Raw genomic sequence first — 43,030 nt, forward strand, 5'->3', positions numbered from 1 at the left:
CTAACCATGGTTGAACAAGTAGGGGGGATGAACTGAATAGCTCTCGGGATCCAAGTCCCACGGGCAGAAACGTTCGATCCCCGGCTACCGCTATCTTACGACCTTACAAAAAAGAGGTCGACCAGAAAGATCTGGTGACCTCATAATACGATCGGGCAGGATAGCTGAATGGGAATCGCATGTTTTATGGTATATTAATAGAAGATTAGACCGTGAAGTGATTCAGTTGAACGTTGAACATAGAGAGTATTATGTATTTTACCTTCAATTAACAGTGGGATTGAAGAATTTCACTGAACATAGTTATTTTAGGAGGGTACAACGTGGAAGTTTTTTTCAGATATTTAGCGAGTATTGATAACTCCGACCATCGCGACCGTACGGAGGAGATTTTGACGTGGGTTGCCAACAAATTCCCTAATTTGGAAGCGCAAATGAAGTGGAATACGCCAATGTATTCCGATCACGGCACATTTATTATCGGCTTTTCCACAGCGAAGCATCATTTGAGCGTTTCGCCCGAAGAAGTATGCATCGCGCACTTTGCCGATAACATTGCACAAGCTGGCTATAAATCTACCAAAGGCTTATTTAGAATACCGTGGAATGAGCTGGTAAATTACGAATTACTTGAGAGAATGATCGAGTTTAATATTTTGGATAAAGCAGACTATTCAACTTTTTGGCGGAAATAAAAAATGTTATTGAACTAACTGGGATACTTCATCCGTCCGCAAAGACGAGATTAGAATCGATTGTTTCAGTGTGATACAATTTCCCGTGCATGTTACCAATTTTTACTGGGGGACCATTATTAAATGAATAGTTCGTCTATATCCGGAGGCGCGTTCACTTGAAGCCATATTTCGTGCAGTTTGCAGGTTTCCGCATTGGTTTATAACCGTAGGGGAGCGGCCAAGGCACAAGCAGCAGCAATCAAACTGCGTGTGCTCATAATGGGTAGTTTAATTATTTTTTGTCAAAATAATCATCTTGCACATTTAATTCGTTCAAACAACCAATAAATTTTTCCCTGAAATTATTATTGTTTTTATATTCCGGCCATGCAGCCTTATAATAAGGCAATAACTTCTCATGAGGGATAATGCCCCAATATAAAATAGAGCTTTTCATAACCTCCTTGTCGCCACCCATTAACATCTGTTCAATGATCTCCCAACTTTCCGATTTATCATTGCAACTGCGTGTGGCATAGATTGCGGTTGTTTGCATATTCGAGTCGTTGTGGCACAAAAAGGGCTTAAAGTTTTGGAGTGTAATCGCGCCGGAAGATTCCAAAACATACCCCACACGACGTAACGTTTCCGGGTCACGAACCCTGTCAAGACTTTGCAAGATCACTATTATAAATTTCTCTAAATCAAAAGATTTTCCATACCCGTTCAGAATCATTAAAGCTTGTAAAAAATCCTCATTTCTATCCGAATGCAACAGCTCCAGAAGATAGTCTCTTCCCGCATCAACAGAGGTTTTGCAGATTAGCTGAATGGCTGTGGTGCGATCATTTTTTCTTTGGTCAGCAACGTTTCTTAAAACATCAATGGTTGGCTGTGAGATTTTTTTAAACTTGAACATTCCATCCAGCGCTTTTGATCTGATTTCTTCGTTAGGGGCGTTTTGATAAACTTGTATCAACGCATTTTCATCGCCCGGCATTCTGCTGCCAAACCACGCGATATCATAATCCAGAATAATTTCGTCCAGCCAGCGCTCATACCAGTCCAGAAAGTTGTCTTCATAGACAAAGAAAAAGGGATGATCAGGATAAAAATCTGAAGTGTAAACGATTTTCCCCCTGTGCCTCCCTTCAAGTACGAGATACATATCGTATTCACAACCTTGTGTGCCAATGCACAACATGCCACCCATCACCCTATCACGGGCGGTGTCGTATTCCAGGTCGGAGATGTCCTCATCATTGATCAGGGGGGCGGTCAGATGGTTCCATTCCTCTTTTGTCATTCCGGGATGCAGAACGCATTTTGCAGCGAGTGCATTTCTATCGGTACAGGAAGCTGCCTGTTCAATCGAATAAATCCCGTAATAAGGCCCGGCACCTCCATTTCCGACATTCGTTAAAAACTGCGTATAAGGCTCCGGGAGTGAGACCGAATTTGTTGCTTGCCAGTCCGCAAGCTCTTTTACTGTAAGCTTGTCATAGACCCTGTATTTGTGTGATGATGCTCCAAACACCAAAAAAGCCGTATCTTTGTGCATGGCCTTTTTGAGTTTGTTTTTTATGCGATCCAGTTTCGTTTCTTTCTTCCAAAACCACATATTGAATCCCCCTTGTTGATTATTGCCGGGCTTCCTTTGTTTGCATATCCAGCAATTTCAGCAGATGCGGAAATCGGTATTCTCCATACATACTCTGTACGTGCTGAGCAGCATCTGCCAGATCGATGTCGACAGAGGTTATATATAAAGGTTTGGAGCTGTTGCCGCGGTAAATCTTTTTGACAAAAGCTTCGTTGTCGCGAAAGGTATTTTTCGCAACACCGATGACTGGAATTTTTCCTGAAAAATTTGTGTAAACATAATGTCCGAGCCCGGGCTTTTTCTCATTGTTTAAGTACACATAGCCATCCACAACAATGGTATGTATTTGGTCAATATCAGTAAGTTTCATCAGTTCCTGTATGCAAGGGAGCTCTCGTTTATAGAAAAAACCAGTTTCGTATTCGTGCGGGTTTTCCGTATAAGACACGATGACTTCGTGTGGTTTAGAATCTTCCCAACATTGAAAAATAACTCCCACTGATTTCGCTTTATTTTCCTCATAATACACATCGACAGCGATGATCATGGATAGCGATTCCTTCCTTTAAGCTCATTTATGGCTATAGAGTATAGCTAATATATCACATTTTTCCAGCAACGGGGAGCAGGGTAGGCCATCCTTTGCGGGATGGCTTTTAAACTTGCCGTTACAGACAACGCGATGAACCGTATCATAAGTAGCGGCAAATATCTGCTGCTATTACAATAGAACCAAGTAACCTTTTGCAACGATACTGGCACTTGTATATAGAATCTGAATACAGAGGAGGTGCAAGAGGTGCGACAGTGGATCGAGGAAGCTCGGCTTGGCGACCAAATTGCATGGGGGCGGATCGTGAAATATTTCGGTGGCATGGCATTTTCTGTGGCATATGGAAAATTAGGTGATTGGGGCCAAGCGGAAGATGCGGTTCAAGAAGCGTTCGCAGAGGCTTTTGCCAATCTCGCTAAGTTGAAGGATGCGGATGCGTTCCCGGGATGGTTCCAGACCATTATCGAACGTCAATGTCATCGCCTTCTTCGCCGGAAAAGACATTCCACGATGCCGATGGATGAAGCGAGTGCAATGGATGTAGAGAAATTCAATGTGGAGTCTATCTTAGAAAAAAAGGAATGGCAGGAAAGACTTCATCAATCCGTCGAGGGTTTGTCTAGCAATTTAAAACTGGTAGTTCAATTATTTTATTTCCATGGGTATTCGATAAGAGAAATATCAAGTTACCTGAGTATATCTCCTTCCGTACTAAAAAAACGGTTGTTCGATGCCCGCAATAAGCTGAGGACGTCGCTAATTGTCACTGACTTTGTATCCATGTTCGACGATCTATACGAAGGGGGAGTATCAATGCTCCATATAGTAAACGGAGATTTTGTCGGTGATAAGTTGAGGAAGGGAAATATTCGCGGAGATATCTTGGTCTGGAGAGAAGTGTATCCGGTAGGTCCGGTATTCGTTGAAATGGGCGAGCCCATTCAGAGGTCGACAAGAGTGGAGTATTTGGAGAAAACCATGGGCATTCCGGCAGATGACTATGTGACAAATTGTAAGTCGCAAGAACAGATTCTGCAAAACTTCCACAAATACGATGAGGTTGTACTATGGTTCGAGCATGATTTATTTGACCAGCTCATGTTAAGCTTTTTGTTGCATTGGTTTTCAAGGCGGACACTAGGCCACACAAAACTGAATTTGCTGTGTATCGGCGACTACCCAGGTATTGATTTGTTTCGAGGGTTGGGACAGCTTACAACTAAGCAGTTGGAAACATTGTCAGGTACGTGGCAGAGGATCGGACAGAAGGAGCTTGAGACGGGCAGAAGAATTTGGGAGGCATATGCCTCCCCGGATATAGAACGGCATGTTGAGCTTTTGCATGAAGACACATCGGAGCTGCCCTTTGCTCACGCGGCATTTGAGCTGCACTTATCCCGCCTGCCTTCGGCAATGAATGGGCTGGGAATTGTGGAGCAGACCATCTTGGAGCTTATTCGGCATGGGGTGAATACCCCGCGCGAGCTGTTTAAAGAGATAGGGAACCGCTTAAGTGGGCTAGGCATGGGTGATTTGGAATTTTGGTATCGATTAAGGAATATGTCGGAACGACCGAATGCGCTATTAGAGATACGGGGTTCTCATACTTTTCCTGATTATCGAAAGAAAACTACCCCATCCTTTGAAAATTGCGATATTTCATTAACGGAGGTAGGGATGGAAGTAGCCGTGGGAGTAAAGGACTGGGTGAAGGTGAAGGGAATGAATGAGTGGTATGGCGGTCTGCGTCTATATGGTGATTTAACATGGCGCTGGGACCCTGAGAGAAAGCGGTTGGTTCATATGGAATAAGGGAATAACTTGCCGTTACAGACAGCGTGGTGAACCATACCATAAGTGACGGCGAAAAATAGGGAGTTTTTCATAAAAAGCAATCTCGAAACGGTTAATCCTATTTTCTATTTCATTTTGCTTGATAGAATAGCATTTGTTCAGCTTGGACTACCCCCACTCCTCTTTTGAATCATGCAGATCAAGCATTCGCAAGTTCGACATCAGGAAGGGCAGCACATGCTCGACGAATGGTTCCGCCAGCTCTTCCTGCCTTTGACTCCACTTCACAAGAGTTGTTGCTTGGCATTGCCCTTCATCGCCTGCGACAGGGCTCGCCGTGTTTTCAGCTGCTTAGTCGTTTCAATCTGCCACTCACAGACGTGTAGATAGAATCTTCGTAAATGCTTTCTGAATTCGCGGAAGCCATTGGCTTCCCGAGTTAAAAGAAACGTAAGGGGAGGCGAATGAAATAATATCTCCTATATAAAAACATTCAATTTAGTAATTGACTAATCAATAACTAGATGATAAGATAAATTAAAGTTAGTGATTGATCGATAACAAATAAAAAATACAAAATGGAGCTGATGAAAAAATGGAAAAAGCGATTGTAATTGGAGCAACGGGTGGGACAGGAGCAGCAATCACGGAAGAGCTTGTCAAACGGGGAGTACCTACCATTGCTTTTGGACGTTCGCGCCAGAAGTTGGAACAGTTTGCTGAAAAACTTGGCAATCCGAAGCATTTGATGCTCGCCATTGGAGACGCAATGTCTCCTAACGACATTGTAGCTCAAGCAGGCGGTGCTGACGTATTATTCCATTGCGCGAACGTACCCTACCACGAGATGGTGAACAAACTGATTCCGCTAGGCGAATCCGTGATGGAGGCGGCAGAACGGCTTGCGATTAAAGTAGTAGCGATCGACGGGATCTATCCTTATGGGAGAAAACAGATGGAGCTTGTCACGGAAGAGCATCCAAAGGAGCCTCATACGATAAAAGGAAAAGTACGCCTGGACTATGAACGTATGTTGTTCAGTAATCGATGGACTAAGGTAAAAGTCATGATTGTTCGTTTGCCCGATTATTATGGACCTACGGCTAATGAAGCCTCGTATTTAGGTTCAACCCTAGAAGCAATAGCTGCTGGCAAAATGGCTTTTTTCATCGGCAACATGCATGTGCCTCGCGAATTCGTTTATTTACCGGATGCGGCTGCGATGGTTACTGAGTTGGCAGGCAAAGATTTCGCATATGGACAAAACTGGAATATACCGGGTGCTGGGCTTATATCGGGGCAAGAGATCGTACGGATTGCACAAACGGCAAGTGACCATGTTAAACCGGTCATTCCCCTGAAAAAATTTGGTTTATCGTTGTTAGGTATGAGCGTGCCTGTGATGAAAGAAATCGTCGAGATGCTTTATTTAACCGAAGAGCCGCTGACGCTAAGCAGAGAAAAATACAACCGGTTCATTGGACCGATCACCGCGACGGCGTTCCAGGAGGGTATTACTTCAACTGTTTTGGCATTGCAGAAGAGCAAGGCATCTTTTGCACAAAAGTAATTGATTAATCAATAATAAGGGAGGTGAAATAGTATGTCTAGATCGTTTAAGTTAAAAACATTCACGATGAGCTTTCTTTTACTAATAATAATTCTGATTGGCTGGGTCGTTTTTGCGAGTCCCTTTCATGATTCCCAACGGGCCACCATCGATGTCGACCGAAATGCCCAGGTCATAGTCGACCTTTCCATCGAAATCGACGCTCCACAGGAGATCGTCTGGCGGATACAGACTGGTATTGATCAATGGCCAGCTTGGCAGAAAAACGTCTCCCAGGCGCGATTATCCGGTCCTATCGCAGTAGGAAGCACCTTCCAGTGGGAGACGCATGGGCTACCCATCGACTCCACCATCCGCGAGGTCGACCCCATGCGACGCATTGTTTGGGGAGGGCCAGCACAAGGCATCGAGGGCGTCCACGTATGGACCATCACTCCCACTGCCAAAGGAGTCGTTGTGCACACCACGGAGTCTTGGGACGGTCCGCCTGTAGCAGCCGACCCCGACGGCATGCGCGCGGCACTCACGTCCTCGCTCAATGCCTGGCTTGCTGACCTCAAGACAACTGCCGAGGCGGCTAACTAAAAAGTAGCCTTTATTAATCGAAGAGGCCGACAGACACCTATCACCATATATTCCAATGATTAAGGACAGGTACGCATTCGAATAGTTTGAAGAACTTGTACAGGCAGGCCATAGTGTGCGTGCGATGACGCGCAACCCGGCAAAAGCGAGTAGCAACTAAAGATTAAGCTAAGCAATCTTATAACCGTTGTACAGGCACGCATATTTCGCAAAAGTCTTGGTTAACCATTTCACCAGTGTATTTTTCTAAAATCGGTTTGTTGTCAATTTGATATCCTCTGTTGTGTAAAGCTGGAAAAATTTCAGTCCATGCTTTTTGAATATCTTCTGCTGTATGTTTGACTTTGCAAATAACATATTCTCCGCCAGAAAGTTCACCTTCGTTAATTGAATCATCAATTTGATAATCCTTCGCAATGACAATACATGCATCATATCTACAGTTTTCAGGAAGTGTTGTTTGAGGGTTATCTTGTGGAATTCCAAGTAAAATTGCCGATTCAGTAAGTAGGTTTTTCTCACCTGCCCATTTTTTTAACTTATCCATTGCTTGAATATTGGCAAAACCATACGGACCAATTTGTCGGACATATGCAATTCGATAATTCGGGAGAGATTCGATTCTAGTATCCATAACTTCATCTTCCTTTCTCTTATGTGTTATTTTCTACATTTTGGATATTATCATGATATAAAAAAATAATCATTTGATTTTTTTATATTGAAAATTTTACCGAACGGGTTGCCGCGGATAGGCAGCAGATGCGTAAGCACCGAGGGATGAATTGCGAATCGATGAAGGAATAGCCATTACCTACAAGCTTGAATTAGTGGAATAAGCTGGTCCTTGGACATCAAGGGCAGCATGGATAAAGATGGAATGTTATTATAAAATAGAATATAGCTATTGAATTAATTATAATCTAGGAATGTTGCGGTTGGATTCTGGGGGAATATGCCGACGAGCTGGGTAAGTTAAAGTAGAACTTGTATCTCTCCCAAAATAATATCATGAGAGGGAGTGAGTGACATACATGTATATGATCTCGGCCGTCTTGTATTTCCTGACGCATCACCCTATCTGGTCATTTTTGATGATCTTATTCTTCAGCTTTGCCATGGGTATCCTCTTATTAATATGGCGTAACCATGTCAAATGGTTTTTTATCTTGCCGACTGTTGGTTTTCTGGCAGCGATTTTCAACATCTTTCTCACACATTATCTAAATTCATTATTTCTTAACGCCGTTGGAACGGAGGGTACTGCAATCATTGTTTATGCAGAGGAAACAAACTCCTTGTACAATGATCAATATGTTTGGGAGTACGAAGTAGTCCTTAAAACCTCCGATGGGCAAGATGTGGCGACGAGTTTCACTACCATGTCCGCTAGTATCTATCCGCTGCGCAATGCCATTCTTATTCCGCCCAAGGGTGAAGTTTTCGTCGCCAGATATGTTTCAGGTTTCGAACGTAATATCCTCATCATGAGCGACAAGTCAGATTACGGGAAAAAATGGGTAATCAATACAGACTTAAAACCGGTTATAAAAGCCGAAGGCCAACTTGCAACAAGCCCCACCAATCCGAAATTTATTTCGGAATACCGCCTGGCACTTCAGGTATTCCTCGAAAAGCACCGCGATGGGCCTGTTTCAGCTCTAATGCGTCGGTATGAGCAAAAACTCGAAGCTCTAGAAGCGACGGAACGCAAGCTGCAGCCTTAGTAGTAGGATTCTAACCATTTTCATTATCTGCGCTGTACAGACGGCTAACGGAGAATCATAGTGGAGGAGCTAGTCGCGAGATAGCTTCTCTTTTTTTAAGAGATAAGAATTTATAAGTTTTCAGCGGAGCTGAACATTCTTATCTCGCAAGAAAAGCTACCGCTTAGACACGAATGTATCTTCGTTGAATAGGCTTCGATCAGAAGCTTTTCTTATAGTCGTCATACTTGTGCCATGTTCGCTTAGCCTATTATCAGCGATGATAGAAACAGAAGCGACACAACGTGCAGGATGAAGGAGGTAGTGCTATATGACCGATTATCAGCGACTTATTAAGGAAGAGTTACAGCAAATTGAACGGGATGAACAAGTTCGGATTTTATATGCATGTGAATCGGGTAGTCGTGCGTGGGGATTTCCTTCACAGGACAGCGATTACGACGTCAGATTTATATATATCCGACTGGTAGAGTGGTATTTGTCCATTGTCGATAAACGGGATGTTATTGAGCGTCCGATCAACAATATGCTGGATATCAACGGTTGGGATTTGCGGAAGGCCTTGAAGCTGTTTCGTAAATCGAACCCGCCGCTGCTGGAATGGCTGCAGTCGCCGATGGTATATATGGAGAACTATTCGGTTGCTGAACAAATTCGCGGCATTTCTCCAACAACCTTCTCGCCACATTCATGTATGCATCATTATCTACATATGGCGAAGGGGAATTACCGGGAGTATCTGCAGGGAGATCAAGTGAAAATTAAAAAATATTTTTATGTACTGCGTCCGATCCTGGCGTGTGAGTGGATTGAGAAGTACAATACCATGCCGCCTATCGAGTTTCATTTATTGGTAGAAGGCTTAGTACCAGAGGGCAGTGAGCTAAAGGGCATTATTCAAGAGATGCTGGTTCGGAAAATGGCTGGTGATGAGATGGATTACGAAGCAAGAATTAATCCGATCAATGAGTTCCTGGAAGATAGAATCAATTACTACGACAGGACGGCATCCAATATGCCTTCTGCTGAGGGCGGTCTGACTAATCGGCTTGACGAGTTGTTCCGATCGGCACTCCAGGAGGTTTGGTTTATTGCATAGAAACTTACCCTATATTGGAAATTACCTGTATGGCTGAATCTGAAATGCCTGTTTGAGTTGAAAAAAAGGAGATGCCGATATGGGGATTCTGAAGGGTAAAGTAGCTATTGTGACGGGTGCTGGAAGCGAGATGGGACGCGAGGAAGCGATTCTTCTTGCTGGGGAAGGAGCCCAAATCGTGGCCACCGATATTAATGCTGCTGCCGTACAAGCTGTTGTGAAGGAGATTGAAGCAATCGGCGGACAAGCGATTGCTTATGCGCCTCGGGATGAAACATGCTATTCCACATATGCAGGCCAACAAGGGGGGATCCATTATTAATATTTCTTCCATTGCTGGTCTTACAGGAAGCAGCGGCGCAGGTGCATACACAGCTTCCAAAGGCGGTGTTCGCATGCTGTCCAAAGCCGCTGCCGTTGATTATGGCAAAGACAACATTCGGGTCAACTCGGTTCACCCCGGCTTTATTGAGACACCGATGAGCTCAGATTTTGTACATAATTGAAGTGGTTCTTGTCTCAGACAGCCCTCCCAGGGTAGGACAAGCTTCTGAAGTGGCGGCAGCGGTGTTATTCCTGGCTTCTGATGCGTCTTCATATATTACAGGCATCGAATTACCAGTAGATGGAGGCGTTACGGCGAAGTAATCTGCACAGTATCCATCTTATAGAGCAAGCCTGAGCCGAGATCTTTGTGATCTCACTCAGGCTTGTTTGGCTATTGGGCTGAATGATCATACTACATCTCACATATCGGGATGATAAGAATAATTCTTCCCAATCCATTAAGGATGCACTATATTTAGTAATACATGGAATTAACAGGAGGTTGCTATGTGCGAAAATGGCTCGGTTTCTTTCTAAGCATCACTTGTATCGCGACTACGTTAGTGTTTACGATGTATTATACCTATCAATTTTATATGGCTAACCAAACGGATGAGTTCCAAAACACAGCTGCTCCTGATACCAAATACAGGTTAATGTTTATCGCTACTGAACAGAATGCGCCCTCCAGGGGAAGAGTTCAGGAAAGAGCCTTGGAAGAAGCGCAGAAGCAAGGGGCTTCAATTCAATTTCGCAACGCGGTAAGGCCGAACGAGGATGAAATTATGAAGCAAATGGAGGTCGGGATAGCCGCCAGGGTCGATGTCATGATTGTTCAGGGGATGGACAGCCCGAGGTTTGTTCAAGTCGTGAATAAGGCATCCGCTCAGGGGATTGCAGTCATTACCGTATTTACTGACTCACCGGACAGCCTGAGAAAAGTGTATGTTGGGGCAGACCATTTCATCGAGGGCAATCAGATGGCTGATAAGGTCGCGAAGGCAGTTCATTATGAGGGAGCTGTTGGTATTCTGTATGACAGCAAGGATCACAGCTATCAAAATGAACGGTTGAAGGGAATTGTACAAGCGCTATCCAAGTATCCGGCGATCCGCGTCGTTCAGGCGCAGTTTGAAGGAGACTCCCGTGATGGGGCCTATCGACGAACAAACGATTTGTTAAATGATGGCGAGCACCTGCGTGCGGTAGTCGGATTAAGCTCGGAGTCGGTGGTCGGCTCTGTGCAAGCGCTTACTAGCCGTGATCGGATTCAGGATTATTTTGTCGCTGCTTTTGATGATTCACCGGAAATTATGCATTTGATATCTTCGAACAAGATTGACGGGGTCATGCTGCACGATGACGGCGATGTCGGACAAACCAGCGTTTCATTAGCGTTGGAATGGCTGCGAGGCAAGAATCTGCCGCTGGAGCCTTACCATTATGTGACGAATCGGCTGTATACGAGTGAGGAGTTCATGCATGAAAACATTGCAAAGTAAAATGATCATGCTGACGGTCATTATTTTGGTATTTATGGCAGGACTATGGCTATTTCTTAACAATCAGCACCAACTGACGATTGAAAAATACAATTCGATTCTCCAGCGCTATATGGCAATGAACGAGCTGACGAATCTGAGTACGGAAGCGGTCAAGCAGCTTAACGGGTATACCAATAACCCCAGTAAGGAAACAGAAGCCCGATTTAGCTACGCGGTCGAGAAACTCGAAAGAAATTATGTTGAGCTGCCCGCGCTTATCAATTCGGGTAACATGACGACCTTGCTTAATTTCAAAAATATGATTGCGAGCCTGGTTGAGACGATGAAGCTCTCAGCCAAGGATACCGAGCGACAGGAGAAAAACTCGGCACTTACAAGGCTGGAGGAAGCGATCCAAGTTAACAAATTCGTTCATGAGGAAATGCTTTCTTTGCTTAACCAGGAGTTGAATACATATAACGATTTTTATGTGCGTATGATTCGGCAGAGTGCAGATTTGCGCAAGCTTGGATTCTGGAGCTTAGGTCTGGCCTCGGCGCTGCTATTTTTGTTCTCGTATCAATTTGTCGGCAGCATTACCCGTCCAGTTCGAACGTTAGCGACTGCAGCCCGGGAAATATCTGCGGGTAATTTTGATAAGCCTATAGAAATCAAAGGCAGGGATGAATTGTCCTTGCTCACCTTGACGATGAATCGGATGAGAATCAGTATCAAAAATTTGATTGAGGAAATGAGTATCAAAGCGCAGCTGGAAAAAGACTTACGGGATCATAAATTATTGTTGAAGGAAAGCGAGCTGCGCAGCTTGCAAAATCAAATCAATCCTCACTTTTTATTCAATACACTGAACATGCTGGCCAAAAAAGCTTATTTGGAAGGTGCCGAGGAAACCAGCGAGCTGATTGCGAGTGTGTCCGGTCTTCTGCGCTACAATCTACGAAGCTTGAAAGGGATGGTGACGCTCAGGGAGGAGCTGCATGTCATTCAAGAATATTTGATCATACAGAAAGCCCGATTTGGCTCCAGAGTGGGGTATGAGCTGAAGCTGGATGAGTCGTGTTTTACCGTACCTATTCCTTGTATGACGCTGCAGCCCTTTGTTGAGAATGCGATCATCCATGCCATTGAACCGCTTGAGCAAGGGGGGACAATCCGTATCGAGGTAATTAGACAGAATGAACAAGTGATCATCGAAATTGCCGACGATGGTGGCGGCATGAAGGAGGAGCAGATTGCTGCTTTTTTCCATTTTCGCGATCATGATCCGGAGGAATCCATCACAGTTGGTACGACTACCGGAATAGGTATTCCCAATGTGATTCGCCGTCTCCAGTTGTATTGTGGGACAGACGATGTCGTTCAGATTAGCAGTGATAAGGACAAAGGAACCGTCATTCGGTTGACTTTGCCGCAACAAGGAGGAAATAAGGGATGACTACATTTAAAATATTGATCGCAGACGATGAGGAGCTCGAACGTGAAGCGCTGAGCCGTATTTTGAGTAAAGGACTGAACGATATCGAAATCGTCGGGCTGGCCCATAACGGAAGAATGGCGGTGGAGCTGGCGGAGCAGCATCGGCCTGATGTGATTTTATTAGATATCAAGATGCCGGGAGTGGACGGACTGGAAGCGGCTCAGATCATTCGAAGCACGGACCGCGATGTGAAGATCATTATGGTCACGGCGTTTGATTCCTTTGATTATGCCCAACAAGCGCTTCGTCTGCAGGTGAGCGATTATATGCTGAAGCCAAGCAAGTCGTCGGTGATTTTGGAGACGGTGGGCCAGGTGTTGAAAGAGCTGGAGGGGGAGCGGGAGAATCGTCAGCGGCAGCTTCATGTAGTGGAAAAGCTGGATAAGCTGCTGCCTGTATTGGAGGCGGATTATGTGACACAGCTGCTGTATGACAGCGTTCACGAGTCGCATCTACAGGAAATGATGTCATTGCTGGAATGGAAGGAGCAGGGGCCTGCCTTTGTCATGGTATGTACGATTCAGACGGAAGGTGATGACGCAAGCTTGCCCGCCGTCTATAAATCGCTGACCGAATATTTCCGAACCACTTCAGATGGATGGGTTGGGAAGCTCAGCTTTAACCAGATGCCGATTATCGTTTTGGCTGATGTGCAGCAATCGTACCGTGCGCAAAGCACCTCGCTCATACGCAAATTACTTAATTACGTTAGCTGCTTTCGTGGTGTACGCGTATTTATCGGCATTGGCAGCTGCTCGGAGTCTACTCACGACATCCGGCAATCGTATCATGAGGCTCTGTTAGCTTCGACTGATTTGTCGATTCCGACCCATTGTCGGCATTACTCTGATCTACTGTTGGAAGATAATCGGTCAGCTCTGCGTTCTTCGGAAACGGAAAAGGAGGTGCTGGAGCAAGCTCGCCGAGGCCAATGGCATGAGGTGAATAGGCTTCTGCAGCAATGGATCAATGGCTTTGAAGCTGAAGGCTGCCGACTGGTTGAAGCACAGCAGCGGGTTCAAGACCTGCTGTTGATTTTGTCCCGATTTACCCTGGAGCTTGGTGCCAGGACGGAAAAGCCTTATTATGCCTTTCAAATTGTGAGCTATGCCCAGCTTCGGTCGGAGCTGCTTCGTATTGTGGATGGAATCGTAAGATCCGTTAAGGAGATGCAGACCCAGGTGGAGCCCGACTTGATGCTCAAGGTCAAAGCCTATATTATCCAGCATGCACAGCGGGAAATATCGCTTGATTTGATCGCTGAGCATGTCCAGATCAGCCCATTTTATATAAGCCGGCTGTTTAAGGAAACCTTCGGGACGAACTATGTGGATTTTTTGACGGAGTGCCGGATCGATAAGGCCAAGGAGCTCATGTCCGATGAAGGGAAGAGCTTGAAGGAGATTGCCTATGAGGTAGGCTACCACGATCCGAATTACTTCAGCCGTGTGTTTAAAAGAACCGTAGGCCAATCGCCGACCGATTATCGAAAAGATTTGCTGACACGGCATCGTCCGCTATCCACTAACCATGAAAGCGTTTAAAAAAGTGAAGAAGATAACAAGATAGTGCAGATAATGGTTCAACTGAAAGCGCTCTCCCCATGATAAATTCAAGTTGTAAGCAAGTTTAACAAACAAATAACTTTACAATTAGAGGGAGAGGTTCGAATTGATGAACAAATGGTTGAAAAAGAGCGGCATCGTGGGCTTGGCATTGACTTTTACCGTAGCTTTAACGGGCTGCACAACTGGAGAAACCAAGCCAGCGGCAGCAGGTGGCGATTCGAAGCCAGCCGCTACAGCACCAGCCGCGGATAAGAAAGACAAGAAGATTGTTATCGGGATGTCGCTTGACACTCTGCAGGAAGAACGTTGGCAGCGTGACCGCGACATGTTCGTAGCCAAGGCCAAGGAGCTTGGAGCGGAAGTTAACGTGCAGGCAGCGAACAGCGATGACGCTAAGCAAATCGCACAGGCGGAGAACTTGATCAGCCAAGGTGTAGACATACTTGTGGTCGTACCTCATAACGCTGAGGCGACAGCAGCCATTGTACAAAAAGCACATGCGGCCAACATCAAGGTCATCTCTTATGACCGATTGATCAAAAACTCGGACGTGGACCTTTACATTTCCTTTGATAATGAGCGTGTTGGTGAGATGCAGGCGAAAGCGATTGTAGAAAAAGCGCCAAAAGGCAAATATGTGCTAATCGAGGGCTCAGAAACAGACAATAACGCACATTTATTCAAAAAAGGGCAAATGAACATTTTAAAGCCGCTGGTGGATAAAGGTGATATCAAAATTGTATATGAGCAATGGACCAAGGACTGGGGTCCAGCCAACGCACTGGCTAATATGGAAAATGCACTGACAACGAACAAGAATGAAGTTGATGCAGTTGTTGCTGCCAACGACGGTACAGCAGGTGGAGTTATTCAAGCACTGACGGCGCAAAAGCTGGCTGGTAAAATTCCGGTTTCCGGCCAAGATGCGGAGCTGGCTGCGATGCAGCGTATTGTTGAAGGTACACAGTTAATGACCGTGTATAAGCCGCTGAAGAAGCTGGCGGATGAAGCTGCTACTGTTGCTGTGAAGATGGCTAAGGGCGAGAAGGTAGACGCTCCGAAAAAAGTGAATAATGCCAAAATCGATGTACCTTCCATTCTGCTCGATCCGGTAGCGGTGAACAAAGATAATGTGGATTCAACCGTTATTGCAGACGGTTTCCATAAGAAAGAAGATGTGTACAAGAACGTTAAGAAATAAGCAGCGAGCCGAGAGGGCGGGGAATCCCGCCCTTTTTCTGAGAGGGAAACCGAGAAGGGGGAATAGTTACATGGAAACCATGGCCCTTGAAATGAAAACGATTACGAAGGAATTTCCGGGGGTTAAGGCACTGAATCAGGTCACATTTAAGGTGAAGAAGGGTGAGGTGCACGCTTTGTGCGGGGAGAACGGAGCGGGCAAATCGACTTTAATGAAAGTGCTAAGCGGGCTGTATCCGGCGGGAACCTACGAAGGTGAAATTCTGGTCGACGGCGTCGTACAGCGGTTCGGACATATTAAAGACGCGGAGAAGGCAGGCATTGCTATCATCTATCAGGAGCTTGCATTGGTGAAGAATCTGACCGTTGGTGAAAATCTGTTTTTAGGAAACGAGCCTTCCCGCTTCGGCATAATGGACTGGGATTATGTTTACCTCGAGACAGAAAGCTGGCTGCGTCAGGTGGGATTAAGCGGCATCAAGCCGGACCGGATTACGGGGACGCTTGGGATCGGGCAGCAGCAGTTGATTGAAATAGCAAAAGCCTTATCCAAGAAGGCGAAAATCCTCATCCTCGATGAGCCGACAGCGGCACTGACCGAGAAGGAAGTTGCTATTTTACTTGCCATTTTGAAAGAGTTTAAAAATCTGGGCGTTACCTGCATTTATATCTCACATAAATTAAATGAAGTGTTCGAGATCGCGGATACGATTACCATACTGCGTGACGGGCTGACGATTGCTTCGCAGCCGACTTCGGAATTGACCGAGGATAAAGTGATTTCGCTTATGGTGGGACGGGAATTAAAAGAACGGTTTCCACGTGTGGAGGCACAGTCAGGAACTACGATGCTGGCGGTGAAGGATTACACGGTATGGGACCCGAGCCAGCCGGGACGTAAAGTGATTGACAACCTATCTTTTGAATTAAAGCAGGGAGAAATTCTTGGCATTTCGGGTTTGGTCGGAGCCGGTCGCAGTGAATTGGTGCTGAGTCTGTTTGGAGCATATGAGGGAGCAAAGCAAGGCAGCGTTGCCATTGACGGCAAACCTGTGAATATTAGAAGCACACAACAGGCCATAGAGCACGGAATGGCGCTGGTATCCGAGGATCGAAAAAAATATGGGCTGGTGCTGGATATGGATATTAAAAATAATATCAGCTTGTCCAGTTTACATAGCATTTCCGTCCGCGGAGTCATACAGGAAAATCAGGAAATAGCCGTCGGTCAGGACTACATTCAACAGCTGAAAATAAAAGCGAATTCGTTAGAAACCGTTGTAGGTACATTAAGCGGCGGCAACCAACAGAAGGTGGTTATTGGGAAATGGTTAATGACCAAGCCCAAAATTCTCATATTGGATGAGCCGACGCGTGGGATTGATGTAGGCGCTAAGTTCGAAATTTATAACATCATGAATCAATTATTATCGCAGGGGGTGGCCATTATTATGATCTCATCCGAACTGCCTGAAGTATTAGGGGTCAGCCATCGGATTATGGTGATTTCGGAGGGCAAGATGGCCGGTATATTCAACTATCAATCAGCAACTCAGGAGGTTATCATGGCGGCAGCAACAGGGGGAATCAAACATGGCTAATTTTGGCGGTATGCAGGTACCGGTAGACGGGGTCAAAAATCATAGAAAAATTCAGTTGTGGATGAAAATGGACATTAGAGCATACGCGATGATCGGCGCTTTGGTGGCGATTTGGTTGTTGTTCTCCTTGCTTAACGACACGTTCCTGACACCGAGAAATTTATCCAACTTATTTTTGCAAATGTCGGTGACCTCGGTATTGGCGATTGGCATGGTACTGGTCATTGTGGCCGGACAGATCGATTTGTCTATAGGCTCGATTGTTGGCTTGACCGGTGGGGTGGCCGCCATTCTCAATGTTTGGTATGACTGGAGTACGGTCCCCGTCATTATAGCTACCATATTGCTGGGTGCAGTGATCGGATTCATACAGGGCTGGTGGGTCGCTTATCGGGCTGTTCCCGCATTTATCGTGACGTTGGGCGGTATGATGGTATTTCGGGGGCTTTGGCTGGGTATTTCCGGTAGTAAAACGATTGCTCCGCTATCTCCAGGATTCAAGTATATAGGACAATCGTATTTAATTGGACCCATCGGTCTCATTTTGGCAGTAATCGCGATCGTATTTCTGGTGATTGGACTGCTCCGTAAGCGAAATTCGCGCAAAAAATACGGCTTTGAGCTGGAGCCCATGACGTTCACAATGGCCAAGGCTGTCATCTATGCCGCACTCATTCTCGGCTTCGTGCTTCTCATGAATCAATATCAAGGTATACCCGTACCCTTCCTGATCGTCATTGTCTTGGCAGTGATCTTCACTTTCATGGCCAAAAACACTGTGTTTGGACGCCAAACGTATGCGGTAGGAGGCAATGCAGAGGCTTCCCGCTTATCCGGGATCAATACGAAACGAAGGTTGCTTGTCGTCTTTGTGCTGTGCAACACACTGGCAGCGGTAGCCGGATTGATTTTAACCGCAAGGTTGAATGCTGCTACGTCTAATGCCGGTAATATGTATGAGCTGGACGCGATTGCAGCCTGCGTCATCGGCGGAACCAGCTTGCTTGGCGGTGCTGGAACGATTATCGGGGCTATTATCGGGGCTTTGGTAATGGCCAGTCTCGACAATGGAATGAGCATCATGAACGTGGACTCGTATTGGCAGCTAATTGCCAAAGGCAGCATCTTGGTCGTTGCCGTATGGTTCGATATTTATAGCCGTCAAAAAAAGAAAAAGGCGTAAGCAGTGCGAATTCCGAAGCTATTATGGATTGAACAGCAGCTGGGTCCGTACCTGCTGCGAGGTTGTATGAGCGAACAACTCATGCAGCCTTTTTTTGAGTTAACTTCAAATCTTCTATTAAAAGAACTATGGAAATTATGGTATAACATATATATACTGGAACGGAAATCATAAACAATAAATTAAGGCTAAGGGGTCGGAGTTAACATGCAGATTAAGAAGTTTATTTTTACTTTCGTAACCGTATTTGTGATGTGTATAACCTCGGTTGCTGTCACGGCTTATGCAGACACATCGATTATTGAAGACGCACAGCTTGAGGGTATCATAAGAACGGCGCTTGATAAAATGGAGGAGCCGTTAACTACGGAAGACTTAGAGCAATTAACTACAATAGATGCGAAAGGAGTTCAAGGTATAAGCTCATTAAAAGGATTGGAATATGCCATACAGTTATCTATTTTAAATGTTTCGCATGGTAATATTACGGATTTAAGCCCGCTAGCTCAGCTATCCAATCTTAAACAATTATATGTATATGATAATCTCATAGAGAGTATTGAAAGTATTCGAGATTTAACAAATCTAACGGCTCTGGGACTTGGGAGCAATCCGATCAACAATTTTGATTCTTTAAGTCATTTAACTAAACTTTCTTTTTTTAATGCAAATAATACAAAAATTTCTGATTTGAGCGTTCTGATGAACTCCAATAAGATAAGGTACCTTTTTCTAATCAATAATGAAGTCAAGGACATCAGTGTACTTCATGATATGACCGATCTTAATGTTGCTTACCTTTCGGTCAACCAAATTGAGGATGTAAGTCCTTTACTGGGATTAGAGAATTTGGATGAGGTCCGTATTAATGAGAATCCATTACCGTATTCGGCTCTCAAGGATATTCAGGTATTACTCGAGCAAGGGATAGATGTTCTTTACGATCCCATTCCAAGTGAAGCTGAATCTAATGACCAAACCGAAGGGAAAAAAATTATTGTTGATGATAATTTAGAGCAAGCAATTCGAATTGAGTTAAAGAAAACATCGGGAACGATTACAGCAGAAGATTTAAAACGGCTCACATCCTTATATCCAAGTGATCCCACTAAAAAAATTAAAACGCTGCAAGGTTTGGAATATGCAGTTAACTTAACAAGTTTAATGCTCCCAAGTAATCAAATAACCGATATTAAACCATTAGAAGCTTTAACAAAAATCACTTTTTTGGCGCTCAACAATAATCAAATTGAGGATATTCAACCGCTTAGCCAACTTCATAAATTAAGGAAACTGGTCATCACTAACAACAAAATAACAGATATTACACCACTGACAGGACTGCCGCTTACTGACTTATTAATATCTGGCAACCAACTGCATGATCTTTCCCCTGTGCAAACTTTAAATAAATTAACATGGCTTGATATATCTAATAACCAAATTATAGATATTCAGCCGCTTTATCGTTTATCTGTTTTGGAAAATTTATATATGTCCAACAACCAAATTAATGAGATAAAGGTGCTATTGGAATTACCGAAACTAAAAAAAGTTGCACTGAAAAATAATCCGCTAAATGACATGTCGAGTCCAGTTTTAGAGAAACTGCACAATAGAAACACAGAAATCGAAAAGTAAAGTCAAATCTTCTATACCTAATTGCCTTTTCCATAGACAAATACGTATAGATTAATTACAATACAATTAAGCAAGACAAACCGACCCTTATGATTGGCGGGGTGGGTTTATTTTGCATGTGCAAGTATGAGAGCAAATAAGTTCGATAGATGATAAAGAAATAATCAAATGCTGGAGGTGACAATTAATGAAGGAACAGAGTACCAACAGCTTATCCAATTCCCCTACCTATCCTTCTGAGGACAGCCTGTTATTGGAGAATGACGAAAGACTTAGAGGTGCTTTGAAGGAACTGTCAGATATTAGACATGCATTGGACCAGTCATCCATTGTGGCAATCACCGACCCGCGTGGAACCATTCTCTACGTAAATGATCAATTTTGTAAAATATCTCAATATGAGCGGAATGAACTGCTGGGACAAGATCACCGGATATTAAATTCAGACTATCACGCCCGCGATTATTTCAAGGACATGTGGGCTACCATAGGGTCCGGACGTATTTGGCGAGGAGAAATCAGGAATAAAGCCAAGGATGGCACGTTTTACTGGGTAGATACGACGATCGTTCCATTTTTAAATGAACAGGGAAGACCCTACCATTATGTCTCGATTCGAAATGATATTTCCCTTCGTAAGCAAATGGAGGAAGAGATAAGAAAAAGCGAGGAAGAATACCGTTTAATTACCGAAAATTCGTCGGATCTGATTTCAATCATCGATACAGCAGGGAACTTTGTATATGCATCCCCATCTCATATGATTTTGTTAGGACACGACTTGACTAGCTTTGAATCCAGTCATTTACTTCAATGGGTACATGAAGAGGATCGTGAGATCGTATCTACTAGTATTCAGCAAATCATACATACGAGGAAATCGTCGACTCAACTGGAATTTCGAGTTCGAACGCGCAGTGAAAGGTACTTTTATGTGGAAACGACACTCAATCCTATTCTCCAAGCATCCACGGAGGTTTCAAGCCTGGTTCTCGTCATGCGTGATATCACCGAACGGAAAAAATCGGAGCAAACGATCTACCATTTAGCTTACCACGATACCTTAACGGATTTGCCGAATCGAAGATTATTCATGGATCGGTTACGCAAAGAGGTTCAACTAGCGAAGCGTCATCAAGCTCAATTAGCGATTATGTTTCTGGATTTGGATCGATTTAAAGACATCAATGATTCACTTGGGCATGAAGCAGGTGATCTTATTCTTATAGAATCAGCTAAAAGAATCAGCCATTGCGTCGGTCCTAATGGTTTGGTCGCTCGTCTGGGTGGCGATGAATTTGTTGTGTTATTAAAGAGCCTGCCGAGCCTGACGGAAGTGGAATCCGTGTCAATCAACATTCAAACCAGTCTTCAAGAACCGATCGAGCTTGCCGGGCAGCTTCATAGTATGTCCTGCAGTATGGGAGTCGTCTTATTCCCTTCCAATGGTAGGGACCCGGATGAGCTGTTAAAACGCGCGGATATGGCTCTATATGCAGCTAAGGATATGGGGAGGAATGGGGTTTCATTCTTTCATTCTGATATGGAGGAGCGTTCTTTGGCACGCATTTTGTTAGAAAACGAGCTGAAAAAGGCGATTGAGCTTGAGCAATTTCATATTGATTATCAGCCTAAGCTTGATCTATCGACGGGCCAGTTAATCGGTATGGAAGCACTTGTGAGATGGAATCATCCTGAATTAGGGAGAATACCTCCTGATAAATTCATACCCGTAGCTGAAGATACGGGGCTAATTATCCCTCTTGGAGAATGGGTTTTGCGGCGTGCCTGTGAGCAAAACAAAAAGTGGCAGACTCAAGGATACCCTCATGTACAACTGTCTGTGAATTTGTCAGCCAGACAATTTTATCAGCCTGACCTGTTAGACAAGATCAAAGAGGTACTAACGATGACTGAACTGGATCCGCAATGGTTGGAGTTGGAAGTTACCGAAAGTATTTTTGCTGATATTGATCATGCTGTGACCATTCTGGAAGAAATTAAGGAATTAGGGGTCCATACCTCCATAGATGATTTTGGAACAGGCTACAGTTCATTCAGTTATATTAAGCATCTTCCCGTTAATACTTTGAAAATTGATGCCTCGTTTATTCGGGATATTCATCATAATAAAGAGAGTCAGGCCATTGTTAAGGCCATATTGACCATAGCTCAAACGTTGGATATCAACGTGATTGCGGAAGGTGTTGAAAGTCAAGAGCAGTTAGCCATTCTGCAAGAGGACGGCTGCAATCAAGGACAAGGTTTTCTATTCAGCAAACCCTTATCCGATCAGGATTTTGGAGCGTACCTGCAAGGTTTGCGAATAACTCGGAGTTAATGAGATTGTAAAGGTTTGCTTGCCATCCAGAGCAGCACAAAAAGCATACTGACGCGTCAGCATGCTTTTTGTGCTGCAGGAACGCTCTATCGCGGATAAATCGAGTAGAGCCATTGCTTCACGGTATCCAGTTAATCCTGAAGCCTCGTGTTCAAAGAATGGGTATGCATTTTCCTGTATTCACCAGGTGACAATCCTGTATGTTTTTTAAACATCCGGATGAAGGAATTGATCGTCTGGTATCCGATCAGATGAGAGATATCCTGTATCTTTAAATCCGTCCCCTCCAGCATATGCTTCGCTTTACGAATTCGAACGCCATTCAGGTATTCGATGAAATTGATTCCGGTTTTTTCCTTGAAATTCGTGGACAGGTAGGTGCCGCTAATATTCAGTTTATCCGCCACAACGTCAAGCGAAGCATCCTCTCCATAATGCTCCTCCAAATAATTCATAGCGAACGTAATCATCGGGTCATAGGCTTCCTTTTTTTGCTTGATCAGCTGGACGCTTTCACGCAGAAAGCTTTCAAAATATGCTTTATACGGCTCCAGCGTATGGCATTCCTTCAACTGCTCGGCTGGAGCCATATTGCCTTTGAACGGATGCTGGGTGATGTTCAGGGAGGCAAGCGTCTTCAACACCATATCGGCCGTTGATAAGGCAAATCCGGCAAAATGGCAGGCAGGCGACTGCTTTTTGCTCATCTGATCGAACATCCGTTGGACTAGCCGATTCGTTTGCGGCAGGTTTCCGGCAGATAAATTATTGTGAAATTCCTGGGCTTCCGAAGGGCTAAAGGCCGAATCGGTACATTCATACGGCTGATGCTCAATAATCTGCGTATCCTCATTGAGACGCCGCAGCTTGACCAGTGAAGAGGCCTCCTCATAGGACTTGGTTATTTCCGAGGAGTTCCTATACACCCCGCTGTAAGCAATCGTCAGGAAGCATAGCTCCTTATCCAGATCGAATACCTTCTTCATATGTTCTAACGTTTCCCGCAAATCCGGCGTATTGTTTCTAATGAATACAAGCGCAATGATTTCATCCTTTTCCAACTGCAGCGTAGCGGGATCATCATACTTCAACACCAGATTATACTGGATAAATTCGCGAAAAAAACTGGACGCCCGGTCCTGCTCAAAGCCTGCTTGCTCATTGAACCTTTTACGATAGGTGAGCTGGAAAATAACGAGCTGGAACGGCTTGTCATGGAACAAGGTTTCCTGCGTATCGGCTGCGTTGTTATAAATCTGCTTCAGCTTGTTCGTATACGAATAATAACGCAGCAGCGAGTTTTTTTCTGCAAGCTCGTGATTGAAATTTTTGTTCGTCTGCAGCAGTGAGTTGAATTGGTCACTAATAATATTAAATTCCTTGATTTGCGTCTGCTTGGGGAGTTCTGAGTTGAACTGCTGAACGGACTCAATGATCCGTTTGATCGGATTGTTAAACTTGATGCTGATAAAGATCGAGGCCCCGACGCTAAACAAAATGGCAACGAGCAGCAGTGAGAAGAGAATGAGATTAAGCTTCTTGAACTGTGTGGAAATATTTTCATAAGGAACCCTATTGATGTAAGAGAAGCCGGTTTCGTTGGCAGTTTTATAAAAGTAGTAGTTATAATCCTTTTGCGTGTAGGTTTGATCTGCTGGAAAGCTTGGCAGCTTCGAAGAGGCAGAGCCATCCATCATGGTAAATAAAGCTTGGCCGTAGTTATCCATAATCATGAAGTTAGGATTGATCGATTGGTGGAATTTCTCAAACAGCTTGTCGCCGTCCAGTAAGATAATAACGGCCAGCTTGGTATTCAGATTGTTCTTGATCATAACGGGGAGCAGGTTACGCTTGGTTAATTCCTTGCTGCTGTCCTTTTCGGTGAAGGTACTCGCCGGATAGACCTTGAAGGTGAAGGGCTGGGCCATTTCTTGAAGCCAAAAGGATTCGTTGTATTGTGGATTCAGGTAATATTTGGTAAACAGACTTTCAGACTGGTGTGAACCATCCTTGTCGATTACATAACGCATATCGCTCATCATAACCATAATGTTGTATATAAATAAATCTTCATTTTCGTATAAGGCCTTTACCGATTTGTTCACGGCACTGACGAACTCGTAATTCAGACTGCCGTTGCTTCGTTTGAGCAAATTCGCCTCCGGGCTGAACAGCAGGTTCAACGCAATTTTACGCTCCAGACGAAACTGGGCTTCGTAGTTCCTCACGGTATTATCCAGATTCAAATGGTTGTAACGAATAATTTCATCCTGAATCATGTCGCGGGAAAAGGAGTACGACAGGAAGTTAAAAGAGATAAATAAAATGATAATCAGAATAAAGCTGGACAGCAGCCTTGTGAAGAGCGATCCCGGCTGTCGCTTGATCTTTAGCATGTTACCACACCACCTTCGTCCCTTTTAGGATAAATCCGCACCTCGGCATAAGCGGCAAGAGTGCCATGGATGAGACCCATTATATCATCACAAGCACGGCTTGAATATCGATGCAGCAAGGAAAACGGCGCGATCTTGTTATCCATTTTTGAGCTCTTTATCCATTATTACGATATATAGAGATCGGGCTCATATTGTAAAACTGGAGAATAGCCGACGGGTGAAAATTATTCTAAGCTAGCCTTATCAACTTGCGAAAGGAGTCTGCCGATGACGCAGCGAACTTCCCTTCATAGCAGCAGCCCGTCCGATACAGCAGCTTCTGTATATGTAGACAATTACGGAACCGCCAGCCGCTCGAAGTTCTCAGGGCTCATGCGACAAACCCGAAAGGGAAAATATTTGCTGCTAATGTTTCTGCCCTGTTTGCTGTATTATGTACTATTTAAATACGCACCTATGTTTGGAATCGTCATTTCTTTTAAAAACTATAACCTGTACAAGGGGGTGTGGCAGAGTGAATGGGTAGGCATGAAATATTACATTATGTTTTTTCAAAACCCGGATTTGTTCATTCTGCTGCGCAATACGTTCCTGCTGGGCTTCTATAAGCTGCTGTTCGGCTTTCCGGCCCCGATTATTCTCGCACTGCTGCTTAATGAAACGAAAAATGCGATTTTTAAAAGATTCGTACAATCCGTCAGCTACTTACCGCATTTTATATCGAATGTAGTGGTAGCGAGTATGGTCATTATGTTTCTTTCTCCAAGCAGCGGCATCATTAACCAGCTGACAGGACTGCTGGGAGCTTCGCCCATCAACTTTCTGGTCAAGCCCGACTGGTTTCGTACGATCTATGTCGCTTCAGAAGTATGGCAGCATTTTGGCTGGGAAACGATCATTTATTTGGCGGCACTGACCTCTATTGATCCTTTGCTTTATGAAGCGGCAGAGATTGACGGCGCATCGCGGATGAAAAAGCTATTCCACGTTACGCTGCCTGGCATCGCACCCGCCATTGTTATCCTGTTCATTATGAATGTGGGCAAGGTGTTGGAGATCGGGTTCGAGAAGGTGTTTCTGCTGTTCAATCCGGCAACCTACAGTACCGCGGACATCTTGAGCACGTATGTGTACCGGGTTGGTTTGACGAATGGCAATTTCAGCTACGCGACAGCGATCGATTTGTTCACGGGCATCGTCAGTCTGATCTTTATTTATTCAGCCAACTATCTCAGCCGCAAGCTGGGGGAAACAAGCCTATGGTAGGAGGTCGCCATGAGAGTTAAAATCAGCCTGTTTTCGGTTGTGAGTGCCGTTGTGCTGTCGATGGTGGCGGTAGCAACCTTGTATCCGTTCATCTATATGATTTCAGTTTCCTTAAGCAGCAGCGTATACGTGCTGCGGAACGAAGTCAGCTTTTATCCAAGAGGAATCAATCTAGATATGTATCGCATGGTGCTCAAGGACCCGCGAATTTGGCAGTCTTATATGAATACGATTATTTACACGGGTTTAGGTACCTTGATCTCCTTGGTCATTACCTCTATGGGAGCCTACGCTTTGGCCAAAAAAGAAATGGTATTCAGAAAAGCATTTACGCTGATGATCGTGTTTACGATGTTTTTCGGTGGCGGGATGATTCCGACCTTTCTCGTTGTCAAAAATCTCGGCTTGATCGATACGGTATGGGGAATGGTGCTTCCTGGTGCGGTCAGTACCTGGAATCTGCTGGTCATGCGTACCTTCTTTTCGGCAATGCCGGTTGAGCTTGAGGAATCGGGGAGACTGGATGGATTAACCGACTTTGGCATTTTTATGCGAATCATCATTCCTCTCTCGAAGGCTGTATTTGCGACGATTGGTTTATTTTATGCGGTGGCAATGTGGAACAATTTTTACCTGCCCTTGTTGTATTTGCGGGATGCCAATTTGTTTCCACTGCAGGTCGTTCTGAGAAATATGATTATGGCAGGTACGGAGGCGAGCAATGCGGGAGGTGAAAACTTCATCGTTGATGAATCCTTAAAGTATGCGGTAATTATGGTGGCGACCGTGCCGATTCTGATCGTATATCCGTTTCTGCAAAAGTATTTTTCCAAAGGGGTTATGATAGGGGCGGTCAAGGGTTAGCCAAGCTTATTAGATAAAGTACGACCCAACCCGTAAATAGTGATGTACATTCCATACGAGGAGAGATGACGATGAATATAAGATGGAGAGCTCTGACAGTTCTATCAATAGTGGCGGCGCTTGCTGCAGGCTGCACAGCCCAAACCGGACAGGGCACGCAGGGAAAGGATCCGGGAGCAGGTGAGAAAAAAACATTCTCGATGCTGACCGAATCGACGACGAACTGGCCGTACAGCAAGGACTGGCTCATCTGGAAGCTGCTTGAGGATAAAACGGGGGTCAAGCTCAATGTCCAACTGCCTTCCGGTAAAATGGAGGACGCCATCAATCTGTACGTCGCCTCTGGCAATATGCCTGACATTCTGGTCGTTCAAAATAAAGCGCAAGCGGACAAATTCGGACAGCAAGGGGCTTTTGTCAATTTGCTCGATTATTTGGACCAGATGCCTAATTTCAAAAAATGGATTGCCAAGTATCCCGATATTGCCAAATCCCAGCTTGCCGCAGACGGTAAAATGTATGTGACTCCCAATGAAGGATTTGGTGAAACCAACCGTACGATCTGGATGTACCGCGAGGATATTTTGAAGAAAAATGGGCTGACGGCGCCTAACAATTATGAAGAGCTGTATGAAACCGCCAAGAAGCTGAAGCAGCTGTATCCCGACAGCTATCCATTCGTGTTCCGCGTTTCGAACAGCAGCAAGCTGCAAATTCTCAAATATATGTCAGCTAACTTTGATACGTATGACGATTACTTTTATGACAATAAGACCAAACAGGTCCGTTACGGGCCAACAGAAGACAATTATAAAAAAATGATTGAATATATGGTCAAGTTCGCTAAGGAAGGCTTGATGCCGCCGGATTGGCTGACTACGGAAACGAAGCAGTGGCAGGATTTGATTTCAACGAATCGCGGTTTTTTTACAGCTGATTATATTGGACGTGTCGACTTTTTCAATACGATTATGCGCAAGGAGAATCCGCAGTTCAACTTTGCCTTCATGCCGCCTCCAGCCGGATTTGCGGGTGCCAAGCAGCAGAATGCGTACACCCAATTTGTAGAAGGCGGAATGTCGATTGCCGCGAATTCAACCAATATCAAGGGCGTAGCCAAATATCTGGATTTCTATTATTCGGAGGAAGGCAGAGAGGTCTCCAGCTGGGGTAAGGAAGGCGAAACGTTTGTTGTTGAGAACGGCAAGAAAAAGATGAAATCGGATTTTGTGGACGTTACCGATTTACGCAAAAAGACGGGTCTTGCGAGCTTTGGAACTTATACGTGGATTGATTTTGATGCGCATCTGTCGTTATCCTCACCTGAGCAGCAGGCCGTATTCAAGGAAGCCAAGAAGTACGATTCTGAATTGAAGTTCAAGCCGCCGTTTACCGACAAGGAGCTGGAGATTGTATCCACGGTAGGCAAGGCTCTTGAAAAGGATCGGGATGAAACGATTATTAAAATGATTTTGGGCGATATCAGTATGGCCGATTGGGACAAATATGTCGCTAATCAGAAGAAGCTTGGACTGCAGCAGATGCTGGATATTTATAAAACAGCTTACGAGCGATTGAACAATACGAGCTTAAAATAAGCATTAAGGAGAGCGAACATGCAGGAGTTTATGAGGTTTGCCATCGTTGGGGCAGGAGTTATTTCTGATTTTCACGCAAAAGCGATTACGCAGCATCCGCAGGCCGAACTGGTTGCGATATCGGATATTGTTCTGGAAAAGGCTAATAAACTGGCGGATGCCTATAATGTTGCTTCCGTATACAGCGATTATGAGCAAATGCTCAAAAGGGAAGATATTGATGTGGTATGTGTATGTACACCGAGCGGTCTGCACGGGGAAGTCGTTATCGCTGCTGCTCAGGCAGGCAAGCATATCCTGTGTGAGAAGCCGCTTGAGATAAAAGCGGGCGCTATGACGGAAATGCTGGCCGCAGTCAACAAGCATGGCGTTAAAATGGGGTGCGTATTCCAGCGACGTGTCATGGAAGCATCGCTTGTAGCGCGTCGGGCCGTGCAGGAAGGTAAGCTCGGCAAGCTGGTGCTCGGTGACGCTTACCTCAAGTACTATCGCAGTCCCGAATATTACCGCAGCGCCGGATGGCGCGGGACTTGGCAGTTCGACGGAGGTGGTGCATTGATGAATCAGGGCGTGCATGGTATTGACCTGATCCAGTGGCTGATGGGCGATGTTCAATCAGTATTCGCTTATTCGGCTCCGCTGCTTCGTGATATTGAGGTGGAGGATACAGCTGTAGCGGTTTTGAAGTATAAGAACGGCGCCTTCGGCGTCATTCAAGGTACGACCTCCGTGTACCCGGCACAGGAAACCCGCTTTGAGCTGCATGGTGAAAAGGGCACTATTATTTTTGCTGACAGCGGAATTAAGAAGTGGTCTTTCCTTAACAGCGATGAGGAAATGCCGATTGTTCAGCCACGGATTGATTCAAGCAGCAATCCGACTGACATTTCATCGGATGGGCATTACATCCTGGTAGATGATCTGATCGAAGCGATCCGTAATGATAGACCGCCGCTTATTTCCGGTGAAGAGGCTCGAAAATCGGTTGATCTGATTCTAGCGATCTATGAATCGGCGCAAACGGGTAAAGAAGTCGTTTTGCTGTAATGAGAATGAGGACCTGAATGAAATATAAGGCCAAGGAATAAGGAGTGAGACATGATGATACCTGTAGGACAGCATGCTGAAAGTATTCGAATTGGAATGATCGGTCTGGATACCTCCCATGTTACAGCCTTTGCCAAGCTGCTGCATGATACCGACGGAGAGCATTATATTCCCGGGGCGAGGATCGTTGCGGCTTTCCCGGGTGGCTCCCCCGACTTTGAAAGAAGCGTTTCAAGGCTCGAAGGCTACACGAATGAGCTGCGGGAGCAATATGGGGTTAAGCTTGTAGATTCACCAGAAGCCGTTGCAGAGCAATGCGATGCAATTTTGCTGGAATCGGTCGATGGGCGCGTCCATTTGGAACAATTTCGCCGCATAGCGCCGTTTGGCAAACCGGTGTTCATCGATAAGCCGTTTACTACGGATTATGCGGAAGCGGTCGAGCTTGTACGCTTGGCCGAGCGGGAGAGCATTCCGGTGATGAGCTGTTCGGCGCTCCGTTATGCTGAAGGCTTAACAAGAGTGCTTGAGGATACACGGACAGCCGGTTCGGTTATCGGTGCTGAATTTTACGGTCCGCTGGAAATTGTGCCGACTCAACCAGGTTTGTTTTGGTACGGGATTCATACGGTGGAGATGCTGTATCGCTCCATGGGCCGAGGCTGTGTAGAGGTTCGGACGACGACTCACGCCGATTATGATCTGGTTGTCGGTCAATGGGCGGACGGACGTATAGGTGTCATTCGGGGAAACCGCCGAGGCAACAAGCAGTTCGGCGGAATTGTTCACCGGGAGAACGATTCTTATTTCGTCGATGTATATACCAATGGTAAGCCTTATTATGCAAGTCTGCTGGAGCAGATTATGCAGTTGTTCCGCAGCGGCAGTTCATCGATTGATCTGGCGGAAACGTTGGAAATTATCCGATTTATTGAAGCTGCGAATGCAAGCCGCGATTCGGGCGGAGTCAAGGTGCTGCTATGAGCTTGTTTCGTTTGGGCATTATCACTGACGAGGTGTCCCAGGATCCTGCTGTGGCGATTCGTATAGCCCAGCAGTATGGTTTGGAGGCGCTTGAATTCCGTTCCGCTGATAATCAGCCGTTTCATAAGCTGAGTGATAACCGGATAGCCGAAATTGCTGCAATGGTACAGGAAGCAGGACTCGTTATATGCGGCTTATCCACCCCTGTCTTTAAATGTCGGCTCGATGCTGCCCAAGAAATTGAAGAGCATCTGGGCATCTTAAAGCGCTCACTGGACATAGCCAAGCAGTTGAAGGTTAAACGTATACGTGGCTTCAGCTTCTGGGCTGATGGTGAATTCCACCTGAAGCTACCGCTAATTGTTGAGCAGCTGCGGCGAATCGAGCCGCTTTTGCAGGAGGCGGAGGTTGTGTACGCCCTTGAATTCGACCCGAGCCTGTATGCCTGCAATGCGAAGAAGGTTCGAAGTGTGCTGGATGCGGTGAACTCACCGTGGATTCGCGGGCTGTATGATCCGGGGAACGATTTATGGGACCCCGATGGTGAAGTTCCATACCCTGACGGCTACAACGCGTTACATGGCACAATCGACCATATTCACCTCAAAGATGCCGTGAAAACCGAAGAGGGTGTTCGCGGTGTGGCAATCGGACGGGGAGAGGTTGATTATAAGGGTCTGCTGCAGCGACTGAGCGAGGACCGATACTGCGGATATTTGGTTGTGGAAACACACTATCGATTACATTCGCAATTGACTGAAGAGCAGCTCAAGCGCCCAGCCGGAAGTGACTTTTCAGCAGGTGGCGAGGAGGCGTCCCGTGAATGCCTGGATAGCCTGTTCGTGCTGTTACAGGAGCTGGAACTTCTGAATGGAACTGCCCGCTCATGAAACCGTAAATTTTTAGTAGGACCCTTAATTAAAATCCGTCCAGCCTGTCCGTTGTACTGAACGCTATTACAATGGGCAGGCCGATGGTATATAGCTGACCAAGGGAAGTACGTCTATGTTTGACAAGTGGCATACAGTTATTGTACAGTAAATAAAGTTAAGTGCTTAACTATTTATTGGCGGTGGTTGGATGAAGGATCTGCAGGAATACGTACTGGATTTACCTTTGCATACGGTTGCTTTTTTTTCTCTGGTTGAAGCAACGGCCAAATTAGTCGATGTGTCGGAAAGATATTGGCAGGCCAAAGGTCTGAATGGTGCCAGAATTCGAATTTTGGTTGAAATCATGAAGGAGGGCGGCACGATACTCCCTTCCATGCTGGCCCGTAAAATTGGCGTTACCAAATCGAATATTAGTCTCTTGCTGATCCCCTTGGAACATGAAGGCTTGATTATTCGTGCAAGCCATCCGAAGGACGGTAGGAAAACGGTGATTTCAATAACAAGTGAAGGCCAGAGCATTCTATTGAAGCACTTACCTGAAAATCGTCAACAAATTGCCGACAAAATGAACGTGCTGGAAGAGCAAGAACTGCAGCAATTGCTGATCTTATTAAATAAACTAACAAGAATGTAAAATTTCTTGTTGTCCATTTAGTTAAGTGCTTAACTAAAATACAACCGTAGGAAGGATGTTATCCGATGTCGATTGTTATTACAGGGGCCAATGGTCAATTAGGAAGTTTAATTATTGAGCAGCTTCTCCAAAAAGTATCGGCAGATCAAATCGTTGCGTGTGTTCGTCACCCTGAAAAAGCTATTGCGTATCAGAAGCAAGGAATTGAAGTGCGTTATTGCGACTACGATCAACCGGAATCACTGGAACAAGCTTTCACCGGAGCCTCCAAACTATTACTCATATCAAGCTCCAATCCAGACGATACGATTCGGTTGCGACAGCATGCCCATGTGATTGAGGCGGCGAAGCAATCCAAAGTCGAACATCTTCTATATACGAGCTTTGCTTTTCTCGGAGTCGGCTCGATTGCACCGTCTCATTTGCATTTAGCCACAGAACATGCGATTCTGACAACTGGAATTCCACACACTTTTCTGCGGAATGCGTTGTATACGGATTTTGTTGGAGTGCTTGGTCTGGATACAGCTCTAACTTCTGGGGAGCTGAGCATTTACCCTGGAGATTGGCAATTTAATACGGTGACACGAAGTGATCTGGCTAAAGGAACAGCAGCCGTTCTTACTGAATCGGGTCATGAGCATCAAAGCTATGAGCTGACTGCGCCGCGTCCATGGACCTTTCATGATCTAGTGATTGTGCTGTCTGAGCTTGCGGGTAAGCCGGTTTCACTCCGTCAGGATCCTCAGATCCACAACTGGATATATGGGTTCTTGCGCAAGATCGATACGTCCTCAACCTCAGCCGATTTGGAGAAATTAATTGGTGGTCCTGTCACTTCACTGAAAGAAAGCATCCAACCCTTTATCACTGTTCAATATCAATGATGTCTATGAATTCTTTTACGAAAAACCCAGGTTTCACGATGCTTGGGCTTTTTTCTGTACATATCGGTTTCGATACTGTATATTTCAACATACTAGGTTTAATAATTAAGTATACAACTTATAGCGGAGTGATTATTTGAGTAAAGCTAAGGGCAAAGGCGGAACAGGTAGAGGAACAGACAGTAAAGGCTGGAATCGATGGCAAGCTAGCGCCAACAGAGCCAAGAACTCTCCCAAACCGTATACGAGCAAAGCAGATAAAGCAGGCGGTACAAAGAACGCTGGCAGTAATAAAGGTGACAAATCGGACAAGTAGACAAAGGAGATCGATGGTTTGAATAACATAGCAGCACAAAGTGAATTACCCCCCAATTATGAGGGATTAGTCAAGTCAGCCAATCGTACAGCGAATTGGAAAGAACGGTTGGATGCGGTTGAAGAGCTGGGTCAGTGGAACAATCAACAAGTTATCAGTGTGCTTACACGGATCATGAACAACGATACGGTATTCCAAGTTCAAGAGGCTGCGTTCCATAAGCTGAAGGCTTTCGGTGAAGAGGTCCAACTGCCCTCGAAGAAAAAAGGCGAACTGATTAAAGGAGCTGCCAAAATATTTACAAGAATTAAAAAGAGTTTGCCTGAAGGCCATACGTATGAAGAATTCAAAGAAAAATTGAAAAAGATGAGAACTGATGTGTATGACACTTACGAAGGCGAAAAGGGCGCGGATTTTGATATGTGGCTTGAGCAAACCTGGGCGTCATTAACGAAAAAATAGGCAAGTTAAATAAAAGACCCAACACCATTGTTCATTACGGTGTTGGGTTTCTTCGTATTATGTAGCGTCCATACGTATTATTTAGCCAGATCAAAAGCTTTGCTTTGATTGATTGTAATCAGCTCCGACAGCTTGGTTTCAGAACCCACTCTTCGATATACCCATCCCTTTGCAAGCAGCGAGGCTTCTCCATTGTTAACTTCAATTTTTCCCGAATAAATCCGCTCGTCGCATTTTTTATGGTTACCATAATTCATATGATACAGCTCCGTACCGTTTCCTTTCAAGTTAAAGGGTTTACCGGGGGTGATGGTAGATTCCAGACCTGCAGAGGTAATCCCCGCATCTGGAAGCATGGTTCCATCCTTCTGGTATAAGTACAAGGTTATATTCGCGGTCGTACTGCTTGCATTTGACACTTGAAAACCAAAATCAAACGGATTATCCGAACTACAATAATCGTGCATCGGAATTTGAAAGGATATGGATTGAGGAGAAACTGGTGTCTTTAAAGCTTGAATATTTTCAGTGGTCGTGCTTGAAGGCTCAACGGCTGTGGCGGGTATAACGAACATTAGGCTTAAGGCGATGGCTGGCAGCAAAGCTTTTTTCAGAGTATTTTTCATAGATAACGCTCCTCTTCTGGTCATAGTGCAGGTGCAGATAAATGTGGGGGGGCTTCTTATTTTTGAGTTCATAGAATTTACTAGAATACTATAATTATAATGGAAAACGATGCCGGTGCAAAGGATTCAATATGACATACTACCCCCAGAGAAGGTGGGTTCAACGCGAACAGTATGAAAAATAACACATTAAATATCACACACTGCTGCTTTACGGCCTAGTCTATTGGCACAGCGAGAGGGAGCGTGTCTATGTTTAAAAGGTTTGAACAACTGTTCGGCGTTGATTTGGGTACTTGTAATACATTAATTTATCAACAAGGCGTTGGTATTGTTTTGAGGGAGCCATCTGTGGTGGCCATTCATAAAGAGACAGGGCAGATCGAAGCCTTTGGCGAACAAGCCTATGCTATGATCGGGAGAACCCCTGCCAATTTGGAGGTTGTCTATCCGTTAAAGGACGGAGTTATTGCCAACTTTGACATGACCTCAGCGATGCTAAAACATTTTATAAGTAAAATACAAGGTAAATATAATTGGTTTCGTGGTTCTCAAATATACATATCTGTGCGTTGCGGGATTACCGAGGTGCAGAAACGGGCAGTGGAAGAGATGATCGTACATAAAGGAGGAAGGAAGTCGGTAACGATCGAGGAACCGCTGGCTGCGGCTATTGGTGCGGGGCTCCCCGTAGCAGACCCTATCGGGAGCATGGTTGTTGATATTGGTGGCGGGACAAGTCAAGTGGCTCTGATCTCGCTGGGCGGGATTGTAGTCAGCCAATATGTGCGGATTGGAGGCATGTCCCTTGATCAGGACATGATCGAATACGTCAAAAGAAAATACAATTTGGTTATTGGTGAGCGAACTGCAGAGGAGATCAAGAAAAATTTGGCTTCAGCGGTAATACCCGAAGGCGATGTGCGGATGGATGTTAGAGGCAATGATATGATGGAAGGCTTGCCCAAAACGATTTCCATCTCCTCCAAAGAGATTTACGAGATTGTGGATCAATTCTCCATGTCGATTGTCGAAACGATCCGCCAGACGATGGAGCAATGTCCTCCTGAACTGGCAGGGGATTTGATGGAGCGAGGCATCCTGTTGTGTGGAGGGGGAGCCTTACTGCATGGACTGGATCGAAGGCTGCAGCAAGAAACAGGAATTCCGGTTCATTTGGCTGAGAAGCCGATGGAATGTATCGCTCACGGAGCCGGAGAGATGCTGAGCTATAAGCTTCTTGCATCAGGTCATCATAGTGCTGGAAGTTCCAAGCCATCGAAAATTACTGAAACGGATGCCGTGCTGGAGCAAGTTTCAGGCAAATAATCGGTAATTTCAATAATATTTGCACGTTGTTACAAGACCGTTCTTTGTGAGCGGTCTTTTTCTCATAAGCCAGCTGGCATCAATTCAAGCTTAAATGGTTACAGTAATAAGGGACGACCCCTATAGGTAAAGTACACTAATGAACAGAGGAGCAAGCTTACAATGACCAAGTCAAAAAGCAGAGATAAAAATTTGCAAAATGTAAATAAGGATTTACGTAAGTCGCCAGTGAATAGCCATCAGGCTCAGCAATTGCAGCAGGATACGAATGATCGCAGACATCAAGATGCCTTAAACCATGAAGACTAAATGGTGATCATAGCTGCCTTCCTTAGCCATGGCTAAGGAAGGTTTTTTCATGCTGACCAATCATTGGACTCCTGATATACAAATCTAGTCAATATTGGTAATATTGAAATTGCCAAATAGCAGTAAAAGTATTTTTATGTCAAAACTAATAGGAGTTATGATGCGGATATTTATATTAATGATCATGTTCGTTTCCATATTGTCAGGCTGTGATGCACATAATTTACCTCCAGCTGCGAATACCGCTTCAGTAACCAAGCCTGAAATTGTATCAGCACCTATTCAATCTTCTGCGCAGCTTACGGGAGATGCACCAAGCCAGCCATCAAGTCAACCATCCATCAGCTCTACTTTGGATAAGTTTATAGCAAGAGGATATCAAGTAGAGGAGAAACATATTTTCACAAGAAATTTCGAAGGAATAGGAGAGCTGACAGTCACACCTGTCACCCAATTTGGTAACCTTACCGAGTTTCCGTTGTCATTAATCCTAACCGGGGGAAATAAAGAAATAGTTCTTACACAGATGAGAGCAGATGGCCATCCGATGTTCAGCTCTTTTGAAGCGATTTCTTTTAAAGATATCGATGATGGCAGCCCACAAGGTGGCTATGCAGATATAACCGTAATCGCTAATTTTATCACAGGTGCAGGCCAGGATGGCGCCAAACCCTTCTCCGATGTATTTATTTTTAAAAACGATACAAAGGGTGGCTTTGTTGAAGATATTTCATTGGAAGATAAAATAACCAGCTCGATACATAGCAGAACCTTCACGATGAAAACCGTATTTGATTTGGCCAAATCTTTGAATAACAATAGCCATACAGAGGATAAGCAAGCCACCCACAATCAGGTGATTAGTAATTTGTGCGACAAAGCTACATTGACGAATACAGACTTAGATCAGGTAATTCAGAGATATAACGATACCTTTACTAAACAAGGGCTGGATTTATCTGAGTCAGGCGAGGATAACATGTATTTGGCAATGGGCAGTTGTTTTCATGAAGAGACGCTGCGACTGACAGCTGCCAACAAAACATTGACAGATCAAGTACAGGCAATCAAAACACTCCTTTCCGAAATCAACAATGCTATAATCCGTTTCAATTTGCATTACAATGGCGGAGGCACTATGTACACGCACGGGGGCAATCGAAGTGAAGGTGCAAATCAATTTTACATCCATCAGTTTGTAAAAATGACTCTTAATGGCAGCAAGCCGGATGTGGATGGCTTCAATAAACGTTTAGCCGAGATCAATCAGGGACTCAGCAAGCTAAAAGCATTGAACAAGGTTGCAGGCACTGATGACTGGGAGTCGAACCGTGATAAAATCGATGTTGCCAAGAGGCTGAGTGGGATGAAATCAGAAGTTGAAACGATGGCCAGTTCGGTAGAAAAGCTGACTCGATCACTGCAGGCTCAAGACCCGGCGGCCGTGTATCTACTAGATCGATTAGTCGATAAAATTCGAAACATCCTGAGCTAGTTGGATGGATTTAAAAGCTCGCTTTCGTATAAGTTATCCTCAAATTACGCATATTATCGAAGTTATTACAATCCCAATATCAAAGGAGACTTCGAGATGCAGCAGCAAACAAGTTCCAACAGCAATACCCAAGGCTCGCAGCAAATGAATCATGGGGGTCATGAGCTTTTTGATATGCACGAAGTGTTAGGATGTACCATCAATGTGTTGGATCAATTTATGATGTTCAGACAATTTGTTCAGGACCCGGAGCTTCTGGACATTCTGGATCGTCAATATAATTTCACGCTTTCCCAATACAACCTGACAGCAGAGTGCTTCACAACAGGACAAAAGCCAAGCCAGGAAACGTCCACCTATATGATTAAAAATGTAACGCAGCCGATCTATGGGCTCACACCATCCCAGCCGAAGAAACCGAATCAATCATTGGCTGATGTTAAGGATGCAGGCATTAGCGGGCACATGCTTGGTCTGATCAAAAGCCATGCTTCAACCTTGACGATGTGTGCCGCTGAGGTGACGAATCCGGTCGTACGGCGGGTATTGGCTTCGCAAGTGGAAAATTACATTGAAATGGGCTACGAAATTTTTATGTATCAAAATAAAAATGCCTACTACCAGGTACCGCAATTGGCAGCAGCTGATACCCAACAAATGCTCAATTCGTTTGTTCCGGCAACCGGAAAACCACAAATGCCGTCTAATGCAGTCACTACCATTCACTAATCATGACAATAATCCGGTGTGGGTTACTATAACCTGTGCCGGGTTTTCTTTGTCTTGGCTGGCCCTGAGATTAAGGATGTGGAGGAATTCTTTATGCAGACATCTCAGGGGAAGCTGCCCTGGTGGCAGCTAACTCTATTTGGTGTTGGATGCACCATCGGGACGGGTTTTTTTCTTGGTTCCAGTATCGCCATTCACAAAAGCGGTTTTTGGATTCTCTTCATTTTTATCCTTGCTGCCTTAGCGACTCTGTTTGTTTATGAGGCCTTGGCCCAAATGACGGTTCAGCACCCGCATAAAGGCTCTTTTCGAACCTATGCCCAACAAGCCTATGGCCGCTCGGCAGGCTTTAGTGTGGGTTGGATGTACTGGTGCTCAGAGATGCTGATTATGGGAAGCACGTTGACTGCACTCGGAATTTTTACGCAATTCTGGCTTCCAGCTATTCCTCTTTGGCTGCTCGCAGTCGGCTACACGGTGCTTGCCCTATTTGTCGTGATATGGGGCACTAATGGGATTAATAAGGTAGAGAGCCTGTTGGCTATTGTCAAAATTGCCGCAGTATTGATGTTCATTCTGGTGGCGGGATTTGCTTTTATAAAAGGAACGGGTGGCGTTAGGCCCATTCATTCCAGCGCGGCGAAGTGGTTTGATTCAGGCTGGCTGGGAGCATGGAAAGGGCTGCTTTATGCGTTTTATGCCTTTGGCGGTATTGAGGTGATGGGATTTATGGCCGTGGATTTGCGTGACCCCAAGCAAGCCCCGAAAGCTGGGAGACTTATGCTGCTTGCCGTTACAGTGTTGTATGTATTTTCAATCGGATTGGCCTTGCTTTTTGTGACCCAAGAGGGCGTAACCGCTGACAAAAGCTTGCTTATCGCAGCACTCGAAGTTATGGGTTTACCTTATCTGGTGGTTGTGCTGAACGTTGTGCTTATTATTGCAGGCTTCTCCATTCTCGTGGCTTCCTTGTATGCCATCTCTACGATGCTGATTGCATTAGCTGAAGATGGTGATGCTCCCGCATGGATAGCCGTTACGTCAGGAACGCGAAAGCTGCCGCTATATGCGCTTGGACTTAATACACTTGGCCTTGGTGTCTCTATTCTGCTCGCACTGTTTATGCCTAAACAAATTTTCGAGCATATCACGACAGCGGCGGGCTTGGTGATTTTGTATACGTGGTTGTTTATTCTTGCCTCCTACCTCAAGCTGATCAAGCCTGGAGCTGGCGGCTGGGTGAAATCTGGGAGCGCCATTATTCTCATTCTAGCAGCTGCTGCGGGGCCGCTTTTGGAGGAAACCGGTCGGCCTGGTTTTTGGTCAAGCCTGCTCATTGTCTTGGTCATCGGACTGATTACAGCATGGAGGTGGTATAAAGCAAATAAAGGAACAAAAGAACTGGCCTAATCGTAGTTTGCTATTTATGAAAACTTACGCCCATAGCTTTGAATTTGTTTTTCATATAAGTAAAAGGACATTTGGAAGGCACGGTTTCGTCATCACGTAAATAATACTGCTTCCATTCCTGATTATTTTCCTGTCCATACCATTTCAGTGAGGGATGTGCCGGTACGCCGTCGTAGTCAACTAATTTCTGACGAATAAGCTTTTTCACGTTGCGACCAAAAGGCGTTGAATCGTTGATTTCGTCAAATATCCACCGGGGTTGAAACGCAATGAGAAAATAAGGGGTTGTTCGACTTTTCCGAATCTGATGGGCAGGCGTACCGCAAAAAGCGAAATAAGGATAGCCGTCATAGCAGAATTCCCAGGAAGGATGGGAAGGGTCTGTCGAAATGTGATCAGGCCATTGGGAAGGGTCTTTGGCGTTAACCCGATTCAGAACGGACCAAAAAAGCTGCTCGAAGTCTTCTACTGAGGACTTATTCACAAGCTCTCTCGGTGTATTGAAAAATATAACGAGCGAAGCGTATTTGCCGGTTTCACGCGAACAGCCGCCATATTGCTTCAAGAGCTGCATAACATCGACAATAGCCTGCTCGGATCTTGGATCTGCTGCGAAACCGAACCGGAGGTTGTTGGTAAGAAAACCTTGTCGTCCCGGAATACACGGGTACTTCTGTTCGGGATCGGCAATCATATTTCCGAATTGACAAAAGGCATCCTGCTGCCATTCCGCGAGGTCGGACAGGTGAGCATCGAGCCAGACCTTGGTAGTTAAGCTAACCATGTTGAAAACCTCCTTCACTAGTACGGTGCATACTATGCGATGGAGGTTATATGGGTGAATGCCCTTAGGTTTCACTAATAATTAACGGGTAAGCTGTACAAAAGCCTGATAACCAAAATACATCCCAAAGCCAATGAGTGAGAGACCCGCCAAGACGGATATCGTTTGCAGTGTCGTACGATTGCCGAATTTGTGAAAGGAACTGGCCAGCGCAGCCATGACCACATCCCACAACAGGATGCCTGCAAATATACCCAAGCTGTTCCACAGTACTTGCGAGATACCGTGTTTGTGCATGCTCTCCGCGAGAATAGAACCGTAAATACCGAGCCAAAATAAAATATTAAGCGGATTCAGGAGTGCCATTACAAATCCGGAGCGGAAAGAGCTGATTGTGGATGGATCATTCCTTGTCCCGGGCCTGGGCATTTTTTTTATATTTTGTAATGTCTCTATCCCTATGTACATCAATACAAAGCAGCCGAACATCCACAAAAAAGTTTTCATAAAAGGTGTGCTTAAAAAATGGGCAAGACCAAAATAAATCAGCAGCATATATACCAAATCGGCACACATCGCACCCAATCCGATCAACCACGCATGGGTAAAGCCGTATCGGGCTCCCCTGTCGAGTTGAGCCGCATTAATGGGACCAATGGGTGCCGATAACGATATACCGAGAATCATATAGGTGAAAAACGCATTCATGCACATTCCTCCCTTGAATGCCAAGACTTGTACATGTCATTGTATTCAAAGGCGCACTCCGATAGAAGATGCTACACAATTTCCACAACAATAGGCGTACATTTGTATCCATTACATTCGCTTTCTGCACACGGGCAAGCCGAGATCGCGATAATCAGATCCATCTCTGCACGAAGCTCGATATAGTCTCCGGCGTTGGATAACGGTTTTTCCACACGAATTTGCCCGGATGGATGAATAACTGTGTTCATGAACAAGTTGAAAGGATAATGTTGATCAGGCGGTGATATGCCAAAAGGCGCAAGTGCTTTGTTCAGGTTATCATAACAGCTTGCATGATTGTGTTTATTGTACAGCAGTTCATACATTTCAGCGCGGCAGGCGGAATTAATAAAATCGTGCTGACCTACGGTATCTGATAGTACGGTGAGCAGCGGTCTGTATTTATTGGAGTAGATGATGTCGCCAGGCTTTATTTTCATTGTATGCAAAGCGTCCATAGTAACGCTCGGATCCAGACGCTCACTCGTATCGAGAGCTAGATAGGCTACCAGATCGGCGACCTGCGCTCCCTCCACATCGGTTACTCGGACGACCTGCCCTTTTGCAAGCTGAAAACCAAGCTCTTGTGTAGCGGGAATGAGCCATTTTTGTTTAATCATTGCTGCCTCCTGCAGTGTTAGGTAGGTTACTTTCACAGTATGGCTGCGGGGAGGGATTGTCATGCAAGTAAAAAAGAGGCTTTTCAGCCTCCTTCATTCACGCATATGCAATTTCTTTAAGCTGCGGCTTAATTGAAGTTAAATGAATTAATTCAGGTGTTTTGAAAAACTCGGCCAATCTCCGAAGCCGCATGTATATCGTGCGCAGCACTACGGAATCCATCTCGGTTATCATACTTTGGTTGGCTATGAAATCTTGTAAACTAACCTTAATGAGATATTCGCTGTCACGCAAATTTATAGAAAGCTGTCTGCTTGGACTGTATCCATTATTCACAACATATTTAGTTTGATTGACTGCACTTTGGTACAGATCCAAGCACCGCTTAGTTACGGTAACCTGTCTCTTGATTCCATGGCAATCTTTTAAAGTAAGCATCTGGTTTTCCACATCTAAGGAATCTTTCTTTAAGTATACTAATTCGTGGATACCGAAACCTTCCATAAGTAGGCGAATAATGATGGCGTCTTGGGGGTTAATGCATTGGGACTCAATGAAACGGATTTTATCAAGTGTTATAATAGTCGATCATCCCTTCGTAATTCTGTATATGGGTTTACTGGAATATTTTACAATATATCAAAAGTTTTTTATACGATGTAAAAGAGGAGGTTTTGTCAATTCATGACTGAAGGCGATTATACTTTATGACAAAAGTTTATGTTTTCTTTCATTCTTGGCATGGCTTTGATCCGAACATTCACCTATGATTTAAAGGCAGGTAGGGCTTGAAAAAAGGATGCTATAATAGAAGCTATAGCTTTTCGTTACTTGGCGCAGAGGGGGTTGGAATCAGATTTTCGAAAAAACACTTGCCATGGAGGTGTAAACATGATAGATTAGTCTTCTTGCTGTTGCGAAGGCATCAAGCAGGAGGCAAATAGATGGACGATTTAATCATACAAATAACTTGCAGGTAACGAGAAAATAACACTTGCAATTGAAGATTAAACGTGGTAAATTAACATTCTTGCTGTTGAGAAGCTGAATAACAAATAGCAAGAAAGATGGATGATCTGATCATCCAAAATAAATAAAAAATAATACTTGCAATTGAATGAATGAATGTGGTATATTGATCAGGTCGCTTTTGACGGAATGTCGAAAATGATCGAA

Annotated in this window: 38 protein-coding genes and 1 pseudogene; 30 read left to right on the forward strand and 9 right to left on the reverse strand. The window is 44.9% G+C overall.

The annotated features are described in order from the left end of the window. Positions 1 to 323 precede the first annotated feature (323 nt). Entirely contained in the window at positions 324 to 695 is a 372-nt protein-coding gene (locus OB236_RS08335) for an iron chaperone (RefSeq protein ID WP_262683543.1), read from the forward strand. Positions 696 to 969: 274 nt separating this feature from the next. On the opposite strand, the gene OB236_RS08340 is transcribed toward OB236_RS08335, so the two are convergent. After that, positions 970 to 2,298, reverse strand: coding sequence for an SMI1/KNR4 family protein (locus OB236_RS08340; protein WP_262683544.1), 1,329 nt, complete (start codon positions 2,296 to 2,298; stop codon positions 970 to 972). 19 nt (positions 2,299 to 2,317) lie between these two features. Beyond that, positions 2,318 to 2,827 carry an endonuclease V gene (locus OB236_RS08345; RefSeq protein ID WP_262683545.1) on the reverse strand — a complete coding sequence of 170 codons (510 nt, stop codon included), beginning with the start codon at positions 2,825 to 2,827 and terminating at the stop codon, positions 2,318 to 2,320. A 252-nt stretch (positions 2,828 to 3,079) separates the two neighbouring features. Between OB236_RS08345 and OB236_RS08350 the strand changes: the two genes are divergently transcribed. From OB236_RS08350 to OB236_RS08360, 3 genes are all read left to right on the forward strand, one after another. Then, positions 3,080 to 4,645: a sigma-70 family RNA polymerase sigma factor gene (locus OB236_RS08350; RefSeq protein WP_262683546.1), complete on the forward strand. Its 1,566-nt coding sequence runs from the start codon at positions 3,080 to 3,082 to the stop codon at positions 4,643 to 4,645. A gap of 577 nt (positions 4,646 to 5,222) precedes the next feature. Further along, entirely contained in the window at positions 5,223 to 6,197 is a 975-nt protein-coding gene (locus OB236_RS08355; protein ID WP_262683547.1) for an SDR family NAD(P)-dependent oxidoreductase, read from the forward strand. Positions 6,198 to 6,230: 33 nt separating this feature from the next. Then, positions 6,231 to 6,782, forward strand: coding sequence for an SRPBCC family protein (locus tag OB236_RS08360; protein ID WP_262683548.1), 552 nt, complete (start codon positions 6,231 to 6,233; stop codon positions 6,780 to 6,782). A 178-nt stretch (positions 6,783 to 6,960) separates the two neighbouring features. Here the strand turns inward: OB236_RS08360 and OB236_RS08365 are convergent, their stop codons facing one another. After that, complete coding sequence (locus tag OB236_RS08365) at positions 6,961 to 7,416, reverse strand: AraC family transcriptional regulator (RefSeq protein WP_262683549.1); 456 nt, start codon at positions 7,414 to 7,416, stop codon at positions 6,961 to 6,963. 400 nt (positions 7,417 to 7,816) lie between these two features. Between OB236_RS08365 and OB236_RS08370 the strand changes: the two genes are divergently transcribed. The 11 genes and pseudogenes from OB236_RS08370 (at position 7,817) to OB236_RS08420 (ending at position 22,451) form a co-directional block, all read left to right on the forward strand. Beyond that, on the forward strand, positions 7,817 to 8,509 hold the full coding sequence (locus OB236_RS08370; protein ID WP_262683550.1) for a hypothetical protein: 693 nt from the start codon (positions 7,817 to 7,819) through the stop codon (positions 8,507 to 8,509). Positions 8,510 to 8,819: 310 nt separating this feature from the next. Continuing rightward, on the forward strand, positions 8,820 to 9,608 hold the full coding sequence (locus OB236_RS08375) for a nucleotidyltransferase domain-containing protein (protein WP_262683551.1): 789 nt from the start codon (positions 8,820 to 8,822) through the stop codon (positions 9,606 to 9,608). A gap of 79 nt (positions 9,609 to 9,687) precedes the next feature. Next, positions 9,688 to 10,256 (forward strand): annotated as a pseudogene (locus tag OB236_RS40005) (SDR family NAD(P)-dependent oxidoreductase). Between the two features lie 188 nt (positions 10,257 to 10,444). Next, positions 10,445 to 11,437: a sugar ABC transporter substrate-binding protein gene (locus OB236_RS08385; RefSeq protein WP_262683552.1), complete on the forward strand. Its 993-nt coding sequence runs from the start codon at positions 10,445 to 10,447 to the stop codon at positions 11,435 to 11,437. After that, a complete protein-coding gene (locus OB236_RS08390) occupies positions 11,418 to 12,875 on the forward strand; it encodes a sensor histidine kinase (protein WP_262683553.1) in 1,458 nt (485 codons plus the stop codon). Before OB236_RS08385 ends, OB236_RS08390 begins: the two co-directional genes overlap by 20 nt. Beyond that, positions 12,872 to 14,461 (forward strand): response regulator, encoded by a 1,590-nt coding sequence (locus OB236_RS08395; RefSeq protein ID WP_262683554.1) that lies wholly within the window; start codon positions 12,872 to 12,874, stop codon positions 14,459 to 14,461. Before OB236_RS08390 ends, OB236_RS08395 begins: the two co-directional genes overlap by 4 nt. Before the next feature lie 130 nt (positions 14,462 to 14,591). Continuing rightward, entirely contained in the window at positions 14,592 to 15,686 is a 1,095-nt protein-coding gene (gene xylF, locus OB236_RS08400) for a D-xylose ABC transporter substrate-binding protein (protein WP_076237780.1), read from the forward strand. A 70-nt stretch (positions 15,687 to 15,756) separates the two neighbouring features. Then, positions 15,757 to 17,286 (forward strand): xylose ABC transporter ATP-binding protein, encoded by a 1,530-nt coding sequence (locus tag OB236_RS08405; RefSeq protein WP_262683555.1) that lies wholly within the window; start codon positions 15,757 to 15,759, stop codon positions 17,284 to 17,286. Positions 17,287 to 17,296: 10 nt separating this feature from the next. After that, positions 17,297 to 18,469 (forward strand): sugar ABC transporter permease, encoded by a 1,173-nt coding sequence (locus tag OB236_RS08410; protein ID WP_076237802.1) that lies wholly within the window; start codon positions 17,297 to 17,299, stop codon positions 18,467 to 18,469. A 207-nt stretch (positions 18,470 to 18,676) separates the two neighbouring features. Next, entirely contained in the window at positions 18,677 to 20,110 is a 1,434-nt protein-coding gene (locus OB236_RS08415; protein WP_262683556.1) for a leucine-rich repeat domain-containing protein, read from the forward strand. Positions 20,111 to 20,297: 187 nt separating this feature from the next. Then, positions 20,298 to 22,451, forward strand: a complete 2,154-nt coding sequence (locus OB236_RS08420; protein WP_262683557.1) for a bifunctional diguanylate cyclase/phosphodiesterase — start codon at positions 20,298 to 20,300, stop codon at positions 22,449 to 22,451. Between the two features lie 131 nt (positions 22,452 to 22,582). Here OB236_RS08420 and OB236_RS08425 read toward each other — a convergent pair whose 3' ends face one another. Continuing rightward, on the reverse strand, positions 22,583 to 24,847 hold the full coding sequence (locus tag OB236_RS08425) for an AraC family transcriptional regulator (protein WP_262683558.1): 2,265 nt from the start codon (positions 24,845 to 24,847) through the stop codon (positions 22,583 to 22,585). A 375-nt stretch (positions 24,848 to 25,222) separates the two neighbouring features. Between OB236_RS08425 and OB236_RS08430 the strand changes: the two genes are divergently transcribed. The 10 genes from OB236_RS08430 (at position 25,223) to OB236_RS08475 (ending at position 33,801) form a co-directional block, all read left to right on the forward strand. Then, entirely contained in the window at positions 25,223 to 26,116 is an 894-nt protein-coding gene (locus tag OB236_RS08430; protein ID WP_262683571.1) for an ABC transporter permease, read from the forward strand. A 9-nt stretch (positions 26,117 to 26,125) separates the two neighbouring features. After that, positions 26,126 to 26,980: a carbohydrate ABC transporter permease gene (locus OB236_RS08435; RefSeq protein ID WP_076237784.1), complete on the forward strand. Its 855-nt coding sequence runs from the start codon at positions 26,126 to 26,128 to the stop codon at positions 26,978 to 26,980. A 71-nt stretch (positions 26,981 to 27,051) separates the two neighbouring features. Next, entirely contained in the window at positions 27,052 to 28,578 is a 1,527-nt protein-coding gene (locus OB236_RS08440) for a type 2 periplasmic-binding domain-containing protein (protein WP_262683559.1), read from the forward strand. An 18-nt stretch (positions 28,579 to 28,596) separates the two neighbouring features. After that, entirely contained in the window at positions 28,597 to 29,625 is a 1,029-nt protein-coding gene (locus OB236_RS08445; RefSeq protein WP_262683560.1) for a Gfo/Idh/MocA family protein, read from the forward strand. Positions 29,626 to 29,676: 51 nt separating this feature from the next. Further along, on the forward strand, positions 29,677 to 30,609 hold the full coding sequence (locus tag OB236_RS08450; RefSeq protein ID WP_262683561.1) for a Gfo/Idh/MocA family protein: 933 nt from the start codon (positions 29,677 to 29,679) through the stop codon (positions 30,607 to 30,609). Beyond that, entirely contained in the window at positions 30,606 to 31,499 is an 894-nt protein-coding gene (locus tag OB236_RS08455) for a sugar phosphate isomerase/epimerase family protein (protein WP_262683562.1), read from the forward strand. The genes OB236_RS08450 and OB236_RS08455 overlap by 4 nt, the downstream gene beginning before the upstream one ends. 190 nt (positions 31,500 to 31,689) lie before the next feature. Beyond that, entirely contained in the window at positions 31,690 to 32,136 is a 447-nt protein-coding gene (locus OB236_RS08460) for a MarR family winged helix-turn-helix transcriptional regulator (protein ID WP_262683563.1), read from the forward strand. A gap of 65 nt (positions 32,137 to 32,201) precedes the next feature. Beyond that, entirely contained in the window at positions 32,202 to 33,023 is an 822-nt protein-coding gene (locus OB236_RS08465; protein WP_262683564.1) for an SDR family oxidoreductase, read from the forward strand. A 136-nt stretch (positions 33,024 to 33,159) separates the two neighbouring features. Then, the gene (locus tag OB236_RS08470) at positions 33,160 to 33,339 is read left to right on the forward strand and encodes a DUF3934 family protein (RefSeq protein ID WP_076237791.1); all 180 of its coding nucleotides are present in this window, start codon (positions 33,160 to 33,162) and stop codon (positions 33,337 to 33,339) included. Between the two features lie 18 nt (positions 33,340 to 33,357). Next, positions 33,358 to 33,801, forward strand: a complete 444-nt coding sequence (locus tag OB236_RS08475) for a HEAT repeat domain-containing protein (protein ID WP_262683565.1) — start codon at positions 33,358 to 33,360, stop codon at positions 33,799 to 33,801. Between the two features lie 77 nt (positions 33,802 to 33,878). Here OB236_RS08475 and OB236_RS08480 read toward each other — a convergent pair whose 3' ends face one another. Further along, positions 33,879 to 34,427, reverse strand: a complete 549-nt coding sequence (locus OB236_RS08480; RefSeq protein WP_076237793.1) for a hypothetical protein — start codon at positions 34,425 to 34,427, stop codon at positions 33,879 to 33,881. 252 nt (positions 34,428 to 34,679) lie between these two features. On the opposite strand from OB236_RS08480, the gene mreB reads away from it, so the two are divergent. The 5 genes from mreB (at position 34,680) to OB236_RS08505 (ending at position 39,699) form a co-directional block, all read left to right on the forward strand. Continuing rightward, positions 34,680 to 35,756: a rod shape-determining protein gene (gene mreB, locus OB236_RS08485; protein ID WP_262683566.1), complete on the forward strand. Its 1,077-nt coding sequence runs from the start codon at positions 34,680 to 34,682 to the stop codon at positions 35,754 to 35,756. 162 nt (positions 35,757 to 35,918) lie between these two features. After that, a complete protein-coding gene (locus OB236_RS08490; protein ID WP_179097742.1) occupies positions 35,919 to 36,065 on the forward strand; it encodes a hypothetical protein in 147 nt (48 codons plus the stop codon). A gap of 160 nt (positions 36,066 to 36,225) precedes the next feature. After that, positions 36,226 to 37,560: a hypothetical protein gene (locus tag OB236_RS08495; RefSeq protein WP_262683567.1), complete on the forward strand. Its 1,335-nt coding sequence runs from the start codon at positions 36,226 to 36,228 to the stop codon at positions 37,558 to 37,560. Positions 37,561 to 37,656: 96 nt separating this feature from the next. Continuing rightward, positions 37,657 to 38,289 carry a spore coat protein gene (locus OB236_RS08500; RefSeq protein ID WP_076237796.1) on the forward strand — a complete coding sequence of 211 codons (633 nt, stop codon included), beginning with the start codon at positions 37,657 to 37,659 and terminating at the stop codon, positions 38,287 to 38,289. Positions 38,290 to 38,382: 93 nt separating this feature from the next. Beyond that, on the forward strand, positions 38,383 to 39,699 hold the full coding sequence (locus OB236_RS08505) for an amino acid permease (RefSeq protein ID WP_262683568.1): 1,317 nt from the start codon (positions 38,383 to 38,385) through the stop codon (positions 39,697 to 39,699). 10 nt (positions 39,700 to 39,709) lie between these two features. Here OB236_RS08505 and OB236_RS08510 read toward each other — a convergent pair whose 3' ends face one another. The 4 genes from OB236_RS08510 to OB236_RS08525 all read right to left on the reverse strand — a co-directional run bounded on the left by OB236_RS08510 (position 39,710) and on the right by OB236_RS08525 (position 42,436). Continuing rightward, complete coding sequence (locus OB236_RS08510; protein ID WP_262683569.1) at positions 39,710 to 40,483, reverse strand: YqcI/YcgG family protein; 774 nt, start codon at positions 40,481 to 40,483, stop codon at positions 39,710 to 39,712. Between the two features lie 81 nt (positions 40,484 to 40,564). Then, positions 40,565 to 41,191 carry a LysE family translocator gene (locus tag OB236_RS08515; RefSeq protein ID WP_262683570.1) on the reverse strand — a complete coding sequence of 209 codons (627 nt, stop codon included), beginning with the start codon at positions 41,189 to 41,191 and terminating at the stop codon, positions 40,565 to 40,567. 71 nt (positions 41,192 to 41,262) lie between these two features. Continuing rightward, positions 41,263 to 41,850 carry an urea carboxylase-associated family protein gene (locus OB236_RS08520; protein ID WP_262683572.1) on the reverse strand — a complete coding sequence of 196 codons (588 nt, stop codon included), beginning with the start codon at positions 41,848 to 41,850 and terminating at the stop codon, positions 41,263 to 41,265. Positions 41,851 to 41,950: 100 nt separating this feature from the next. Beyond that, positions 41,951 to 42,436: a phage lytic cycle repressor MrpR family protein gene (locus OB236_RS08525; RefSeq protein WP_372237408.1), complete on the reverse strand. Its 486-nt coding sequence runs from the start codon at positions 42,434 to 42,436 to the stop codon at positions 41,951 to 41,953. Positions 42,437 to 43,030 lie beyond the last annotated feature (594 nt).

The organism is Paenibacillus baimaensis, from assembly GCF_025567575.1.

What these genes read in the sequence shown, in the direction of transcription:
- OB236_RS08340 (WP_262683544.1), bottom strand. Translation starts at nt 2,298, where the DNA reads ATGTGGTTTTGGAAGAAAGAAACGAAACTGGATCGCATAAAAAACAAA.
- OB236_RS08345 (WP_262683545.1), bottom strand. Translation starts at nt 2,827, where the DNA reads ATGATCATCGCTGTCGATGTGTATTATGAGGAAAATAAAGCGAAATCA.
- OB236_RS08355 (WP_262683547.1), top strand. Translation starts at nt 5,223, where the DNA reads ATGGAAAAAGCGATTGTAATTGGAGCAACGGGTGGGACAGGAGCAGCA.
- OB236_RS08360 (WP_262683548.1), top strand. Translation starts at nt 6,231, where the DNA reads ATGTCTAGATCGTTTAAGTTAAAAACATTCACGATGAGCTTTCTTTTA.
- OB236_RS08365 (WP_262683549.1), bottom strand. Translation starts at nt 7,416, where the DNA reads ATGGATACTAGAATCGAATCTCTCCCGAATTATCGAATTGCATATGTC.
- OB236_RS08370 (WP_262683550.1), top strand. Translation starts at nt 7,817, where the DNA reads ATGTATATGATCTCGGCCGTCTTGTATTTCCTGACGCATCACCCTATC.
- OB236_RS08375 (WP_262683551.1), top strand. Translation starts at nt 8,820, where the DNA reads ATGACCGATTATCAGCGACTTATTAAGGAAGAGTTACAGCAAATTGAA.
- OB236_RS08390 (WP_262683553.1), top strand. Translation starts at nt 11,418, where the DNA reads ATGAAAACATTGCAAAGTAAAATGATCATGCTGACGGTCATTATTTTG.
- OB236_RS08395 (WP_262683554.1), top strand. Translation starts at nt 12,872, where the DNA reads ATGACTACATTTAAAATATTGATCGCAGACGATGAGGAGCTCGAACGT.
- xylF (WP_076237780.1), top strand. Translation starts at nt 14,592, where the DNA reads ATGAACAAATGGTTGAAAAAGAGCGGCATCGTGGGCTTGGCATTGACT.
- OB236_RS08405 (WP_262683555.1), top strand. Translation starts at nt 15,757, where the DNA reads ATGGAAACCATGGCCCTTGAAATGAAAACGATTACGAAGGAATTTCCG.
- OB236_RS08410 (WP_076237802.1), top strand. Translation starts at nt 17,297, where the DNA reads ATGCAGGTACCGGTAGACGGGGTCAAAAATCATAGAAAAATTCAGTTG.
- OB236_RS08415 (WP_262683556.1), top strand. Translation starts at nt 18,677, where the DNA reads ATGCAGATTAAGAAGTTTATTTTTACTTTCGTAACCGTATTTGTGATG.
- OB236_RS08420 (WP_262683557.1), top strand. Translation starts at nt 20,298, where the DNA reads ATGAAGGAACAGAGTACCAACAGCTTATCCAATTCCCCTACCTATCCT.
- OB236_RS08425 (WP_262683558.1), bottom strand. Translation starts at nt 24,847, where the DNA reads ATGCTAAAGATCAAGCGACAGCCGGGATCGCTCTTCACAAGGCTGCTG.
- OB236_RS08430 (WP_262683571.1), top strand. Translation starts at nt 25,223, where the DNA reads ATGCGACAAACCCGAAAGGGAAAATATTTGCTGCTAATGTTTCTGCCC.
- OB236_RS08435 (WP_076237784.1), top strand. Translation starts at nt 26,126, where the DNA reads ATGAGAGTTAAAATCAGCCTGTTTTCGGTTGTGAGTGCCGTTGTGCTG.
- OB236_RS08440 (WP_262683559.1), top strand. Translation starts at nt 27,052, where the DNA reads ATGAATATAAGATGGAGAGCTCTGACAGTTCTATCAATAGTGGCGGCG.
- OB236_RS08445 (WP_262683560.1), top strand. Translation starts at nt 28,597, where the DNA reads ATGCAGGAGTTTATGAGGTTTGCCATCGTTGGGGCAGGAGTTATTTCT.
- OB236_RS08450 (WP_262683561.1), top strand. Translation starts at nt 29,677, where the DNA reads ATGATGATACCTGTAGGACAGCATGCTGAAAGTATTCGAATTGGAATG.
- OB236_RS08455 (WP_262683562.1), top strand. Translation starts at nt 30,606, where the DNA reads ATGAGCTTGTTTCGTTTGGGCATTATCACTGACGAGGTGTCCCAGGAT.
- OB236_RS08460 (WP_262683563.1), top strand. Translation starts at nt 31,690, where the DNA reads ATGAAGGATCTGCAGGAATACGTACTGGATTTACCTTTGCATACGGTT.
- OB236_RS08465 (WP_262683564.1), top strand. Translation starts at nt 32,202, where the DNA reads ATGTCGATTGTTATTACAGGGGCCAATGGTCAATTAGGAAGTTTAATT.
- OB236_RS08480 (WP_076237793.1), bottom strand. Translation starts at nt 34,427, where the DNA reads ATGAAAAATACTCTGAAAAAAGCTTTGCTGCCAGCCATCGCCTTAAGC.
- mreB (WP_262683566.1), top strand. Translation starts at nt 34,680, where the DNA reads ATGTTTAAAAGGTTTGAACAACTGTTCGGCGTTGATTTGGGTACTTGT.
- OB236_RS08490 (WP_179097742.1), top strand. Translation starts at nt 35,919, where the DNA reads ATGACCAAGTCAAAAAGCAGAGATAAAAATTTGCAAAATGTAAATAAG.
- OB236_RS08495 (WP_262683567.1), top strand. Translation starts at nt 36,226, where the DNA reads ATGCGGATATTTATATTAATGATCATGTTCGTTTCCATATTGTCAGGC.
- OB236_RS08500 (WP_076237796.1), top strand. Translation starts at nt 37,657, where the DNA reads ATGCAGCAGCAAACAAGTTCCAACAGCAATACCCAAGGCTCGCAGCAA.
- OB236_RS08505 (WP_262683568.1), top strand. Translation starts at nt 38,383, where the DNA reads ATGCAGACATCTCAGGGGAAGCTGCCCTGGTGGCAGCTAACTCTATTT.
- OB236_RS08510 (WP_262683569.1), bottom strand. Translation starts at nt 40,483, where the DNA reads ATGGTTAGCTTAACTACCAAGGTCTGGCTCGATGCTCACCTGTCCGAC.
- OB236_RS08515 (WP_262683570.1), bottom strand. Translation starts at nt 41,191, where the DNA reads ATGAATGCGTTTTTCACCTATATGATTCTCGGTATATCGTTATCGGCA.